58 protein-coding genes (2 of these 58 cut by a window edge) are annotated in these 55376 nt (G+C 59.3%); 30 read left to right on the forward strand and 28 right to left on the reverse strand.

The genetic code is table 11. The features are described 5' to 3' along the window. Positions 1-253, forward strand: the 3' portion of a protein-coding gene (locus tag D1224_RS08515; protein WP_119379458.1) for a MarR family winged helix-turn-helix transcriptional regulator. The gene continues 224 nt to the left of window position 1, outside the view; 253 of the gene's 477 nt are visible here — the last part of the coding sequence; the start codon falls outside the window, past its left edge; it ends in the stop codon at positions 251-253. A gap of 3 nt (positions 254-256) precedes the next feature. Here the strand turns inward: D1224_RS08515 and D1224_RS08520 are convergent, their stop codons facing one another. Together D1224_RS08520 and D1224_RS08525 are read right to left on the reverse strand one after the other, a co-directional pair. Beyond that, positions 257-829 (reverse strand): cob(I)yrinic acid a,c-diamide adenosyltransferase, encoded by a 573-nt coding sequence (locus tag D1224_RS08520; protein ID WP_119379459.1) that lies wholly within the window; start codon positions 827-829, stop codon positions 257-259. Positions 830-858: 29 nt separating this feature from the next. Beyond that, positions 859-1062 (reverse strand): twin transmembrane helix small protein, encoded by a 204-nt coding sequence (locus D1224_RS08525; RefSeq protein WP_119379460.1) that lies wholly within the window; start codon positions 1060-1062, stop codon positions 859-861. A gap of 404 nt (positions 1063-1466) precedes the next feature. Here D1224_RS08525 and rpoH point away from each other — a divergent pair, with 404 nt between their 5' ends. The 3 genes from rpoH (at position 1467) to D1224_RS08540 (ending at position 3637) form a co-directional block, all read left to right on the forward strand. Then, on the forward strand, positions 1467-2354 hold the full coding sequence (gene rpoH / locus D1224_RS08530) for an RNA polymerase sigma factor RpoH (protein WP_119379461.1): 888 nt from the start codon (positions 1467-1469) through the stop codon (positions 2352-2354). A 78-nt stretch (positions 2355-2432) separates the two neighbouring features. Next, complete coding sequence (locus D1224_RS08535) at positions 2433-3242, forward strand: TrmH family RNA methyltransferase (RefSeq protein WP_119379462.1); 810 nt, start codon at positions 2433-2435, stop codon at positions 3240-3242. Positions 3243-3328: 86 nt separating this feature from the next. After that, on the forward strand, positions 3329-3637 hold the full coding sequence (locus tag D1224_RS08540; protein WP_119379463.1) for an RcnB family protein: 309 nt from the start codon (positions 3329-3331) through the stop codon (positions 3635-3637). Here the strand turns inward: D1224_RS08540 and D1224_RS08545 are convergent. The 6 genes from D1224_RS08545 to D1224_RS08570 all read right to left on the reverse strand — a co-directional run bounded on the left by D1224_RS08545 (position 3634) and on the right by D1224_RS08570 (position 10848). Next, entirely contained in the window at positions 3634-4929 is a 1296-nt protein-coding gene (locus D1224_RS08545) for an adenylosuccinate synthase (protein ID WP_119379464.1), read from the reverse strand. The two genes, D1224_RS08540 and D1224_RS08545, sit on opposite strands and share 4 nt — an antisense overlap. Positions 4930-5028: 99 nt before the next feature. After that, positions 5029-6495 carry a flavin-containing monooxygenase gene (locus tag D1224_RS08550; protein ID WP_119379465.1) on the reverse strand — a complete coding sequence of 489 codons (1467 nt, stop codon included), beginning with the start codon at positions 6493-6495 and terminating at the stop codon, positions 5029-5031. A gap of 102 nt (positions 6496-6597) precedes the next feature. Further along, the gene (locus D1224_RS08555) at positions 6598-7176 is read right to left on the reverse strand and encodes an acyloxyacyl hydrolase (RefSeq protein ID WP_119379466.1); all 579 of its coding nucleotides are present in this window, start codon (positions 7174-7176) and stop codon (positions 6598-6600) included. Positions 7177-7271: 95 nt separating this feature from the next. Next, positions 7272-7862, reverse strand: coding sequence for a flavodoxin family protein (locus D1224_RS08560; protein ID WP_119379467.1), 591 nt, complete (start codon positions 7860-7862; stop codon positions 7272-7274). A gap of 93 nt (positions 7863-7955) precedes the next feature. Continuing rightward, positions 7956-9551, reverse strand: coding sequence for a phosphoglycerate dehydrogenase (gene serA, locus D1224_RS08565; protein ID WP_119379468.1), 1596 nt, complete (start codon positions 9549-9551; stop codon positions 7956-7958). A 124-nt stretch (positions 9552-9675) separates the two neighbouring features. After that, positions 9676-10848 (reverse strand): phosphoserine transaminase, encoded by a 1173-nt coding sequence (locus D1224_RS08570; RefSeq protein ID WP_119379469.1) that lies wholly within the window; start codon positions 10846-10848, stop codon positions 9676-9678. 185 nt (positions 10849-11033) lie between these two features. On the opposite strand from D1224_RS08570, the gene D1224_RS08575 reads away from it, so the two are divergent. Beyond that, on the forward strand, positions 11034-11942 hold the full coding sequence (locus tag D1224_RS08575; RefSeq protein ID WP_119379470.1) for a DMT family transporter: 909 nt from the start codon (positions 11034-11036) through the stop codon (positions 11940-11942). Between the two features lie 72 nt (positions 11943-12014). Continuing rightward, positions 12015-12857 (forward strand): TauD/TfdA dioxygenase family protein, encoded by an 843-nt coding sequence (locus D1224_RS08580; RefSeq protein WP_119379471.1) that lies wholly within the window; start codon positions 12015-12017, stop codon positions 12855-12857. Here D1224_RS08580 and D1224_RS08585 read toward each other — a convergent pair. Together D1224_RS08585 and D1224_RS08590 are read right to left on the reverse strand one after the other, a co-directional pair. Next, positions 12854-13444, reverse strand: coding sequence for a DUF998 domain-containing protein (locus D1224_RS08585; protein ID WP_119379472.1), 591 nt, complete (start codon positions 13442-13444; stop codon positions 12854-12856). The genes D1224_RS08580 and D1224_RS08585 overlap by 4 nt on opposite strands. 30 nt (positions 13445-13474) lie before the next feature. After that, positions 13475-14299, reverse strand: coding sequence for a PhzF family phenazine biosynthesis protein (locus D1224_RS08590; RefSeq protein ID WP_119379473.1), 825 nt, complete (start codon positions 14297-14299; stop codon positions 13475-13477). A 164-nt stretch (positions 14300-14463) separates the two neighbouring features. Here D1224_RS08590 and D1224_RS08595 point away from each other — a divergent pair, with 164 nt between their 5' ends. Beyond that, positions 14464-14913 (forward strand): DMT family transporter, encoded by a 450-nt coding sequence (locus D1224_RS08595; RefSeq protein WP_119379474.1) that lies wholly within the window; start codon positions 14464-14466, stop codon positions 14911-14913. Here the strand turns inward: D1224_RS08595 and D1224_RS08600 are convergent. From D1224_RS08600 to ftsH, 4 genes are all read right to left on the reverse strand, one after another. Next, positions 14910-15506 carry a peptidoglycan DD-metalloendopeptidase family protein gene (locus D1224_RS08600; RefSeq protein WP_233350462.1) on the reverse strand — a complete coding sequence of 199 codons (597 nt, stop codon included), beginning with the start codon at positions 15504-15506 and terminating at the stop codon, positions 14910-14912. The genes D1224_RS08595 and D1224_RS08600 overlap by 4 nt on opposite strands. 82 nt (positions 15507-15588) lie before the next feature. Beyond that, positions 15589-16416, reverse strand: a complete 828-nt coding sequence (gene thiD, locus D1224_RS08605; protein WP_119379945.1) for a bifunctional hydroxymethylpyrimidine kinase/phosphomethylpyrimidine kinase — start codon at positions 16414-16416, stop codon at positions 15589-15591. A 58-nt stretch (positions 16417-16474) separates the two neighbouring features. After that, complete coding sequence (locus tag D1224_RS08610; RefSeq protein ID WP_119379476.1) at positions 16475-17056, reverse strand: hypothetical protein; 582 nt, start codon at positions 17054-17056, stop codon at positions 16475-16477. A 56-nt stretch (positions 17057-17112) separates the two neighbouring features. Beyond that, the gene (ftsH, locus tag D1224_RS08615; protein WP_119379477.1) at positions 17113-19014 is read right to left on the reverse strand and encodes an ATP-dependent zinc metalloprotease FtsH; all 1902 of its coding nucleotides are present in this window, start codon (positions 19012-19014) and stop codon (positions 17113-17115) included. Between the two features lie 198 nt (positions 19015-19212). Here ftsH and D1224_RS08620 point away from each other — a divergent pair, with 198 nt between their 5' ends. Continuing rightward, positions 19213-20529: a TAXI family TRAP transporter solute-binding subunit gene (locus tag D1224_RS08620; RefSeq protein WP_119379478.1), complete on the forward strand. Its 1317-nt coding sequence runs from the start codon at positions 19213-19215 to the stop codon at positions 20527-20529. A 31-nt stretch (positions 20530-20560) separates the two neighbouring features. Here D1224_RS08620 and rlmN read toward each other — a convergent pair whose 3' ends face one another. Beyond that, positions 20561-21724: a 23S rRNA (adenine(2503)-C(2))-methyltransferase RlmN gene (gene rlmN, locus D1224_RS08625; RefSeq protein ID WP_119379479.1), complete on the reverse strand. Its 1164-nt coding sequence runs from the start codon at positions 21722-21724 to the stop codon at positions 20561-20563. 105 nt (positions 21725-21829) lie between these two features. On the opposite strand from rlmN, the gene D1224_RS08630 reads away from it, so the two are divergent. Continuing rightward, on the forward strand, positions 21830-23647 hold the full coding sequence (locus D1224_RS08630) for a flavin-containing monooxygenase (RefSeq protein WP_119379480.1): 1818 nt from the start codon (positions 21830-21832) through the stop codon (positions 23645-23647). Between the two features lie 15 nt (positions 23648-23662). Here the strand turns inward: D1224_RS08630 and D1224_RS08635 are convergent, their stop codons facing one another. Then, positions 23663-24160, reverse strand: coding sequence for an invasion associated locus B family protein (locus D1224_RS08635; protein ID WP_119379481.1), 498 nt, complete (start codon positions 24158-24160; stop codon positions 23663-23665). A gap of 240 nt (positions 24161-24400) precedes the next feature. Here D1224_RS08635 and D1224_RS08640 point away from each other — a divergent pair, with 240 nt between their 5' ends. Both D1224_RS08640 and D1224_RS08645 read left to right on the forward strand, forming a co-directional pair. Further along, positions 24401-24919 carry a sigma-70 family RNA polymerase sigma factor gene (locus D1224_RS08640; protein WP_119379482.1) on the forward strand — a complete coding sequence of 173 codons (519 nt, stop codon included), beginning with the start codon at positions 24401-24403 and terminating at the stop codon, positions 24917-24919. Between the two features lie 110 nt (positions 24920-25029). Continuing rightward, entirely contained in the window at positions 25030-25704 is a 675-nt protein-coding gene (locus D1224_RS08645) for a cupin domain-containing protein (RefSeq protein ID WP_119379483.1), read from the forward strand. 11 nt (positions 25705-25715) lie between these two features. Here D1224_RS08645 and D1224_RS08650 read toward each other — a convergent pair whose 3' ends face one another. Continuing rightward, positions 25716-26066, reverse strand: coding sequence for a DUF2794 domain-containing protein (locus tag D1224_RS08650; protein WP_119379484.1), 351 nt, complete (start codon positions 26064-26066; stop codon positions 25716-25718). A 327-nt stretch (positions 26067-26393) separates the two neighbouring features. Here D1224_RS08650 and D1224_RS08655 point away from each other — a divergent pair, with 327 nt between their 5' ends. From D1224_RS08655 to D1224_RS08670, 4 genes are read left to right on the forward strand one after another with little or no spacing between them, the layout of a single operon-like run. Next, on the forward strand, positions 26394-27128 hold the full coding sequence (locus tag D1224_RS08655; RefSeq protein ID WP_119379485.1) for an ABC transporter ATP-binding protein: 735 nt from the start codon (positions 26394-26396) through the stop codon (positions 27126-27128). Beyond that, positions 27118-27882 carry an ABC-2 transporter permease gene (locus D1224_RS08660; RefSeq protein WP_119379486.1) on the forward strand — a complete coding sequence of 255 codons (765 nt, stop codon included), beginning with the start codon at positions 27118-27120 and terminating at the stop codon, positions 27880-27882. The genes D1224_RS08655 and D1224_RS08660 overlap by 11 nt, the downstream gene beginning before the upstream one ends. Then, a complete protein-coding gene (locus D1224_RS08665) occupies positions 27828-29765 on the forward strand; it encodes a Gldg family protein (protein ID WP_147372354.1) in 1938 nt (645 codons plus the stop codon). Before D1224_RS08660 ends, D1224_RS08665 begins: the two co-directional genes overlap by 55 nt. Continuing rightward, positions 29762-30826: a DUF4340 domain-containing protein gene (locus D1224_RS08670; RefSeq protein WP_119379488.1), complete on the forward strand. Its 1065-nt coding sequence runs from the start codon at positions 29762-29764 to the stop codon at positions 30824-30826. The genes D1224_RS08665 and D1224_RS08670 overlap by 4 nt, the downstream gene beginning before the upstream one ends. Here D1224_RS08670 and D1224_RS08675 read toward each other — a convergent pair. From D1224_RS08675 to D1224_RS08700, 6 genes are all read right to left on the reverse strand, one after another. Next, positions 30823-31647 (reverse strand): glycosyltransferase family 2 protein, encoded by an 825-nt coding sequence (locus tag D1224_RS08675; RefSeq protein ID WP_119379489.1) that lies wholly within the window; start codon positions 31645-31647, stop codon positions 30823-30825. The two genes, D1224_RS08670 and D1224_RS08675, sit on opposite strands and share 4 nt — an antisense overlap. Beyond that, positions 31644-32933, reverse strand: coding sequence for an O-antigen ligase family protein (locus tag D1224_RS08680; protein WP_182482218.1), 1290 nt, complete (start codon positions 32931-32933; stop codon positions 31644-31646). Before D1224_RS08680 ends, D1224_RS08675 begins: the two co-directional genes overlap by 4 nt. A gap of 1 nt (position 32934) precedes the next feature. Then, positions 32935-34917, reverse strand: a complete 1983-nt coding sequence (thrS, locus tag D1224_RS08685; RefSeq protein WP_119379491.1) for a threonine--tRNA ligase — start codon at positions 34915-34917, stop codon at positions 32935-32937. A gap of 11 nt (positions 34918-34928) precedes the next feature. After that, positions 34929-35255, reverse strand: a complete 327-nt coding sequence (gene yidD, locus D1224_RS16750; RefSeq protein WP_119379492.1) for a membrane protein insertion efficiency factor YidD — start codon at positions 35253-35255, stop codon at positions 34929-34931. A 124-nt stretch (positions 35256-35379) separates the two neighbouring features. Then, positions 35380-35829 carry an iron-sulfur cluster assembly scaffold protein gene (locus tag D1224_RS08695; protein ID WP_119379493.1) on the reverse strand — a complete coding sequence of 150 codons (450 nt, stop codon included), beginning with the start codon at positions 35827-35829 and terminating at the stop codon, positions 35380-35382. Between the two features lie 56 nt (positions 35830-35885). Continuing rightward, positions 35886-36488 (reverse strand): exopolysaccharide biosynthesis protein, encoded by a 603-nt coding sequence (locus D1224_RS08700; RefSeq protein ID WP_119379494.1) that lies wholly within the window; start codon positions 36486-36488, stop codon positions 35886-35888. Between the two features lie 197 nt (positions 36489-36685). Between D1224_RS08700 and D1224_RS08705 the strand changes: the two genes are divergently transcribed. Beyond that, positions 36686-37168, forward strand: coding sequence for a peptidase S1 (locus tag D1224_RS08705; RefSeq protein WP_119379495.1), 483 nt, complete (start codon positions 36686-36688; stop codon positions 37166-37168). Positions 37169-37270: 102 nt separating this feature from the next. On the opposite strand, the gene D1224_RS08710 is transcribed toward D1224_RS08705, so the two are convergent. From D1224_RS08710 to D1224_RS08725, 4 genes are all read right to left on the reverse strand, one after another. Continuing rightward, positions 37271-37810 carry a SixA phosphatase family protein gene (locus tag D1224_RS08710; protein WP_119379496.1) on the reverse strand — a complete coding sequence of 180 codons (540 nt, stop codon included), beginning with the start codon at positions 37808-37810 and terminating at the stop codon, positions 37271-37273. 14 nt (positions 37811-37824) lie between these two features. Beyond that, on the reverse strand, positions 37825-39210 hold the full coding sequence (cysS, locus tag D1224_RS08715; protein WP_119379497.1) for a cysteine--tRNA ligase: 1386 nt from the start codon (positions 39208-39210) through the stop codon (positions 37825-37827). Between the two features lie 73 nt (positions 39211-39283). Further along, positions 39284-40186 carry a glycosyltransferase family 87 protein gene (locus tag D1224_RS08720; RefSeq protein WP_325051433.1) on the reverse strand — a complete coding sequence of 301 codons (903 nt, stop codon included), beginning with the start codon at positions 40184-40186 and terminating at the stop codon, positions 39284-39286. Between the two features lie 385 nt (positions 40187-40571). Beyond that, positions 40572-41981, reverse strand: coding sequence for a hypothetical protein (locus tag D1224_RS08725; RefSeq protein WP_147372355.1), 1410 nt, complete (start codon positions 41979-41981; stop codon positions 40572-40574). Between the two features lie 231 nt (positions 41982-42212). Between D1224_RS08725 and folE the strand changes: the two genes are divergently transcribed. The 4 genes from folE to D1224_RS08745 all read left to right on the forward strand — a co-directional run bounded on the left by folE (position 42213) and on the right by D1224_RS08745 (position 44936). Beyond that, positions 42213-42827, forward strand: coding sequence for a GTP cyclohydrolase I FolE (folE, locus tag D1224_RS08730; protein WP_119379500.1), 615 nt, complete (start codon positions 42213-42215; stop codon positions 42825-42827). Between the two features lie 63 nt (positions 42828-42890). After that, positions 42891-43244 carry a hypothetical protein gene (locus D1224_RS08735; RefSeq protein ID WP_119379501.1) on the forward strand — a complete coding sequence of 118 codons (354 nt, stop codon included), beginning with the start codon at positions 42891-42893 and terminating at the stop codon, positions 43242-43244. 66 nt (positions 43245-43310) lie between these two features. After that, positions 43311-44402: a transporter family protein gene (locus D1224_RS08740; RefSeq protein WP_119379502.1), complete on the forward strand. Its 1092-nt coding sequence runs from the start codon at positions 43311-43313 to the stop codon at positions 44400-44402. Between the two features lie 108 nt (positions 44403-44510). Next, complete coding sequence (locus tag D1224_RS08745; protein WP_119379503.1) at positions 44511-44936, forward strand: hypothetical protein; 426 nt, start codon at positions 44511-44513, stop codon at positions 44934-44936. A gap of 105 nt (positions 44937-45041) precedes the next feature. On the opposite strand, the gene hrpB is transcribed toward D1224_RS08745, so the two are convergent. Continuing rightward, a complete protein-coding gene (gene hrpB / locus D1224_RS08750) occupies positions 45042-47492 on the reverse strand; it encodes an ATP-dependent helicase HrpB (RefSeq protein WP_119379504.1) in 2451 nt (816 codons plus the stop codon). 131 nt (positions 47493-47623) lie between these two features. Between hrpB and D1224_RS08755 the strand changes: the two genes are divergently transcribed. The 10 genes from D1224_RS08755 to D1224_RS08800 form a co-directional block, all read left to right on the forward strand. Continuing rightward, on the forward strand, positions 47624-48355 hold the full coding sequence (locus tag D1224_RS08755; protein ID WP_119379505.1) for a glycosyltransferase family 2 protein: 732 nt from the start codon (positions 47624-47626) through the stop codon (positions 48353-48355). Between the two features lie 144 nt (positions 48356-48499). Next, positions 48500-48958 (forward strand): hypothetical protein, encoded by a 459-nt coding sequence (locus D1224_RS08760; RefSeq protein WP_119379506.1) that lies wholly within the window; start codon positions 48500-48502, stop codon positions 48956-48958. 132 nt (positions 48959-49090) lie between these two features. Beyond that, positions 49091-50773 (forward strand): alanine/glycine:cation symporter family protein, encoded by a 1683-nt coding sequence (locus tag D1224_RS08765; RefSeq protein WP_119379507.1) that lies wholly within the window; start codon positions 49091-49093, stop codon positions 50771-50773. Between the two features lie 148 nt (positions 50774-50921). Next, positions 50922-51833, forward strand: a complete 912-nt coding sequence (locus D1224_RS08770) for a tyrosine recombinase (RefSeq protein ID WP_119379508.1) — start codon at positions 50922-50924, stop codon at positions 51831-51833. A gap of 87 nt (positions 51834-51920) precedes the next feature. Beyond that, positions 51921-52529 carry a YceI family protein gene (locus tag D1224_RS08775; protein ID WP_119379509.1) on the forward strand — a complete coding sequence of 203 codons (609 nt, stop codon included), beginning with the start codon at positions 51921-51923 and terminating at the stop codon, positions 52527-52529. A 104-nt stretch (positions 52530-52633) separates the two neighbouring features. After that, complete coding sequence (locus D1224_RS08780; RefSeq protein ID WP_119379510.1) at positions 52634-52867, forward strand: hypothetical protein; 234 nt, start codon at positions 52634-52636, stop codon at positions 52865-52867. Between the two features lie 133 nt (positions 52868-53000). After that, positions 53001-53576, forward strand: a complete 576-nt coding sequence (locus tag D1224_RS08785) for a hypothetical protein (protein ID WP_119379511.1) — start codon at positions 53001-53003, stop codon at positions 53574-53576. A gap of 54 nt (positions 53577-53630) precedes the next feature. Then, entirely contained in the window at positions 53631-54152 is a 522-nt protein-coding gene (locus D1224_RS08790) for a hypothetical protein (protein ID WP_119379512.1), read from the forward strand. An 87-nt stretch (positions 54153-54239) separates the two neighbouring features. After that, positions 54240-55298 carry an HpcH/HpaI aldolase/citrate lyase family protein gene (locus tag D1224_RS08795; RefSeq protein ID WP_119379513.1) on the forward strand — a complete coding sequence of 353 codons (1059 nt, stop codon included), beginning with the start codon at positions 54240-54242 and terminating at the stop codon, positions 55296-55298. A gap of 40 nt (positions 55299-55338) precedes the next feature. Further along, positions 55339-55376 carry the 5' end (the start) of an energy transducer TonB gene (locus D1224_RS08800; protein WP_119379514.1) on the forward strand. The gene runs 511 nt beyond the window's last position, so the window shows 38 of its 549 coding nt (coding positions 1-38); it begins with the start codon at positions 55339-55341; its stop codon lies off the right edge, out of view.

Genomic DNA, 55376 nt, shown 5'->3' on the forward strand with positions numbered 1-55376 from the left:
GTCTTCGACCGTTGCAAAGCTGCGGGCGCGCGGACTTGTTGAAGCAAGATCAAAGCCGGGGGACCGCAGATCGAGGTTCGTACTTCTCACGAAGGAGGGAGCGGACATCAAAGCGAGTTGCGATACCGCTGCCGAACCTTTGCTGAACGGCATGGCGGCGCGGATTTCCAGCCAGGACTGGATCTCGCTTCAAAAAATTGTGGCCGGGCTGAACGGACATCTTGCCGAGGCACTGAACGCGTCAGGCAGCTGAAAGCTAACGGTTAGCGCCTGGTTTCCATTTGATATCCGCATTCCCTTTATCGTTGGCGAAGCGGGAGGCCACGAAGAACCAGTCCGAAAGTCGGTTGATGAAGCTCAGCGCATGTTCGCTGACTTTTTCATCTACGACACCAGCTAGCGATGCGACGTCGCGTTCGGCGCGCCTGCAGATCGTTCTGCAAACATGTAGCTGCGCGGCAAGGGCCGTGCCTCCTGGCAGCACGAAGCTATCCAGGGGGGAAAGCTCGGCGTTCATCTCGTCAATTTCGGCTTCGAGGCGTCTGGTTTGTTCCGCCACGATGCGCAGCGGCTCAAAGCCAAGCGGCTTGTCGCGCTCAGGCGTGGCGAGGTCAGCGCCTAGGTCGAACAAATCGTTCTGGATGCGCTGAAGCTGCGTCTTCATCTCTCCTTCGGCGCTCAGAACGGCGACCCCAAGCGCGGCGTTAACCTCGTCCACACTGCCATAGGCGGTAACGCGTGGGTTCCACTTGTCGACAGGCTCCCCGGTCGCCAGGCGTGTCTTTCCCTTGTCGCCGGATCGCGTGTAGATTTTGTCGAGCTTTACCAAGGGGACTGCCTCCGCGGTTTCGGGTTTCGCTAGCTGAAAGCGCCGGCTGCAAAGGCGAGGGCGCAGAGAAGCGCGATTGCAATTGCCTGTACCAGAACGCGTAGCCGCATGAGCTTGTTGGACCGGCTTGCCTGTGCATCATCGGTGCGGGTGAGGTTCACCACACCAACGACAAGAACGATAACCAGCACGGCTATGGCTATGTAAAAGCCGATTGTGAGTAAGTTGACCATTTCAGTGTCCTTCCGGCCGATGATGTAGGGCAACGAGCGGGCAAAGTCATCGTTGGCGTTCTGCGTTCACTCGACGCAGCTGCCCGCGATAATCACTCAGCTTGCCAAAAGTTCATCCACCTTGCTTATATCGACCACGCCAACGCGAGGGCGCTGGTGCGACAAGAGCGCCGGATGGTTAACCCGGGCCTCGTGCCAGGCGCTTTACTTTGCCTTGTTTTTCAATGATTTGCCCCTTCCAAATACGCGGCAGGCTCCCCATTTATGCACCAGCGCGATAAAGCAAATGCGCTTAAGGGGGAGAGACGCTGCCGATGATCGGGGCTACAAGCTTTCTCCAGGGCCGATACGGAACTGATGCCAGCCAAATGGGTCAGTACCTGTAGATACGGAGACAAAAGCCGATGGCTATAAAAACATCGATTGCGCTTAGCCCAGAACAGGGCCTGAGCCGCTACCTCAGTGAAATCCGCAAATTCCCCATGCTGGAAAAGCAGGAAGAATTCATGCTCGCCAAAAGCTGGCAGCAGCATGAGGACACCGAGGCTGCTGAGAAAATGGTGACGTCGCACCTTCGCCTGGTGGCGAAAATCGCCATGGGCTATCGCGGCTACGGCCTGCCGATGGCCGAGGTGATCTCTGAAGGCAATGTTGGTCTAATGCAGGCCGTCAAGAAATTCGATCCTGACAAGGGTTTCCGCCTCGCTACCTATGCGATGTGGTGGATCCGCGCGGCGATTCAGGAATACATCCTGCGTAGCTGGAGCCTGGTGAAGCTCGGCACCACGGCGGCGCAGAAGAAGCTGTTCTTTAATCTCCGCCGAATCAAGGGCGAGATCAATGCGCTGGACGCTGGGGATCTTAACCCCGAGCAAGTGACCGAGATTGCGACCCGTCTGAATGTGTCCGAAAAGGATGTGCTCAGCATGAATGGCCGGATGAGCGGCTCTGACGCCTCGCTGAATGCGCCCATGGGTCAGGAAGGCGACATGGAGTGGCAGGACTGGCTCACTGATGATGAGCCGACGCAGGCTGACACCTATGCCAACCGCCAGGAATTCGACAGCCGTATGACGCTTCTTCAGGAAGCTATGGCGGACCTGTCAGAACGCGAGCAGCATATTCTCCAGGAGCGCCGCCTGACGGATGATCCAAAGACACTGGAGCAGCTTTCCGAAGTGTACAACGTCTCTCGCGAGCGGATCCGGCAGATCGAAGTGCGCGCGTTTGAGAAGATCCAGAAGGCGATGAAGAGGATGGCAAAAGAGCAGGGGCTCCCTGTCGGCGCCTGAGGCGACCTGCCATAATGATCAGGAGAGCCCGACCAGTTCAGACTGGCCGGGCTTTTTTGTTTGTGGGATGAGGCGGGCATGAGAACTGTACCAATCAGTGACGCCGATGACCCGCGTGTCGCCCCCTATGTTTCGATCAGGGAAAGAGACCTTGCCGGGCGAAGCGATGGACGCTTTATCGTAGAGGGCAAAGTGACCCTCAGCATTTTGCTGGAGCGTTCGCGCTTCGAAATTGAGAGTGTGTTCATCGGGCGATCTCGGCTGGAGCCACTGTCCGAAATACTGGCGCAAGTGCCTCCAGAAGTTCCTGTCTACGTCGCGCCACAGGCCGTCATGGATCAGGTTGCGGGGTTTCCAATCCATCGAGGCGTCCTCGCATGCGCCCGGAAAGGTCAGCCGTTTGGCGTTGAGAAGCTCCTCGATGCGGAGACGCTGCTCGTGCTCAACGGTATCTCGAACCACGACAATGTCGGCGCGGCTTTTCGCAATGCGGCCGCGTTTGGCGCCGGCGGTGTTCTGCTGGATGAGCAAAGCTGCGACCCGCTGTATCGTAAGTCTATCCGCGTTTCCGCAGGCGCGGCGCTCTGGCTACCTTTCGTGCAAGCCGGGCAGGGGGAGGATCATATTACGGGGTTGCAGAGTGCAGGCTTCGACATCTGGGCGATGACTCCGCGGACTACGGCAGCAGAACTTCATCAGCTGAAGCCGTCAGCGAAGACCGCTATCTTGCTGGGGCCCGAAGGTCCGGGACTGGAGGACGCGCTCATCGACCGCTGCCGACCGGTCAGGATTGCAATGGCAGGTGGTTTCGACAGCATCAATGTCGCGACGGCCGGCGCAATCGCGCTCGCTTATTGCCATGCAACTTCAATGGCTGGGGACGACTAGGCGCGTTTCGTATCAACAGCCCTTATGGTAACACGCCGGAACTGGCTGACCGGACAGCTCGTTGCTGATATCGAACGGAGCATCCGATGTCGAAACTTGTACTGGTCATTTCGTTTTTCTCGAACCTCGCTGCCATCAGCGAAGCGGGACCACCCGCGTCTTTCGATGAGCCGAAGTCGGTTGAACGGGAAATGGCGGGCGACAAACTGCCATCAGAGTTTGAGCGCGGCGATTATCTACCGATCCAGTATCGCGGCAACTTGCTGAACCACTGGAAAACAGAGGGACTGCGTGAACCGGACGCTGGCTTTGAATGGGTGCGCGCAGACCAGTATGCGTTTTTGATAAACCCGACGAGCGGGTTTATCCGCGATATCGTCGAACTTGAAGACTAGACCCGTTCAAATGGGTCACGCATCAGGATAACATCCTCGCGTTCTGGAGACGTCGAGACCAGCGCACAAGGCTTTCCAACAAGCTCTTCCAGACGGCGAACATATTTCACCGCCTCTGCGGGCAGATCGCTCCAGCTACGTGCACCTTTGGTCGTCTCTTTCCAGCCCGGCATGCTCTCATAGACTGGCTCAACCGCCGCCTGATCTGTCAGCCCCGCCGGGTAGTAATCGATCGTTTCGCCGTTCAGCTTGTAGGCGACGCAGACCTTGATCTCTTCGAACCCGTCCAGAACGTCGAGCTTCGTCAGCGCAAGTCCATTGACCCCGGATGTTGCGCAAGCCTGACGGACCATGACGCTGTCAAACCAGCCACAGCGGCGGGTCCGACCGGTATTCACGCCCACCTCTCGGCCGACCGTACCAAGACGCTCACCGATTTCATTGTCTTGCTCAGTCGGGAACGGTCCCGCACCGACGCGGGTCGTATAGGCTTTTGCCAGTCCGAGCACGTAGGATATTGCGCCCGGGCCAACCCCGGCGCCTGCCGACGCGTTGCCTGCCACCACATTAGACGATGTGACGAACGGATAGGTGCCGTGATCGACGTCCAGCATGACCCCTTGCGCGCCTTCAAACAGAATACGCTTGTCTGCGCGAACCTGCTCATCCAGCGTCTTCCAGACTGGCTGGGCGTAGGCGAGCACTTCAGGTGCAATCTTCAGAAGTTCCTGTTTCAACGCTTCGCCATCGGGTTCCGGCAGGCCGACGCCGGCACGAAGGGGCCGGTGGTGGGCTAGCAGGCGTTCAATCTTGAGATCAAGCGCGGCAGGATCTGCGAGGTCGGCCACACGGATGGCGCGGCGACCGACGCGGTCTTCATAGGCCGGGCCGATGCCCCGCTTGGTGGTGCCGATCTGGGCGGCGCCAAGGGCGCCTTCACGAGCGGCGTCGATATCCTTGTGCCAAGGCAGGATGAGGGACGCGTTATCTGCAAGCACAAGCGTTTCTGGCGTGACTTCGACGCCCTGTTCGCGAATCCCAGAAATTTCAGTCAGCATGTGCCATGGGTCGACGACAACACCGTTGCCGATCACAGACAGCTTGCCGCCGCGAACAAGGCCCGAAGGCAGAAGGGCAAGCTTGAACGTTTTTCCGTCAATGACGAGGGTATGGCCTGCATTGTGCCCGCCCTGGAAGCGAACAACCGTGTCGGCGCGGCTTGAGAGCCAGTCGACGATCTTACCTTTGCCTTCGTCGCCCCACTGGGCGCCGACAACCACCACACCTGCCATGTGAAGCTCCTGATCTGTGCGCTCGCCACTGAAAGGTTTTAGGGGCGGATTTCAAGAGCGCAGGTGCCGAACCTGCGAAAGGTCCGGCACAATAGTGCGTCAGCTAAGCTCGTAATCCTCAACCTTCACCGCTTCGACTTCCTTAGCATACTTGCGGGTGTGCGATGACCAGTTCTGAGTGATGAGGCCGTCATCGGTCTTGTACCAGGAATTACAGGCCGGGTCCGCCCAGACTGTCTTTCGCAGATCCGCCTGAATGCGCGCATTCCAGTCATCCTGCGCAACTTTCTTCGGCATCATGGCCTTGGCCGAATTCGCGTCCATCGTTTCAATGGCCTTCATCATATACTCGACCTGCCGCTCCAGCATGAAGGTAATCGAGTTATGTCCTAGATTGGTGTTCGGTCCATAGAGCACGAAGAGATTTGGAAAGCCGTTTACTGTGATGCCCGCATAGGCGGATGGGTGATCGGCCCAGACGTCATTGAGGTGCTGACCATCGACGCCCCGCACGTCGACAGACCATTTCCATTCGGTCGTCTCGAAGCCGGTGGCGAAGATGAGAATATCAAACTCGCGATAATCGCCGTCGGGTGTAGTGACGCCCCGGGCATCGATTTTCGATGGTGCCAGTGGCACCAGCTCGACATTCTCCCGCTGCAGGGCGGGGAAATAGTCGTCCGATATCAGGATGCGGCGACACCCTACCGGATAGTCAGGCGTCAGCTTCTTGCGAAGCTCCGGGTCCTTGACCTGCTCATGCAGGTGGTTCGTCGCGATCGCTGTGTAGGCCGCGCGACCGGCTTCAGTCCATTCGAAAACCTGCCAGAAGAAGTGATCGGCATTGTCATAGATGAGCTGGCGACCACGCGCGCCGATATCCATGGCCGCTTCGGGCTGAGTGAACATCAGCGCCTGTTCCTGCGGGCTAACCGGCACGTCGCGGCGAGGCGTCACCCAGTTGGGGGTGCGCTGGTAGACGGCAAGATGGCTGGCAGTCTTTGCGATTTCGGGAATGATCTGCACCGCGCTCGCGGCAGACCCGATGACAGCGACGCGTTTGCCTTCCCACGCTACTGAATGGTCCCAGCGGGCTGAATGCATCTTCGCGCCCTTGAATTCATCCAACCCTTCAATCGTTGGCCAGTTCGGGCGGTTGAGCTGTCCGAGGGCGCCGACAAGGATGTCGCCCGTGAAAGTCTTCCCGCTCTTGGTTTTGACGGTCCAGGTCTTGTCGCTCTCATCCCAGTCGGCACTGACTGCTTCATCGCCGAGATGCATATGAGGGGTAAGTTGGTAGCGCTCTGCGATTTCCTCTGCATAGGCCTGGATCTCAGGTCCCTGAGGGAAGGTTCGAGTCCAGTTGATGCTCTGCGCAAAGGAAAGCTGATAAAGGGCGACTGGCACGTCGCAGGCGCAGCCCGGATAGGAATTTTCGTACCAGGTGCCCCCAACCTTGGGATTGCGGTCAATCAGATCGAATGTGTGTCCGGCTTCCTGCAGTTTGATGGCCGCAGTAAGCCCGCCAAGACCGGCCCCGATGACGATAGCATGCTTCTCTGTCATGCAGATTCTCCCTGAAACCAAGTTTCTTGGGAGGAAGAGTTCGCGTTTCGGTGGCGTGATGCAAGGCTGACGAAGGGTAAGCTCCGCCAGCCTTCTTCGGGCTTATTGTCCGAAACGGAAGTAGGCGCGAACGCCGATGTTATCGACGCCCTGATTGCGGCCATCGCCGAGAATCTGGCCATGGGAAAGGTGCTCGTAGAGAACCTGTACGCCAACCGTTTCGGTAAGGTCGCGGTTCAGTGCGAGGCCCGAGCGGAAAAGGTCGTCAGAACCGAAATAGATATTCTCGCGAGCGAAGGCGTCGCTGCGCGGATCACCTTGCGGGAACGGGCTCTCGTTTGCGCCATCGTGGATCACATATCCAAGGCTTGGCTCCAGTGACCAGCCTTCGGCAAAGTCCCAGTTCCACATCAGGCCAAAGCCACCGAAATTTGTGTCTCCCGCCGTGTTGAAAGACCCCATGATGTAAGGGCGTGGGCTGGCGAGAATGCTGAGGAAGTCCGGGCTGGCAAAGACCAGTTCGGCTTCGATGTTCGGGCCGTCTTCTTTGTCGGCATTCTTGCAGTCGAGGATGCAGACATTGTGCTGCATCACGCCTAGACGGGCCTCTTCGACAAACTGCGCGCTGGCAGGAGCAGCAAGAGCGGTCGTGGAAAGTGCGAGTGCAATCAGACGTTTCATGGGAAGCTCCCCTTAAAGAATATGCCCGCCCAGAGAGTACCAGGCAGGCATTAGGTCAAGTTTTTTTAGAAATCTGAGAGACGTTCGCGTGCGAACTATGCCTTTCCGGCAACCCAGCGTTTGGTGATTTCCGCGATCCGCTGACCGAAATCCTCAGACGTGCTGAGGTCGGCCTTGTCCGGCGTCTCGTCCGCGGGCAGGTCGGTCAGAGATTGCGTGCCGAGGCCGATCATATGGCCAGCGCGATTCCACGCAGCCCCGAAATCGCTCTTACTGGTATTGTAGCCGGGGAAAGCGCCATAGTTGGCCCAGATCATACCGTGCTGGCCGGCAAGGATCATCATTTCCTGAAGCGTGTTGAGCTTGTCACCTGCAAGTGAGCCGGAGTTGGTGAAGCCGGCCGCGATCTTGTCTCGCCAGCCACCATTCATCCAGGTCTTGGAAGAGGACTCGGCAAATTTGCGGAAAACTGAGGAGCTTGCGCCCATATATGTCGGCGACCCGAAGATTATGCCGTCAGCCGCTGCGAGCGTGTCCCACGGACCCTCTTCAGCGGTTTGCAGGTCGTCAGCCTTGAGCACATCCAGCGAGACCCCGGTGACGCCGCGCGCGCCCTTGGCAACGTGTTCTGCGACTTTCGCGGTGTGGCCGTAGCCGGAATGGTAGACGATGGAGAGTTTGGTCATGAGGGGCTCCGTAAATGTGGATTACCCGGACCAAGATAGTTTGCCTGCCCAGAGTAGAACCCTCAGGGCAGGCATAAATGTTATGATCGGCCGCTAGAAATTCAGCACTTTCGCGTACCGGACGTGTGGTAAGGCATCGAGTTTTTCGGTGAGCTCATGTGGCGGTTGGCCATCGATGCCGATCAGCGCAATTGCCTCACCGCCCGTGTCCTGACGGCCGAGGTGGAAAGTCGCAATATTGATCCCGGCTTCGCCCAGCATCGCGCCCAGCGCGCCGATAAAGCCCGGTTTGTCGATATTGTTCACGTAGAGCATGACCGGCGAGAAGGCGCCCTCAAGCGGCATACCCTTCACTTCGACAATACGCGGGCGGCCTGCCGAAACCGTGCCGGCAAGTGAGCGCCAGCCTGTCTCATCCGAATTGGCCGTGCGAGGCACTTTGACCTTGATGCGGATAAGGTTGTCATAGACCGGGCTTTCTTCGGTCTTCGTCTCCGACAGCTTCACGCCCGACTCCGCGAGGATTGACGGGGCTGAAACCATGTTCACGTCGCCGCGCGAAGCATGCAGCAGCCCTGAGAGTGCCGCTGCCGTAACCGGTTTGCGGTTCAGTTCGGCAACCTCACCCTCATACTCGATGACGACTTCTTCAAATCCGTGATCAGATACCTGACCGGCGAACGCGCCGAGCTTTTCAGCCAGTTCGATAAATGGCTTTAATCGCGGAGCTTCGTCAGCGGTAACCGACGGCATGTTAAGCGCGTTCGTTACGGCGCCGGAGAGGAGATAGTCGCTCATCTGTTCAGCGACCTGAAGCGCGACGTTCTCTTGGGCCTCGACTGTGGCCGCGCCGAGGTGAGGCGTCGCGATAAAGTTCGGCGCGCCGAACAGGACGTTCTCCTTTGCCGGTTCTTCCGCGAAAACGTCGAATGCTGCTGCTGCAAGGTGACCGCTGTCGAGCATCTCTCGCACCGCCGTCTCATCAACGAGGCCGCCGCGCGCACAGTTGACGAGGATTAGGCCTTTTTTAGCCTTGGCGAGTGCCTCTTTCGAAAGGATGTTGCGGGTCTGCTCAGTCAGCGGCGTATGGAGCGTTATCACGTCGGCGCGCGCGAGAAGCGCGTCGAGATCGACCTTCTCGACGCCAAGTTCAATGGCCCGTTCCTCGGTTAGGAAAGGATCATAAGCGACCACTTTCATTATCAGGCCCTTGGCGCGCTCTGCGACGCGGGCACCAATATTGCCGCAGCCGATCAGGCCGAGCGTCTTATATGAGAGCTCCGTGCCGACGAAGCTTTTCTTCGGCCATTTGCCGGCTTGCGTGCCCTGATCGGCGGCAGGGATCTGACGGGCAGCGGCGAACATCATGGCGATGGCGTGCTCGGCGGTGGTGACGGCGTTACCGAAAGGGGTGTTCATAACCACGACACCCTTCGCCGTCGCGGCTTTGATATCGATATTGTCGACACCGATACCGGCACGGCCGATAACCTTTAGGTTTGTCGCAGCGGCGATGACGTCTGCATCGGGTTTGCAGGCTGAACGCACGGCAAGGCCGTCATACTGATCGGCGATGGCGATCAACTCGTCTTTAGACAGGCCGACCTTGATGTCGGCTTCGATGCCGCGATTGGTGAAGATATCGACGGCTGCCTGGCTGAGATCGTCAGCGATAAGGACTTTAGGCATGGGTTTATTCCTATGAATGATATGCCCGCTCATCCCGGACTTGATCCGGGATCTCGTGCTTTGAAAGCGTTGCCTGCGGCCTGAGATCCCGGCTTTCGCCGGGAAGAGCGGTAGAATTTCGAAATCAGGCGTCCTGAAGTTCAGAAGCCACAGTCGCGAAGGCCCAGTCGAGCCATGGGAGCAGCTTCTCGACGTCAGACGGCTCTACGGTTGACCCAACCCAGATGCGCAGGCCCGGAGGGGCTTTCCCATAGGAATTGAAGTCGAAACCAGCGCCTTCTTTCTCAACAAGGGTCACCATCTTCTTCACGAAGGCTTCCTGGTCAGTGGTTTTTAGACTGGCGACCCGGGGATCGGTGATCTTGAATGTAACGCCGGTGTTCGAGCGCGTTGCCTTGTCGGCGCAAAGGAAGTCAATCCAGTCGGTTTTTGCGACCCAGTCCTCAAGGATGCCAAGGCTCTCATCGGAGCGCGCCTTGAGGCCCTTAAGGCCACCAGTTTCCTCCACCCAGTCAAGCGCGCGCAGATAATCTTCTACGCAGAGCATGGACGGCGTGTTGATCGTTGCACCTTCGAACAGAGCTTCGTTCAACTTGCCGCCGCTCGTCATGCGGAAAATTTTGGGCAGCGGACGGTCAGGGGTGTAGCTTTCGAGACGCTTTACCGCATTCGGGCTGAGAATGAGCATGCCGTGGGCGGCTTCTCCACCAAGCACTTTCTGCCAGCTGTATGTGATGACATCGAGCTTCTCGAACGGGATGTCCTGCGCAAACACGGCTGAGGTCGCGTCGCAGATCACGACGCGGTCGGGGTTTGGCTTGATCCAGCTATGGTCATCGACGCGCACTCCGGATGTCGTGCCATTCCAGGTGAAGACGATATCAGCATCATCGCGCGCCTTCTCGAATGGCGGCAGGACGCCATAATCGCCGACATAGACTTCGCAATTGTCGAGTTTCAGCTGCTTCTGGGCGTCGGTCACCCAATCCTTGCCGAAGCTTTCCCAGGCAAAGATGTCGACCGGTTTCGCGCCGAGCATGGACCACATGCACATCTCCACGGCGCCCGTATCAGACGCGGGCACGATGGCGACGCGATAGTCATCAGGAAGGTTCAGCACCTGCTTGGTGCGATCAATCGCTTCCTTGAGCTTCGCTTTCGCAGCCTTGGCGCGGTGCGAGCGTCCAAAGGCTGTCGTTTCAAGCTGAGCGAGAGAAAATCCGGGGCGCTTGGCCGTGGGACCCGAGGAAAAATGCGGGCACGCCGGACGGACCTCCGGCTTGGGGGGTAGTGTCATCTGTTTTACTCCTATCCTTACAGATAGGCTGGCCTTCGTTGGGGAAGGCTGGCCCGCCGCCCTTATGGCAGACTTGTGCGCCGCCGCATAGGGAAACAATTGTGACAATATCGAGAGCTGGAGACTTGCCGGAGGCGTGCTGGGGTGCGACTCCAAACCGGTAATAGATTTGCGGGCGAGCCTTCATGCAGACAAAGCGTTCCCTTTCCGACTGGGGGCTTTTCCTCCTCCTGTCTGCTTGCTGGGCGAGCGCTTTCGCCATGACGAAGGTTGCGGTTGGCGAACTTCCAGCCAGCGTGATTATCCCGGGGCGACTCATGACGGGGGCGATCATGCTGTGGGCGGTGATGCTCATCCGCGGGGACCGGTTACCGCCATTTTCGGACCGGCCGTCGTGGCTCGCGATCGTGGGTATGGGTGTCGCAGGCACGGCGCTGCCCTTCTATCTTATCACGATCGGGCAGAAGACGATCGACTCTTCGCTGGCCGCGTTGCTCATTTCGGGCGCACCTCTTTTTACGGCGGTGCTTGCGCATTTCTATTTTCATGACGAGCGCTTTACAGGCTTCAAGATCGCAGGTCTTGCGACGGGCTTTGCAGGCGTTGCGCTGCTGCTCGGGCCGGATGCGATGCAGGGGTTTGGCAATGCCGACCTGATCGCGCAGCTGCTCGTCCTCGGCGGGGCATTCTGTTACGCAGTGAACAGCATTATGGCGCGTCAGGCGCCGCGCCTGCCACCCATCGTGCTACCGGTCGGGTTTCTCACCGTTGCGTCGATCACGTCGATCCCCATGCTCGTCTGGACGGACTGGGAAACGGTCGACCCCACGAAGGCGAGCTTGCTGTGCATACTTGGCCTTGGCGCGGTCTCCACCGGTCTCGCTGGTATCCTGCTCATGCAGCTTGTGGCGCGCACAAGCGCGACCTTCGTGGCACTGACCGGCTATGTCATTCCAATAATGTCGGCTGTGCTTGGCTATTTTGCGTTTGGTGAAGTCCAGAGCTGGAACGCTGCGGCCGCCTTCATCCTGATTCTTGCCGGCGTCTGGTTCTCCCAGCGCCAGAGTCGCAAGAGCGCCGCCGCCGTGCCTTGATCTTCCGGGCGTCGTAGCTCTCTGCTATCCTTTCCTGGAGGCGGCGCAAGACTGCCATTGGGAGGATACAAGATGAACCGCGAAATCCATGTCAGACCGATCTCCGGCGCACTCGGCGCAGAGATTGAGGGCGTCGACCTTTCTGAAGACCTATCTAATGAGGCTTTCGACAAGGTTCACCGGGCCTTCCTGGATCACCACGTCATATTCTTCAGGGATCAGAATGCCCTGACGCCTGACCGCCACAAGGAATTCGGCAGGCGCTTCGGCAGCCTCAATGTCCATCCCTATGTGAAGGGGATGGAAGGCCATCCGGAAATTCTCGAGATCATCAAGGAGCCAGAAGAGAAGACCAATTTCGGTGGCGGCTGGCACACCGATATGTCCTTTCTTGAGGAGCCTGCGCTCGGCTCGATCCTGCATGCTATCGAGGTGCCACCCTATGGAGGCGATACGCTCTGGGCAAACCAGCATATGGCCTATGAGGCTCTGTCTGACGGCCTGAAGACCACGCTTGAAGGGTTGACGGCCATTCATTCGGCAGGCCGCGAATATGGGCCGAAGGGTCAGTCGGCTCTAAACCGTCAATCCATGAAAACGAAACAGGCGGATGGTGCGCCTGAGTTCGAGCATCCGGTCGTCCGGACACATCCAGAGACGGGGCGCAAAGGTTTATATGTAAACCCGGCTTTCACGTTGCGCTTCAAGGGCTGGACGAAGCGTGAGAGCCGCCCGCTCCTCAATTATCTGTTCGAGCACTCCAGACAGGAGCAGTTCACCTGTCGGTTCCGGTGGAAGAAAGGCTCGGTCGCGTTCTGGGACAATCGCTCGACCTGGCACTTCGCATTGAACGACTATGCAGGCCATCGCCGCCATATGCGGCGGGTGACTGTAAACGGGGACCGGCCTTTCTAGGATTTGCGCAATAGGCGGCTGCCGTTGAAGCCGATGAGCCATAACACCAGCGCAACCGCCGCAAACCTTTCGATCAGACCAATGATTTCGTTCGATACCCCGAATGTCGCAGCGCCAGCGGATAGAAACACGATTGCCGCCAGTGCGGTGCCCCATCTGAAAAGCGGATGCGAATTGCTTCGACCCCATGCAACCAATGCCAATGCGGTCGAAATGGAAAGGCCGATCGCACTTACAGCCCAATAGTGGATGAGCGGAGCATTGGGATTCTGTTTGGAGTAGGCCTCATAGAGCGAGATCAGCACTATCAGAGGTCCGGCAAGAACAAGCAGAAGGGCAGCGACCTTTAGGGGCGTGTGATCGCCGGCGTCCTTCCAGATAATCCATCCTGTTAGCGCAAGCGCCGCAGCGACCAGCGTGAGGCCGATATCCTGCGCGAGATCGAAGTCGCCTGCGGCAAGATCACTAATCGTGGAGGTGAGAAGGCTCTGGCGCTCCATGAAAATGGCGAGTGTCAGGTCGATGGTCACTGCGATCAGGCAAGCTGCAATCGAGTAGAGATGAATATAGCGCTCGCTTTTTTCCATTCAGAGGTAACGCCTGTAAGCTCAGGTCGTTCAGAGGGTGAACTTGCCTTCGATAACGGTCACCGCCTCGCCGCGCAGCTTCACACGGTCGCCCGCAAGCTCAATGCCGATCTTTGCGCCGCGCCCGGGATAGGCCTGGAAACAGTCAAGCGGGCGTTTGAGCCGAGGTCCCATGATGGCGGCGACCATGCAGTGCCAGCTCCCCGTGGCTGGGTCTTCGTCAATACCGCTGCCGGGGGCAAAGAAACGGCTGGTGAGGTCGGCCCCGTTCGCGCCACCGGGGGCAACACAGCCGAAGTTTCCTCGTTCCCAATTTCCACCAATGCCGCTTACACCAAGGGTTTTCAACAATGAGAGATCGGGTTCGAGCGCTTCGACATCTGCCGGCGTTCCGAACACCGCCGCATAGAAAGGCCCACCCCAGGCCTCCAGCGGCCAAGCGCCAAGCGCAGCGGCGACGTCTTCAGTGACGGCGATCTTCTCGACCTTTGGTGCCGGGAAGTCCATCTCGTAGGTCCCGTCTGCCAGCCGCTGAACCTTCAGGATGCCAGACTGCACCGTCTCAAAGGCGATTTCGTCACCGTCAAATCCAAGGTGCTTGTAGATCATATGGGCTGACGCGAGTGTCGCGTGGCCACAGAGCGGCACCTCCACTGCGGGCGTGAACCAGCGCAGGGCAAACTCCCCGGGCTTTTTCTCGACGATGAATGCCGTCTCGGCGACATTATTTTCTGCGGCAATCGCCTGCAGCGTCTCGTCCAGCAGAAAGTTGTCCAGCGGCATCACGCAGGCCTGATTGCCTTCGAAGGGCCGGCTGGCGAATGCGTCGATCTGGTAGAATGGAATGGCCGTCATCTCAGGCTCCCGCAGCGGAAAACTATGCCTTTGACCTAAGGAAAAGAGACATCCAATACAAACCAGACTTTCTAAGCCGTGGTTGAGAAAGCCTGAGCGCTCTATCTGGCCAGTGGAGGGCAATCGGGCCAGGGTCGCATCACTAATTGCGCCGGGAGAAATAAATGAACTGGGGACAGCTGCTTGTCGGACTGGGGTTTATCTGCGGCACGCTGATCGCGGCGCAAGGGGCTATCAACGGGCGGTTGGCTTCGGGCGTCGGTGGGCCAATACAGGCAGCTTTCATTTCATTCTCTATCGGCTGGCTGGCCTTGCTCGCCGTGAATATTGCGCTCGGCTACAAGGTGCCGAGCATAAGTCAGACGCTGACCGTGCCGGCCTGGGCGTGGATTGGCGGGCTGATCGGTGCGATCATGGTGGCAAGTTCGGCTACGGCTGTGCCGCGCATTGGTGTGGCCGCCTGGGTCAGCGCCGTCATTGCGGGCCAGCTGACCGCGGCGGTTCTCTACGACCAGTTCGGCGCATTCGGACAGGCGGTTCGTCCCGCGACCCCTTTAAGGCTTGTCGGCATCGGGTTTCTGGTGCTGGGCGTTTATCTGGTGCGTCGTTTCTAGACTGCGAGACCGATTAGCGCGCGCGGGTCGGGACAAAGCTGCAGCCACTCGCCAGCTTCGCTCTTGGAGCAAACGCCGGGGAAGTCGCCTCGCTTGCCAAGCATGTCGAGCATGACCTGAAAGTGCAGATGGGGCGCCCAGCCGCCATTCACGCTACTGTCGCCAAGGCGCGCGATCTCCTGACCGCGCTTTACTCGTCCACCGGGTTGCAACGTGTCGAGCAAATCCGGGTCGAGATGGCCATAGAGCGTATAGAAAATCAGGTCTACCTCAGCTTCATGCTGGAGGATTAGCGTCGGTCCATAGTCTTTCGCATTATCGTTGCGCTGCAGGCTGTGAACCTGCCCATCCAGCGGCGCAAAGACGGGCGCGCCGGCAGCAGCGAAGATATCCAGGCCCAGGTGAAGCGTGCGCGGCTCTTCTCCGGGGCAGTTGAAGATGGGGGTGTCATAAATGGCGCGATCTTCGCCATAGCCGCCATGAAGGACGGCCCCATGTTCTGGTATCCAGTCTATTGGCAGGTCAACCCAGCAGCGTGCGGCAAGCCCAGCCTTGTCGAGCGCAAGCGTACCCTCATCGTGAAGACCGTGCATAGGCTGATGCACCTTCGGCGGGGCGGCGAGCCATCTGTCGTAACGCGCCCTCAGGTCCCTGAGGGTGGCCGGGAAATTTATTTTAACGCTCATCTTGCAAGTTCACCGGCCAGCCATGATGCACGGGGCCGTGCCCATTTCCGAAGCCCTTGGCTTCTGAAATTGCGCGGTGCAGATAGTCGCGCGCTGTTTCGACGGCTTCTTGCGTGTCAACTCCTAGTGCGATGCGGGCGGATATCGCGCTCGCCAGGGTACAGCCAGTGCCGTGCGTTGACGTTGTGCTGATCCGGGCGCTTTCGAAGATCCACTCGCCATTCACTGTCTGGAGCACGTCGACGACCGGATTGCCCGGTATATGCCCGCCCTTTACAAGCGCGCCAGTAGCTCCGCGCTTCAAAAGGGCTTCGGCAGCGCGTCGCTGGCCGTTCACGCCGTCGACGGATTTACCGGTCAGAATTTCTGCTTCAGGGGCGTTTGGGGTCACCAGCGCTGCGCCGGGGATAAGCAGCGACGCGATGCTTTCGACGGCCCGGCGGTCTATCAGCCGGTCACCAGATGTTGCCACCATGACCGGATCAATGATGCGAGGCGTGTCCTTTGCCAGTTCGTCGAGCGTCTCCGCCGCGTGCTCCACAAGGTCTGCCCGCCCCAGCATACCCGTCTTTATGGCGTCCGCGCCAATGTCAGCCAGGCAGACCCTCATTTGGGAGATGACCGTCTTGATTGGGATCGGATGCACATCGTGCACACCCATCGTATTCTGCACGGTGATGGCAGTCACGGCGGTCATGGCGTAACCGCCCATGGCCATGATGGCCTTGATATCGGCCTGTATGCCTGCGCCGCCCCCGGAATCGGAGCCAGCAATGACCAGTACGCGGCCAGACTTGTTTTCGGTTTCGGTCTTCATGGCGATCAAATAAGCGCTTGGGCCCTGATCGGAAAGGAGGCTTTCAGCAGAGGGGGGCTCACCACGGGTCGGCGGGTGCCTCGACTGGCTGCGACAGGTCGAATTCCACCCGGAAAAAGCGTTCGGGCCGCTTCAGCTCATATGCGAGCATGTCCTGATCAGGATGGATTTCCATTGCCCAGACGTTCGCTTTTGAAACGGGGATACCTTCGGCATCGAACAACGCCTTCGTGCGATCGTCAGCTGGAAACTCCTGACGGGTCACGGTCGAGGCGTCAGACGATTTGCCACCATACATCGTCACGGCGTCCGGGCTGCCATCCGCATGGGTGTGCCGATGACGCAGTGCCATACGGCCATCGTCACCAAGCGCCAGCAGCCACATCCGGGAATGGTCTTCGCCGACATGCAAGGGAATGCGCGCCGCCGCTTCTGTGCAGTAGTCGAAGTCAGCAATGATGGCTTGCGATGCCCACGCGGCATCCTCGGGGTCATCGCTGACGACGCGTCCAGCATATGCGTTGCCGCAATAGGGTTGGAGGTTCGACAGGAACTCGGAAGAGCCGAGATCGGCCGGAGCTTCCTGCTGACAGGCGGCCAATAGAAGGGCCGCCCCGGATATCGCAAATCTCATAAGCATGAGGCGCAGCCTATATCGGCTGCGCCTCTTTGCAATATTCTATTGGTAGCAATCGCTCAGGCGGGTTCTGGCTCGCCGCCCGGTTCGTCTCCGCCGAGGTTCTTCCGGCGCTTGCCGATGACCGGGACCGCAGAGGCTGGGCCCTGAGGCTCATCCGGCTCGTCGGGGCGCGACGGTGGTTTTCCCTCGAGCAGATCATTGAGCTCCTGACCGGTGAGCGTCTCATATTCGAGAAGCCCTTCAGCGATGGCCGTCCATTGATCCTTGTAGTCGGTCATGATCCGGCGTGCCTCATCCTTACCGTGCTGGATCAGCTTGCGGACTTCTTCCTCGATACGCTTGGAGGTTTCTTCCGACACGTGATTCGGGCGCGAGTACGGGTCACTATTGTCAGAGTAGTCGACAGGACCAATCTCGTCCGACAGGCCATAGCTTGTGACCATGGCACGCGCGATGCGTGTTGCCATCTGGATATCCGATGATGCGCCGGAGGTTACAGCTTCTTCGCCGAAGGCGAGCTCTTCGGCCACACGGCCCCCCATGAGGACAGCCAGCCTGGACGTCATTTCCTGACGGGTCTGCGAGTACTTGTCATCCTCCGGCAGTTGCATGACCATGCCGAGGGCACGGCCGCGCGGAATGATCGTCGCCTTATGGACCGGATCAGTCGATGGCATTTTCAGGCTGACAATCGCATGGCCTGCTTCGTGATAGGCGGTCAGGCGCTTTTCCTTGTCTGACATGACCATCGAGCGCTTTTCAGGGCCCATCAGGACCTTGTCCTTTGCATCCTCGAACTCCTGCATGGCGACGACACGCTTGCCGCGCCGGGCTGCGAGGAGGGCGGCCTCATTGACAAGGTTCGCGAGATCAGCGCCGGAGAAGCCAGGCGTGCCGCGTGCAATGATTTTCGGATCAACATCCTTGGCCAGCGGCACATTGCGCATGTGAACCTTCAGAATGCGCTCACGGCCCATGATGTCCGGATTGTTGACGGTCACCTGACGGTCGAAACGGCCCGGGCGCAGCAGCGCCGGATCCAGCACATCGGGGCGGTTCGTGGCGGCGATGATGATGATGCCCTCATTGGACTCAAAGCCGTCCATTTCCACGAGGAGCTGGTTGAGCGTCTGCTCACGCTCATCATTGCCGCCACCGATGCCTGCACCGCGTGAGCGGCCAACGGCGTCGATTTCGTCGATGAAGATGATGCACGGTGCGTTGCGCTTGGCCTGTTCGAACATGTCGCGGACACGGCTTGCGCCGACGCCGACAAACATCTCGACGAAGTCCGAACCAGAAATCGTAAAGAATGGCACGCCAGCCTCACCTGCGACGGCGCGGGCGATGAGCGTTTTACCCGTACCCGGAGGACCGATCAGCAGAGCCCCCTTGGGGATCTTGCCGCCAAGGCGCTGGAAGCGTGACGGGTCTTTTAGGAACTCGACAACTTCCTGCAGCTCTTCCTTGGCTTCATCGACGCCAGCGACGTCGTCGAAGGTTACGCGGCCATGCTTTTCGGTCAGCATGCGGGCGCGCGACTTGCCGAAGCTCATCGCGCCGCGCCCACCGCCGCCGCCCTGCATCTGACGCATCAGAAACAGGAAGAGGCCGAGGATAAGGATCAGAGGCAGCAGGTTGAGAAGCAGGCCGCCCAGGCTGAAGCCGCTTTCGGCGTCCTCATTCACCGTGACACCCTGGTCGGCAAACCATGTGGACGCTTCAATATTGGTAGGTAGCTTTTCTGCGTAATAGGTGTCGCCGCCACTGGTCTGGGCGGTGACGCGGTCATTGGTGACCGTCACTTCTGCGAGCTGGCCTTCCGTTGCCATCTGGCGAAGGTCGGAAATCGGCACCTTCTCCGCATTCGCGGCGACAGATGAGCCTTGCATGGCGATCATCATGGCCACGACGAGGGCAGCAATCAGTCCCCAGACAGCGAGATTACGCATGTTCATAGTTTGGATCCGTCTTTTGGTCTCAATCTTCTGAACCTTAACATAGGCAGCTGAACACCGGAAAACGACTCAATTAGCAGTAATGCGGGCGCAATTTTGTCGCGGCTGCGCTGGTGTGGGGCAGTTGTGGGTGGAACTATAGCGCTTACTCGACGCCCATGGGGACCCGCACTACTCTTTCGGTTGGCGGGGGCACGAATGGATAAATCAATGAAAGACATCCTGAAGGTCTATGGCCCGCTGGCGCTGCTTGTCGCGATCAGTATCTGGGTCGCGCTCGCGCTCATCGACCCGGCTCCGCCATCGCGCGTCACCTTCGCCGCGGGCAATTCGGGCGGCGCATACTACGCCCTTGCCCAGGAATATGCCGACAGGTTGGCTGAAAGCGATGTCGAGGTGGAAGTGCTCGAAACGCAAGGCTCGCTTCAGAATATTGAACTTCTCAGGTCTGGGCGGGCTGAAATCGCATTCGTGCAAGGAGGGCTTGCCACTGAGGCTGACCGCGAGACACTGAACTCGCTGGCCGGGATGTTCCATGAGCCGCTTTGGGTATTCGTTCGCTCCGAAGCTGACTTGGGCGGCTTTGGCGATCTTAGAGATTTGCGATTTGCGATCGGGCCCGAAGGCTCTGGCACGCGCGCGCTTGCTCTTCAGATGCAGGCGGCCTGGGGCGAAGACTGGCCTTCGTCGTCTCGCAGGATCGAAAGCGGGCAGGCCGCCGCAAGTGCGCTTCTTGCGGGCGATATTGATGCAGCGGCGTTCTCTGCGGCGATGAATGCGCCATATGTCCAACGCCTTATAGGGGCACCGGGCATTGAGCTTCTGCCGTTTGACCGTGCCCCAGCGCTTGCCCGCCGGACGCGCGCCCTCGACCCGGTCACTCTCTATCGCGGCATTGTTGACCTTGAGGCCGACATACCAGCCGCGGATGTGCCGCTGATTGCTTCGGTCGCGCAGCTTGCTATCGACAAGGATCTGCATCCCGCTATTCAGTCGCTGCTGCTTGAGGCGTCAGAGGATGTTCACGCTGGCAATAGCGCTTTCGCAAAAGCCGGTAAGTTTCCGGCTCCCGAGCTTGTAGATATGCCGCTTTCAGCCGAGGCGGAGCGCTTCTGGAAGAACGGGCCATCCTTCCTGCGCAACTACTTCTCTTTTCAGGTCGCAAACTTCCTTGAGCGTGCTTGGGTCTTCCTCATTCCATTGGTAACCTTGCTCATTCCGCTGATCCGCGTCGCGCCGCCTATCTATCGCTGGCGGGTGCGCCGGAAGATTTATGTCTGGTATTCAGACCTTCGCGAGCTTGAAGCGCGTGGTCGCGAAGCCTCCAATGACGAGGCGCGTGACAAGGTGCTGGATGAGCTTTCTGAGCTTCAGAAGGAAGTTGGTGAGCTGGATGTGCCGCTGTCTTATACTGAAGAAGTCTATCACCTCCGCAGTCATATTTCCTTCGTCCGCGAGCTGGTCAAAGGGCTTTATGCCCGCGACGCAGGAGAAGACGCTCGCCACACCGCCTGAGCGCAGTCTTGCGCACACGCCCTAACTGAAATCAGGCTTCGGCCTGCTGCTCCAGCGCTTCACGGCGTTTTTCAGCCGCTGACTTCTTCACGCTTTCAGAGCGCAGCTGGCCGCAAGCGGCGAAGATATCGCGGCCGCGCGGGGTGCGGATCGGGGAGGCGTAACCTGCCCGGTTCACGACTTCGGCGAAGTTCTCGATCGTTTCCCAGTCGGAACACTCATAAGGGCTGCCCGGCCACGGGTTGAACGGAATGAGGTTGATCTTTGCGGGCACACCTTTCAGCAGCTTCACGAGATCACGCGCTTCGGCCAGCGAGTCGTTGACGCCCTTCAGCATGACATATTCGAATGTCACCCGTTTGGAGTTGCCAAGATCAGGATAGGCGCGAATGGCGTCGAACAGCGTCTGCAGGTCATACTTCTTGTTGATGGGCACGATCTCATTGCGCAGATCATCGCGCACCGCGTGCAATGAGATGGCGAGCATGGCACCGGTGCGCTCACCCAGCTCTGGGATCTTCGGCGCAACGCCTGCCGTCGACACGGTGATCCGGCGGCGGCCGAGCGCAATGCCGTCGCCATCTGAAATCGTGTCGATCGCCTCAGCCACATTGTCGAGATTATAGAGCGGCTCGCCCATGCCCATGAAGACGATGTTGGTGAGCTTTCGGTTCTCGTTCGAGGACGGCCATTCAGAGAGCTCATCGCGCGCGATGAGGATCTGGCTGACGATCTCTTGAGCCGTGAGGTTGCGCACCAGCTTCTGGGTGCCGGTATGGCAGAACGTGCAGTTCAGGGTGCAGCCAACCTGGCTCGACACGCAAAGCGCGCCAGAGCGGCCTACATCGGGGATGAAAACGCTTTCGCCCTCGACGCCAGGCTGGAAGCGGGTCAGCCATTTCTGGGTCCCGTCGACGGAGACCTTATGCTCTGCGATTTCCGGGCGCCTGAGAATATATTTCTCCGCCAGTTCTGCGCGCAACTCCTTGGCGATATCGGTCATGCCGGAAAAGTCCTGCACGCCGAAATGGTGGATCCAGCGGCGCAGCTGCTTGGCGCGCATGCCGGCTTTCTTCGGTTCGAGTCCGAGCGCTTCCATCTCTGCTTTCAGGGCAGGGAGTGAGAGGCCGGACAGCGAATTGGCCGAACTAGCGCTTGCATTGACGCCGCGTGAAAGGTCCAGAACATGTTTCATCGACGCCGCACATAGCACGTCCTGCCCAATAATCTAAGCAGATGAGGACAGGTTTGCTGCGGCGCATCACGACAGAGGGCCACAAAGGCTCCGTGGGAGGAAAACATGGCTGACGGAACACCCGGAATCGACTTCGATCCAGACAAGCTGCGCGAACGCTATCGCGCTGAACGCGACAAGCGACTGCGCGATGACGCGAACGAACAATACGTCGAGATCAAAGGTGAATATGCTGGCTATGTCGAAGACCCGTATGTCAATGAGAAAATCGACCGCGCGCCGCTGAGCGACGAGATCGATATTGTTGTTGTTGGCGGCGGATTTGGTGGCTTGCTTGCAGGCGCCAGGCTGCGCGAAGCAGGTCTCAAGAATATCCGCATGATTGAAAAGGGCGGCGATTTCGGGGGCACATGGTACTGGAACCGGTATCCCGGCGCGGCCTGTGATATCGAGAGCTACATCTACCTTCCGCTGCTGGAAGAAACCGGCTTCATGCCGAAGGAAAAATACACCCCCGCCAAGGAGATCCTCGAGCACAGCGCACGGATCGCGCGGCACTATGATCTCTATGACGACGTATTGTTCCAGACCGAAGTCACGGCGATGAACTGGGAGGAGGACGCAAAGCGCTGGATCGTCGAGACCAATCGCGGCGACTCCATGAAGGCGCGCTACGTCATCATGTCCAACGGTCCGCTCCACCGTCCAAAACTGCCAGGGATTCCCGGCATCGAGAGCTTCAAAGGGCACACATTCCACACGAGCCGCTGGGATTATGATTATACCGGAGGCGGTCCCGAAGGCGGTCTCGACAAACTGAAAGACAAGCGCATCGGGATCATCGGCACGGGGGCAACCGCCGTGCAATGCGTTCCTCACCTTGGCGCTGGCGCAAAGGAGCTTTTCGTCTTTCAGCGTACGCCAAGCTCAATCGATGTGCGCGACAACAAACCAACTGATTCCGAATGGGCAAAATCGCTTGAACCCGGCTGGCAGAAGAAACGGATGGATAATTTCAACATCCTCGTTTCCGGCGGTTATCAGCCTGAAGACCTCGTTCAGGATGGCTGGACCGATATCATTCGCAACCTCCTCTTCATCGCGAGCAAGCAGGATGGCAAGCAGCTCACGGCTGCGGAGCTGGAAGAGATCGGCGAGCTGGCAGACTTCAAGAAGATGGAGTCGATCCGTGCTCGGGTCGACGAAGTTATCGCGGACAGCAGAACAGCTGATGCGCTGAAGCCCTGGTACCGCCAGTTCTGCAAGCGCCCATGCTTCCATGATGATTATCTTGCGACCTTCAACCGCGAGAGCGTCCACCTCATCGACACCGACGGCAAGGGTGTCGAGCGTATTACCGAAAAAGGCGTGGTCGTCGCCGGCAAAGAGTATGAGATCGATTGCCTGATCTACGCGACAGGCTTCGAAGTCGGTACCAGCTATACTCGCCGGTCCGGCTATGAGCTCTATGGCCGGGGCGGTAAATCGCTGTCAGAGGCCTGGGAAGGTGGCGTAGAAAGCCTCCACGGCATGTTCGTGCGTGATTTTCCGAACGTGTTCGTGATGGGCGGGGCGCAGGCGGCGTTTACCGCGAACTATCCCCACCAGCTCGATGAGCAGGGGGTGCACCTTGGCTACATCCTGTCCCGCGCCTTCGATGAAGGTATCGTGCAAATTGAGCCAGAAGCCGAGGCGCAGTCGAAATGGGTTCAGACGATCATCTCGAAAGCGCAGATGCGCGAGAAGTTTCTCGCTGAGTGCACGCCCGGCTATTACAACAATGAGGGCCAGATCGCTGCACGAGCTCGCCAGAACTCGTTCTATGGTGGCGGCTCGATGGAGTATTTCTCCATCCTAAAGGACTGGCGTGAAACGGGCGAAATGGCCGGTCTTGAGGTGCAGCGGGAAACCGCGACGGCTTGAACAGACCTCAGCCCGCTATCGGCAGAGTGACGATGCTTTGTCGATAGCGGCCGCTGATCCCGATAGTGAGAAGTGGTAGGAGACCTGCGTGTTGCGAGACGATACTGCTTCGACATGCAGCTCGCTGCCGCGGCGCAGTGCATTCACGATCTGAGAATCGTCACGATCCTGCGCGAAGGCTTCACCGCCAACGCCGTACAAAGTCCAGCCAGAGCGACCGACGCTGGCGCGCGCAGGCAGGTCGGCGCGAAGATCATAGCCGACTTTCAGGCTCGGCTGGCTACGCGCTTTTCCGGACGCCCAGTTCGAAACAAAAAACCAGACATCTCCATGATTGGCAGATTGCGGTGCCTTGTCGGTGGCTTCGGTCGCCGCGTAGCACAGCTTCTCGCCGCCGACGGTTTCTGTGAAAACCGTCCAGTTGTCATAGCGCCCCATCGCGGTGGGGGCGGCCTGCGCAGCCGGGATGACGATAGCGCTAAAAAGAGCGGCAATTGCGACAATACGGATCATGGTGAGCGTCTGGTCTGTTTTTAAGTTGATTGTGAAATTTCGTTCAGAGCACTTCAAATGCCTAAAGGTTAAGGCGGAATTTTGACGAATGGATGATCACAGTATCGTTAGATGCGCGATCAAAGGTTGCGCAAGTTGCAACAAACACAGACAATAGGTGTGTTGTTGCTTACGGATGTGAGTTTGTCTGTCGCCCGTCTTGATCAAGTCGATAATCCGCGATCGCTTCACGCAGACTGCATGAAGCGAATTTCGGGCTATGGCGACAAGCGGGCATTCGGTACGCTTTTCGAGTTTTTCGGACCTCGATTGAAATCCTACCTACTTCGAATGGGCGCCGATGACGCCCAGGCTGAAGAGATCGTTCAGGACGTCATGTTGACAGTCTGGCGTAAAGCTAGCCAGTTTGATCCGGCGCAAGCTTCTGTTTCGACCTGGATTTTCCGGATCGCCCGCAATCGCCAGATCGACCTTTTCCGGCGTGCCTCCAAACCGGACCTGTCACCTGAGGAGCCGATGCTTCAGCCCGCACCTGAACAGGCGCCGTTTGAAAGCCTTTCGCAGGCCCAGTTGCAGGCGGAGGTGCGTGAAAAGCTCGATATCCTTCCGCCCGAGCAGTTGGAGCTTTTGAGGGCGGCTTTCTATGACGGGATGTCCCACGCTGAAATTGCGGAGCGCTTCAGCTTGCCGTTGGGGACGGTAAAATCGCGGATACGTCTTGCTTTTGATAAATTACGGGGTGTCTTGTCGCGCGAGTGAGCGCTTCGAAGGACACGTCCTGACCGCAACTTCTTGACCTTGTTCACCGCAGCTCAATATCCGTCCTTGTACATAGTGCCCAATCAGGGGCGAGCAGAGGTGTTGAAGGTTTGAAGGACGACGTTTCACAACTGTCGGATATCTATGCGGCGTATGCGGCGGGGACGCTTAGTCCCTCTTTCAGGCTGCTCGTCGAAACGCAGGCCGCGATCCGCTCTGACATCCGTGACAGGGTCAGTCACGCTGAGGCTATCTCAGGTATCTTCCTTGAACAGGAACATCCGACGACGCTCGCGCCCAACGCATTCGAGCGCACACTTCAGGCTATTGAGGATCTGGAGGATGAGGCTGACGCAAAGGATGCGGCAAAACTCGCTAGCGAGCGTCTCTCCGAACTTCTCGACCTTCCCGAGCCACTACGTGAAAAGGCACTTGAGTCCTGCATGCGGGGGGGATGGAAAAGGATGACCAGCGGCGTCAAGCGCCTGGAAATCGGAACGCAGTCTGGCGGACATGCACATCTCTATCGGATAGAGCCGGGCGCCACGGTTCCCACCCACTCTCATTTTGAGGATGAACTGACCCTGGTCGTACAGGGCGGGTTCTCGGATGAAGTTGGCAGTTATGGGCCGGGCGATATCTGTCTAAAAACTCCGACCGATACCCATTCGCCAGTAGGTGACGATGACGGGGTCTGTCTGGCGCTCGCCGTGAGCGAGGGCGGAATGGAGTTCAAGGGAATGCTGGGCATCCTGCAGAAGATGTTTACGCGTCGGCCCAATTAGGACGGGGCCTGTCAGGAAGGCTTGCTAAAATTAAGCACTTCAAATTTGCGGGTTTCGAAAACCTTCAGCACCGTCTTGATGTCACGTCCGCGTTTCAGAACCTGCCCCTGACTGCCATACACGATAAAGGCACCTTGCTGGTTGCGTAGGGCGGGCACTTTTTCGATACGCCAGGTCGGCGCTTCAGCATGTCGTCGGAAAATTGCAAACAGGGCATGATCTTCGTGCATGCCGATCGCGTAATCCTTTGCCTGACCGGCCATTACCATCCTGCCGTACACATCGAGAATGGCCGACATTTCGATGCGGTGAAACGCGATTTTCGGGGACTTGTCGAACTGTAAAGGTGTAATGCCAGCCATGGACGCTCTAACGTTACTCTGTATGCGGCATTCATTCTGTCGTATTTGTAATCAGATTGACAGGTTTTAGCCGCAATCCGGCCTTGCCGCAGACACCGATTGAATACACTCTGCAATTGTCGGATGACGGTGTCCAGCAGGTTTCCCGGACCCATCAGCCCCCCCAGCCCCCCGGGGCTCCTGCTTCCGTTGTCCGACAGCTTCCCCTCTTACATTCAAATTCGTTGGCGATGCATGTCTATGGACGTGCAGTTTCCTCATCATGACTCTGGAAAACTCTAGCGCGTCTGATTAGTCAGGCTGCAGCGCGGCGCTACAGGACCAGTGATGCTCGAATTGAAGCAGCTTTCAAAGTCGTTTGCCGGGCGGACAGCTGTGGACTCCATGAGTTTCAGCCTCGTCAAAGGTGAAGTTCTGGGTTTCCTCGGGCAGAATGGCGCGGGCAAATCCACGACGATGCGTATGGCTGCTGGTGTGATCGAGCCCGATAGCGGCGACGTTATTGTCTCTGGCCACTCTATTGTGTCTAATCGGCGTGAAGCGCAGCGGCGCCTTGGTTTTCTGCCCGAAGGCGCGCCACTTTATCCTGACATGACGCCGCTCGATTTCCTGAATTTTCTCTGCGCGGCGCATCGCATTTCTCGGAAAGACTGTCGAAGCGCTGTCGAGCGCGTGATCGCCGACGCACGTATTGGCGATGTGATGTCCAAGCGGGTCTCAACGCTGTCTAAAGGGTATCGCCGCCGCGTCGGGCTGGCAGGCGCATTAATCCATGACCCAGACGTGCTTATCCTTGATGAGCCGACAGACGGGCTCGACCCGATTCAGAAACGGGCCGTCAGGGCGCTCATCTCCCGGATGGCGAAGGACAAGGCGATCGTCATCTCTACGCACACGCTGGAAGAAGTGCCGGCGATGTGTAGCCGCGTGATCATCATTGATCAGGGCAAACTCATCGCCGACAGTTCGCCAGAGGAAATGGCAAAGCGCCGCGAGGGCGGTCTTGAAGAAGCGTTTATCGACCTCGTCTCCAAGAAGGAGGCCGTCAGAAATGAAGGCTGAGCTTCGCGATATCGTGACGAGTTTACGCGCAAGCTACCTGCGAGAGTTGCGTGCCTATTTTGCGACGCCGCTGGCCTATGTGTTCGTCGCTATCTTCCTGATGCTGGTAGGTGTGTTCACCTGGGAGGCCTCACGTTTCTTCGACACTGGGCTCGCTGACCTGCAGCCCTTCTTCTACTGGCATCCCTGGCTCTACATGATCTTCCTGCCCGCGCTCTCCATGCGTCTCTGGGCCGACGAGATCGCCTACAGCACCTCCGAGCTTCTCTTTTCGTTACCTGTCAGCCTGTTTGGCCTTGCGACCGGCAAGCTGCTGGCAGCCTGGAGCGTCGCGGCGCTATCGCTCCTCCTGACTTTCCCGATGTGGATCACGGTGAACTACCTCGGCGCGCCGGATAATGGCGCCATTGCCATCACCTATCTGACCAGCCTGCTTATGGCGGGTGCATATCTTTCTATCGGCGCGGCCATGTCTTCGCTCTTCTCCAGCCAAGTTCTGGCCTATATCGCAGGCATTCTTGTGGCTTTTGTCTTTACAGCCGCAGGCTGGCCCATGCTCGTCGGCGGGATTTCAGGCTTGCTCGGTGCCGCAGCGGGGGATCTCGTCGCGCAGTTCTCTTTCCTCACCTACTTCGAGACAGCCCAGCGCGGCGTTCTGGAGCTTCGAGCGCTTCTGTTCTTCGGTGGCGTCACCATCACTTGGCTGTTGCTGAACACGATCTGGGTCTCGAACAAGCGGGCATTCGCCGGATGACCCCACGCGCCTTTCTTCCCGCTGCAACAGCCCTTATTCTCGCGATCTTCATCGCCGCAACGTTGATTATCTATCCTCTGACCCGGCCGGCGCGGGTCGACTTCACGCAGAACGCGCTGTTTACGCTTTCGCCTGAAACCAGATCCGTCCTCGACACGCTCGAAGAACCCATTGAGCTGACTTTCGTCTATACCCGCCAGGTCGGGCAGGACTACCCGCAGGTCCGCGCCTATGCAACGCGTGTGCGAGAATTGCTCGACAGCTATTCAGCAGTCGCAGGCTCTAACCTCAAGATTACCGAAATTGACCCCAAGCCCTTTTCTGAGGCTGAAGACCAGGCGCTCGCGGCCGGTATCGACGCGGTCGATACTGAAGGCGACGACCCGCTCTATTTCGGAATTATCGGTCAGAATACTGTCGATGAGCAGCGCGTTTTCGCCTTCCTGGCACCAGAGCGCGAGGAGACACTCGAATACGACCTTACGCGCCTCATTGCCCGCCTCGACCGCCCGGAGCCACCCCGGATCGGACTTCTCACGACATTACCAGGCATGGGCGCTGATGGCGGCGAGGGCGGCTACACACTTCTGCAGGAGATGGAGCGGTCCTTCAGCGTCGAAAGCGTCGCAAGCGACTTCTATGCCCTGCCGGAAGATCTCGACGCGCTGATCATGATCCATCCGCCAGAACTGACAGAGTGGCAGAGCTGGATTATTGATCAGTACATCCTGCGCACGGGGCGCGCTGTCATGCTGCTCGATGCGGCTGCAAAGACATCGCCAGAACCGCCGAGCCGCCGTGTTGAGCGCCGTATCCGCTCTGACCTTGGACGCTTTGGGGACGTCTGGGGCGTCACGCTCGCCGAAGACGTGATCGCCGATACTGAAACGGCACTGCCGATCCAGGCTCCGACAGGAAGTGGCCGGACCGGCATTGTCCGCCACCCGCTTTACCTTTCTACACCGCCCGCAATGATGTCGCAGGACAGCATCCTCACGGCGCCGTTGTCTCGATCTGTCAATTTCGCCTCGTCGGGCGCCCTGATTCTTGATGAGGCCTCTCCGATCGACAAGGAAGTGTTGATCGAAACAGGCACAGCTCCGTCCTGGATCGATCCGGAAACGGCGATGACCGACATCGGTGTTGAAGAGGCGCTGGCTCTCTACGAGCCAACGGAGGGGGCGAGGGCGCTCGGCGTCCGCGTTCATGGTACGCTGGTCTCTGCCTTCCCTGACGGGCAGCCTGACCCGGACTTGCCCGATGATCCTGTGATGGCGCAGTTTGCGGCCGAGGCTATCGAGCAGGCGCAGCCGCACATTTCCTCCAGTGAGAGGGAGGCCGAAATCCTGATCCTCGCAGACGCAGATCTGGTCGATGACGGGCTCTATATTGACATGCAGCGCCAGAGTGCGTTCGCAGACAATGGCGCGCTCATCATGAATGCGCTCGACATGATGTCCGGGAATGCCAATCTGCTCAGCCTCCGCGCCCGGGCATCCTCAAGGCGGACCATGACAAGGGTTGAGGCGATGCGCGACAAGGCACAGGCCCGTTTCTTTGAGGAGCAAGCCCAGCTTGAAAGCCAGCTTGCCGAATCTGAAGCCCGGCTGCAGGAACTGCTCCAGATTGATAGCCGCGACAGTGCACTGCTAGACGCGGCAACAGGTGCCAGCCTCTCGGCAGAGCAGCAGGAAGAGCTCGGCCAGCTTCGCAATGAGGTTCTGGAAACCCGAGAGCGCCTGCGTTCGATTGAACGTGACTTCCGGCGGAACATTGATGGGCTCGAGGGCTGGCTGAAATTCATCAATATCTTCGCCGGCGCGATCCTGATCGGCGCTGTCGGGTGCTTTGTCTGGTGGCGTCGGCGGAAGGCCCCGGCATGAGCAGACGTCTAGACCGAAAGCGTTCCGTGCTGGTCCAGCGGCTGTCGATTGCGGCAGCCTCCCTCTGGATCATTCTTATCCTGTTTTCGGTGTTCAATGCGGGTGGCCGATCTACAAGTCCAAGAACCGGCAATCCTGTTCTGTCGAACTTTTCTACGATCAAGGGCGATATCTCGCGCATCAAGGTGACTGAACAGGATCTGGCCTACAATCTGGTCAAGCGCGACGGGGTCTGGCTCATGGAGGAATCTGGGGCCTATCCGGTCCGCGAGGACAGACTCAATACGCTTCTGGAAGGTCTTGAAACCCTGAGCTGGGGCGATCGCCGAACCTCGAACCCGGCGCGCCTCTCGCTGCTCGCGCTTGGTGATCCTCGTGAAGAAGGCAACGGCACGCTGATCGAGTTGTTCTCCGGTGACGGGGCACGCGTGGCCGAGGTCATCACCGGCCGGCGCAACGAACACACCTATGCGCGCAAGCCGGAGGAAACGATTGCATTCCGCGTGCGCGGCGACCTGCCACCCCTCCGCACGCGTGAGGCCTGGCTCGATCTCGATATTATGTCGGTTGAGCCATCAGCGGTGTCGGCTGTGCGCCTAACTGATCGCGCCGGAAATTCAGTCTACCTTTCGCGGCCGCCGGGTAGTGGCGCAAGAAGCTTCCGTCCTGCGCCGCCCTATCAGGAATTCGAGGTGACCAACCCTCTGGCTGTCTCCGCGACAGCGCTTGCGATCACACGCCTCGCGCCCATTGACGTAAAATCTGCTGAGGCGCTCGGCGGTCGTGCCGTGTCTCGTCATATCAGCGAGACATTTGACGGGCTGGAGATTGATCTCAGGGCCTGGCGTGAGCCGGATGGGTACTGGGTGACGTTACGTGCCATCGAAGCCGGTGAAGGGGCGCGCCGCGCTAGGACGATCAATGAACGGGCGGAACCCTATGCATTCAAGCTGACAGAGTATGATTGGCGCGAATTTACGCCCGCGGTGAGAGAGCTTGTCATACGGCCTGCGCCTGAAAATCCAAGCGCGCCGCTGCCCCCCGCAGACTTTCAGCCCTAATCACGAGCCCTAGAGACGATGGCGAACCGCAGGAGTGGTGCGATCAGGCTTATAGCAAGACGCTCGAGAGGGCCGCTTGCGTGCTTTCTGAAATAGTAGATGAGGCTGTCAGCCTTATAGCCGGCAACGCGCTTGGCAGGTGCCTGCGATGTTGCACCGTAGTGGAGGGCGCCGGCGTGCGGCGTATAGATCGTAACGCCACCCGCGTCTGAGGCTCGACGGCAAATATCGACGTCCTCGACATGCATGAAGAAACCCTCGTCGAAACCCCGAAGGGTCGCGAAATCGCGAGCAGAGACAAGCATAAGCGCGCCGGATACGGCCCCAACCTCGACTGGACCTTTCGGGGGCGGGGTACGTTCCAGCGTCCAGGTATTGAAGCCCGAGAAGGTCGTGAGCGCCCGTAGCAGGGTGAGCTTGCGCCGCCTTGGTCCGCGTACTTCTCGCCCATACGTGTCAAAGACGTTGCCGCCAACGACACACGGGTGCGGCTGGCCTTTACCTGCCTCCTGCATCGCCTCGACACTGCCACGCTTCAGGATCGCATCAGGGTTAATGATGAGGAGGTCGCCCTCATCCACGCCCGCTGCGCCGCGATTGACGCCCGCCCCGAAACCAATATTGCCACCCGCGTCAATGAGAGAGATGGCCGGCCGGCTCTCGCAAAATTGCCGAAGCCAGCTTCGCATCGTTTCCGGATTACCATTATCGACAATGCGGACCGCATCCACCGCCGGATCGCTTGCCACCGCGTAGAGGCATTCCTTCAGACTTTGCCCGGTGTGATAGCTGACCACGATGGCGGTGGTCGGGCCTGTCATTTGGCGTCCAGTCTCGCAGGCCCTGCCACACGGTCGAGCAGGATGACGCCAGCCGAAGCGAGCGCAATCGTCGCCCAGAAAGCTTCGTTCCAGACGCTGTAGGACAGGCTGAACAGGGCAAAGGAGCCGCCGATCAAGCTCGCGACCGCAAGCCGGGTCGGGATGTCGACATCACCAGGTCGCGGGAGGCGGTTGCCGATGATAATAAGCGAGGCAATGGCGAGGATGACTCCTATGATGCCGGTCTCCGCCCAGATTTGCAGGCCCATATTGTGCGGGTGCCCGGGCAGGATGCGATAGACCTCCCAGTCGGCATTATCGCTACGACACTTCTGGTCAACCTCGCGCAGAAGATCAGGCCGCTCGCCGAAAGTGTCCCGCCATTCCTTGGAGGCCTCGATGCCATGGCCGGTAAGCGGGCGTTCCATGATCTTTTCGGATGTGAGGTTCCACGCCCATACGCGAGACTGGACCGAACAGGGCATCGGAATGTCGGTCCGGGTCAGGGCGGCCGCGCCAACGCCGAGGATCAGCGGTGAGAGAAGAATAATGGCCGACATTGCGGTCATCAGAATCCGGAAGCCGTGATGGACAAAAATCATGACCACGCCAATCGCCACTGCCATGCAGATCACGCCAAGGAGGGCGACGTCGGTACCGATCATGAGGAAGGCTACGAAGGCGACAGTGAGAAGCGCGACGCATGCGGCGACAGTGGCGCGCCCCGCGAATGCGGCGGCCAGACCAATCAGGATCGGCAGGCCAAGCACAAAGGCGTTTGCGCTTCGCAGGATGTTCTGCGGAGCTTCTTTTACCCGGTCGCTCATCGGCGCATAGAGGTCGAGTGTCAGTTCCGGGAACAGGCCCATGGACAGCGTTAAAAGGCCGTGTAGGCCGAGCATGCATCCGACCACCAGCAGGGACTTGCGCCCGGCGCCCTGCGGAATTCGAAGCGCCGCCGCAATCGTCAACGTACCGGCAAGTACTGTTAGCAGGATGCGCAGACCGGCGGCATCCACATTCATGGTGCCGTCGGACAGCGCGCCATCAATGATGGAGCCTGTTTCAGCGGACCAGAGGCTGCTCGCGGCTGACCAGGCGGCCAGGGCAAACAGCGACAGGACGATGAGGTTGAAGCGACGAAGAGGCGCGAAGAAAGCCGCTGCGATTGCGGTCAGGCCAATCAGCGCCGAATAGCCTTGCGCCCCGAAAACGGCGACTGGCAGCCAGAGCACGAATGCTATGGCGAGTACTGCGGCAAAGCCTGCCCCGCGCCCCTGTGTCATCCTATTCGTCTCCAGCTCTTCTGAGGTCGGGCGGCGTGGCTTCGGCAGCGATCTTCGAGGCCGCCTCGTCAAGACCAAGAATTTCCTGTCCCTGTGAGCCGAAGCGACGCAGCGCCACTTTCCGGTCATCGGCCTCGCGCTGACCAACGACGGCGATCACAGGAACCTTCCGGAGGGAATGTTCGCGGACCTTGTAGTTGATCTTCTCGTTCCGCGTATCGACTTCCACGCGCAGGCCTGCCGCGCGCAGGGCACGGGCTGCTTCCTCGGCATACTCATCCGCGTCCGACGTAATCGTCGCGACGATGACTTGCGCGGGCGCAAGCCAGAGTGGGAAGGCCCCGGCAAATTCCTCGATCAGAATGCCGATGAACCGTTCCATGGAGCCCAGGATGGCGCGGTGAAGCATGACGGGGCGCTGCTTGCTGCCGTCAGGCGCCGTGTACTCAGCACCAAGGCGTTCCGGCAGCACATAATCGAGTTGCAGCGTGCCGCACTGCCAGACCCGGCCGATGGCGTCTGTCAGCTGGAATTCGAGCTTTGGTCCATAGAAGGCACCTTCGCCGGGCAGAATCTCACAAGGAAGCCCTGCCGCATCGACAGCATCTTTCAGGCCTTTCTCGGCGCGATCCCACGTCTCGTCACTCCCCGCGCGGACATCCGGGCGGGTGGAGAGCTTCACGGCGATCTCTTCGAAACCGAAGTCGCGATAGACGCTTTCCAGCAGACGGCAGAACTTGATCGACTCCTCGACGATCTGGTCTTCACGGCAGAAGATGTGCGCGTCATCCTGCGTGAACTGGCGCACGCGCATGATGCCGTGGATGGCGCCGTGTGGCTCATTGCGGTGACAGCAGCCAAACTCCGCAAGGCGGATCGGCAGGTCGCGATAGGACTTCTGCCCCTGCTTGAACACCTCGACATGCGCTGGGCAGTTCATCGGTTTCAGCGCCATCAGCTTGGCGTCTTCGGGCACCGAAATCTCGACGCCTTCTTCACCTTCCGGGATGAAGTCGGGCACGATGAACATGTTCTCGCGATACTTGCCCCAATGGCCGGACTTCTCCCACTGGACGGAGTCCATAAGCTGCGGCGTCTTGATCTCGTCATAGCCTTCGGCATCGAGGCGGCGGCGCATATAGGCCTCGATCTGGCGCCAGATCGTATAGCCATTGGCATGCCAGAAGACCGACCCGGCCGCAGCCGTGCCATCGAGGTGGAAGAGATCAAGCTGCGCACCGATCCGGCGATGGTCACGCTTCTCGGCTTCCTCAATACGCAGAAGATGGGCCTTGAGATCCTTCTCATTAGCCCACGCCGTGCCGTACATGCGCTGCAGCATCTCGTTGCGATGATCACCGCGCCAATACGCGCCCGCAAGCTTCATCAGCTTGAACGCCTTGGGTAACTTGCCCGTTGAAGGCAGGTGCGGGCCGCGGCAGAGGTCGAACCACTCGCCTTGTTTGTAGACGGTGATCGGCTCCCCCGGCGGGATGATGTCGTCGATGATCTGCGCCTTGTAGTCTTCGCCGATCTTCTTGAACGTCTCGATGGCGTCTTCCTTCGACCAGACTTCCCGAACGATCGGGTAGTCCTTGTCGATGATCTCTTCCATCTTCTTCTCGATGCGTTCGAAATCTTCCGTGGAGAAGGGCTTCTCGCGCGCGAAGTCGTAATAGAAGCCGTCATCGATCACAGGGCCGATCGTGACCTGCGTGTCCGGATACATTTCCTGTACCGCCTGCGCCAGGATGTGGGCGGCGTCGTGCCGGATGAGCTCAAGGCCTTCCTTGTCGCGTGCCGTCACGATGGCGACCTCTGCGTCACCGTCCAGTGGGCGGTTCAGGTCGTAGAGTTCCCCGTTCACCTTGGCGGCAAGCGCAGCCTTGGCGAGGGATTTGGAGATGGATTCCGCAATATCGGCCGGGCTTGCCCCGTCCTCATACTGGCGCTGCGATCCATCTGGTAGCGTTACATTGATCATGGATTTGCTTTTCAGTTCGTCTCGGGGCCTGCATCCGGGAAGGGCCGCTGCGTTCTGGCCCAGTCACCGGCACGCCAGGGCGCCCAGACAGGTATCGGGTCTGCTTTCTCAGGAACAGGATCGTAGCCGCTGGAGCCGCCGGGGCGGCATCGCGACAGCCGGGCCAGTGTCATCCACCCGCCGGTCCACAGACCATGACGGGAGACGCAATCCGCACAATATTCACTGCACGACGGTACATGACGACACTGTGCTCCAAACACCTGAAAGGCGGGAGACAGCGTCAGCTTGTACGTTCTAAGGGCCGCATGTGCGACCTTGCTGCGTCGTTCGGACATAAGGCTTCATGGCCCGGTTCGTGTTTCGTCGAAAGCGGTTCTAGACGCGTGGGCGGCGGCCCTCAACCCGATAAGGCTGCAGGATTTTCTTCCCGGGGCTGCCTCTCGGCTACGGCGGTCACGCTCAGGCCGCCGCAGCCCGATTAGTTCGCGCGGTTTCGATGGCCGCGCAGGCCGCATCGTAGGCGAGCATCGTCGAGGTGTGGCGGGGCGGATAATCGGCAACGCCTTCGAGATGACGGAGCTCTGCAAACCGACCCTTCGGTGGCTCGCCACCTTCTTTCAGCATCGCTTTCAATGCGTCGCGGGCGGCAAAAATTTCATCCACGGGTGCGCCAACGGCATGCTCGGCGAGCACAGCTGTGGCTGCTTGTCCAAGGGCGCACGCTTTCGGGTCGACAGCAATGGCTTCGACCGTGTTGCCGTCTTCGCTGAGGCGAATATCAACGCGTACGACAGAGCCGCAGACACGCGAGACTTTCTCCACCGACGCATCGGCATCGGGAAGCGTCCCGACATGCGGGATATTGGCGGCCAGTTCCAGCACGCGATTATGATAAAGCTCTGCGCTCATGCCCCATAGATCGTCCCGATAGCGCTGAAGATCAAGTAATCTCGGTGAAACCGGCCTTAGATGCCAAGAAAAGCCATGACGCGCGGCAGGATGCGGATAAGCAGCATTGCCGCGCCCAGAAGACTGCCAATCGCGATCATCAGGAGCACGCCGTCGCGTGCGGTAAGGGCCAGGCCGAAGAGAAGGACAGTCAGACCAGGCAGGAACGGGCCGAATGGCACGAGCCCCAGCGGGAAGGTGATGAGCGCGGCGGCGACGCAGGCCAAAGCGACAAGGTTGATGAACGGCACCTGCGTCAGGAAAGTCAGGCGCGGCTTCAGGATTTGGTCCACTGCATGGGCGTGCTTTTCGATGATGTGGATGCCACCAATAAGATGCTTGCGAGGAAAGCTGAAATCGAGCGCTCGGCGCGGCAGCCACGGAAATTTCAGGCCAACCACGATCTGCAGCGCGAAGATCAGTGTGACGAGCGCGATCAGCCAGTTAGCACCGGGTACGATGGAGAGGGGACTGATTGAGATGAAGCCGAGCAGTAGAAGCACCGGCCCATAGGCGCGGCGGCCCACCGCATTCAGGAGGTCGGCAATTGTCACCGTTTCGCCTTCTGTTCGCTCCTCCAGAGAGATCAGAAGCGAGCGGAGATTGTTCACGTGGCTCATGGGCCCCCAGCAATGTCGTCGTGTCCGACGTTTTCAGCCGTGTCTTTCATGCGAGTGTTCGTCTCATAAACGTTGCAGACCATGAATATGTTCACACAGCGTTCACGCGCTCAAAATTAACGCATATTTACCAAAAAGCTTGTCTCTAGGACCTTTGATGGTAGGCTGAATACTGAATTTTTTAGGGGGAATTATCCATGAAAACCGTACGCCTTGCAGCACTCGCTGCGTCTGCACTTGGCCTGGCAATGTCCGCGGCTGCGCAGGACTTCATGAAAGAAGCCACTTACGGCACGATCGAGTTGAGCGCGGGTTTCCAGCCTGATCCTCATGAGATCGACTTGCGCGCGGGCGGAAGCCTTGATGCAACCGATAAGCTCGGCTCCAATTGTCCTGGTTTCGTGGCTGATGCGCCAGATTATGACCTTCTCTATGACAACGGGTCTGGTTCGCTGCCGCTGATCATCACAGTGCGCTCTGCCTACGACACGACGCTGATCGTCAACACGCCAAATGGCGACTGGCTTTGTGACGATGATAGTGGCCCAAGCCATAACCCTTCCATCCGCTTCGACCCGGGCGCCGATGGCCTCTACGACATCTGGGTCGGTACGTATGAGCAAGGCTCACTTCAGGATGCCACGCTGGTGATTTCAGAGCTGAGTTCGTCTGAAGACTAAGGCCGCCGAACCGAGAATGGAGAACGCCCCGGTGTTTCCGGGGCGTTTTTCTTTGCCTGTCATCTTATTTGCGAGACTCTGCGTTCACGGCTGCTCGCGGTATCACTGCGGCTCGAAACGCGCGCCGAACCGCTGGATGTCATGCGATGTCGTGGCGTTACCCTCGCGCTGGATCAAATAGAGGCGGTCATACTCATTGGCCTCTACAATCGGCCCGCCGGGGTCTGCGCCCAGAAATTCAGCCAGTGCGGGTGTGGTATTGGAGTGGCCCACCACCAATACCGTCATGCCCTCTGCGGTGATTTCGCCTGCGAGCGATTGCAGATCTGAAGCGTCATAAAGCTGCACATCCATGCCGAGCCGCTCTGCCAGCGGCGCAGCGGTTTCGCGGGTGCGGCGATAGTCACTGGACCAGATTTTCTCGATACCCTTATCCGCCAAAAGGTCAGCAAGCGTATCGGCCCGGGACAAGCCATCGCCGGTAAGCGATGGATCGTCGCCAGACTGCTTTTCTGCATGGCGCACGAGATAGACCGTGTACGTGGTGTCGGAGTACTCACCCGTATCTCCGGGTAATCCCGCGCAAGAAGTGACCGCGAACGCCGCGGCAAGAATTGTCAGGAGCAGAGTGAGGGGCTTCATCGGTTCAATCCAGACTAAATACGGCGCCAGGTTGAGCCACCTGCGCCATCCATGACTTCGATGCCTTCGGCGGCAAGCTGTTCACGAATCCGGTCGGCCTCGGCCCAGTCTTTCGCCTGACGTGCGTCAAGCCGAGCCTGAACCAGCGCGTCGATGCGGACTTTATCATCCTCGCTGCCGCCTTGCTCCCAGGCAGAAGGTGTCAGCGTCAGCAGGCCGAGTTTCTCACCCGCCGCGAGGAGCTCGGCGCGTGCTTTTGCCATCTTCGGTGCGTCATTGGCATCTGCAGCCAGGTTTGCCTCAGAAGCAAGCCGCGACAGTTCTGCCAGCGCAACCGGCGTGTTGAGGTCATCATAGAGCGCCTTGTCGATGCTCTTGTCGCTCGCCTCGCCGCCTTCAGCCTCCCAGACGCGGCGTAGCGCGCCATAGATGCGGCCGAGCGTCGTCTTCGACTGCTCCAGCAGGTCGCGCGTCCAGTCGAGCGGGGCGCGGTAGTGGCCAGACAGAAGTGCAAAGCGCAGCACTTCGCCTGGCCACTCCTCAAGAAGCTCATGGATCAGCTTCACATTGCCGAGCGATTTCGACATCTTCTCGCCGTCCATGTCGAGAAAGCCATTGTGTAGCCAGTAGCGCGCCATCGGCTCACCATGGGCGCACTCGGACTGTGCGATCTCATTCTCATGATGTGGAAACTGGAGGTCGATGCCGCCGGCGTGAATATCGATCGTTTTGCCTAGATGGGCGGCAATCATCGACGAGCACTCAATGTGCCAGCCCGGGCGTCCGGGGCCCCACGGGCTATCCCACGTCGCGTCTTCGGGTTCGCCCTCCTTGGCGAGTTTCCACAGAGCGAAGTCTGCCGGGTTACGTTTTTCGTCCGACACCGCCACGCGGGCGCCGGCTTCATTGTCTTCAAGTTTGCGACCCGACAGCTTGCCGTAGTCTTCCATCTGGCTGACGTCGAAAAAGACGCCAGACGCAGATTTGTAGGCATAGCCTTTCCTGACCAGCTGCTCGGTCAGGCGAACCATCCCGTCGATGTGCTTTGTGGCCCAAGGCTCAATCGTCGGCGGCAGGACATTCAGCGCGGCTATGTCGGCATTGTAGATCGCGCCGTATTTTTGCGTGATCTCTGGTATCGGTGTGCCTTCTTCGAGCGAACGGGCAATGATCTTGTCTTCTACGTCAGTGATGTTGCGCGCATAGACGACAGAAGCTTCGCCATAGGTACGCCGAAGAAGCCGGAACAGAATATCGAAGACGACCGGTGGGCGCGCATTGCCGATATGCGCATAATTATAAACGGTCGGCCCACAGACATAGAGCGTCACGCGGTTCGCATCCTGCGGTTCGAAAACCTGCTTTTTTCGTCCGAGCGTATTGTAGAGCTTCAACGGCATGTGGCGTCAGTTTCCTTGGGGATCTCTGCGGTTTCGATATTTGTGTGTGCATGCGCGCAAATGGGGCTTCGCGTCAATTCGTGCCTGATACGGATGCTGGCGCCGGCTCTTCTGTGCGGCATGCCGAGATACGTTGAGCCAGAACCAGCGCTGAGCCTGCCAGGATGGCCGGGCCTAGCGGCAAAAAGAATGTGATGACTGGAAGCAGGAAGAGCGCGATCAGCATCAGATTAAGCCGCGTCGGCCCACTTCGGCTTGCTCGGATTTCGCTTTCAAGGACGAGGAATAGCGCAGGCACCAGCGCCATCATGTCATAGTTGAAGGCGTAGGGTGAGAAGAGGAAAACGCAGACAAGCAGCAGGGCCTGCTCCATTTCCGGAGCCGCCGATGGTTTCCGGAATGTCCAGACTGTGAGGCCCAGCGCCAATAGCGAAAATGGTGCCTGCAATGCCATCGCATATGAGGCATCCCACCCCTGTAGCCGGCCGAGCGCAAACCCTGTTGGCATCATGCGCAGGAACACCCCCGTTCCTTCCTCGGCGACGATGCGCTGGAAGGGCATTACGTGTTCGAAATAGCCGCGCCACATATCGATCCCGAATATCAGCGCAGAGAGCCCGACCAGCGCGATGCTCGTGCAAATGGCTGAAACAATTACGGTCCAGTGCCCTCGCAGCAACAAGAACAGCGGTATCAGTAGGCCAAGCCGAGGCTTGATAGTGAGGGTGCCAAGGCAGACCCCCGCAAGTATCGGACGCCTGTCAGCAAGGCGCACACCCAGATAGAGAAGCGCGCCGGTCAGAAAGCCGTTCTGTCCAAAGGCGGCGTTCACGGCAAAAGCAGGGGCTGTCAGCACAAAGACGCCATAGGCCCTTGATGTTTCATGCCCGCCGCGATGCGAGGGGCGGTCAGCCAGATAAAAAGCGCGCCGCCGACGAGGAGCCACAGGACATAGGCGGGCAGATAGCCCAGCCATGCAAGCGGAAAGACGAAGAACAGATAGTGCGGCGGATAGGACCAGTTCAGGCCAAGCGCCAAACCATACTGCGCTTCGAGAAACGTGCGGTACTCAGCCACTTTCAGTAACGTCTCAGAGAGGCCGCTCAAGACAAGTTTGCTGGCGCTGTAATAGTTGACGAAGTCGCGGCCGATCAGCTCGTGTCCGGATGCATCGACAAGACCGTCGCTCCTGGTCAGGTAAATCGCATAGCAGACCGCCGCGAGGCAGATGAAACTCACCGCTTAGTATCGAAAAAGCCGTTGCATAGTGCCTTGCAGGTGTGGCCCGGAGGCGGTGTCCAGAAAGACCGGTCTACCTCAACAGTCTTAATGAGCCGCTTCCGCAGGCCGCGGCTTCGGCGCTAAGGCACAACCGTCACGCGCGGAGAATCCGCCAGATCATCGGATTGCGTCGCCAGCGACTGAAGCAGCATCAGCATGCTTAGCAGTTCGATAGACCTGTCGTCTGGATCATCGAGCGTGTCGACGATATGCCAGTCGCGTCCGCGATATGGGACAGAATTGGCGCTACGTCCCTCGTGAACCCTGAACAGGATATGCTGGTCGCAGGCATGCGGCGTCGTCCAGCAGTTTTCCGCTGTGCTTTCGTAGGCCGTGTCGGGCAGGGTCCGGCGGCGTTCTCTTGTGTCGCCGGTCAGGTCTCTTCGAGCAATCTGAGCGGCAAAATCCAGTATTTCATAGGGTGATCGAATGCTGACCGCCAGTTCACCGAAGTGCTCGAGCCTGCCAAGCTCCTGCTCGCCCACGCCGTCTTCCTCGCCGCTTTCTGACTGCGCGCGCAGGCCTCGAATGAGCCTGTCGAGAGGGACCGTGTCATCACTGGTGCGCTCAACGCTGTCGACCGCTTCGAGAATCCTGCGCCTAGCTTCGATTTCGGTGCTGACGTTTTCCAGAAGCCGACGCTTCTGCTCATTGTCGAGACGCTTCAGATCGCGGCCTCCAAGATTGGCGCTACCCAGCTGCGAGACCACCCAGGCCCGGCACGTCAGATCGACAACGCGGGCGCTTTCCTGATCGCTCAGATCTTCGATGTCGAGCACAGGGGGGTGCCTGAAACAAAGCCGGAAACCGCCCGGCTCGCCGATGATGTCGAACGCTTTCGTCTTTCTGTCTGGCACGATGGACAGCCGGTCGGTGGCGATGCCTTGCTCCTCGATAAGGCCCAGAACGTCCTCTTGTGACATGTCTTCGATGATCGTGTTGTCGCCCAGAAGCGGTTCTGTGCTGAGACCGAGAGCGGTCAAAAGGCGTAAACGTCTCCGAAGAAACGAAGGGCCGAAAGATTCAGATTTGTTATGGATCGGTAGGCCGCTCCAGCCAATCTCGTCAACCACCAGGGTTAGTACGAACTCACGATCATAGGATTGCGCGAGAAGTCGCTCTACGATGCCAAGTTCGAGAGGGCGCGTCATGATCCGGATGAAGGCGGCATTGTTGAGCTGCGACACCGTATAGCGCGGCGTTGAATCCTGAAGCGTAAATCCGGGTAGCAGGTCGGCGTTATCGAAAACGAAATTGGCAGGTACGTCGGCCCCCAACAATAGGTCGCCGCGCGACCGGCTGTCGATATTTGACAATGACGCGAAAAATGCCGGCTCACCGGCTGCGCGGCGCAAGATGTTCAGCAAGACGAATTGTTGCTCGGTTTTTGCGATTTCGGCGTTCGTACGAAGCGCACCGTTGCCGATTGGCTCTCTCGACGCGCACGACACCATGAGCGCCAGTCCCAGCGCCACCATCAAAATTCGCATATCTCGCCCCGCCGAACCAATCCAGTGCGGTAACAATTGCGTACAGACAAATTAGTTCCGCAAAGGCAACTCAGGACACCGCTGGAAATAATGGCGTCTGGCCTTTATATCCAACCGAACGCCCTGAGGGAAAAATCTGGGCGGGCGTTAAGTCCGGTATTGGGGTGCATAGGGCGCACTCACAGAACATCTGGCTCGACCCCCGTCCCTCAGAAATAGGATGATTTGGCAATGGACGCCATTACGAGAGATGAAAACCGGGGTGAGATGGATCCGGTGAAACGGCCGACGCAGCAGGAAGCCGAAGACGCCGTTCGCACACTGCTTGCATGGGCGGGCGACGATCCGCGCCGTGAGGGTCTGCTTGATACGCCAAAGCGCGTCGTAAAAGCCTATAAAGAGTGGTTCCAGGGGTATGAAGAAGACCCTGTGAAGTATCTCTCGCGCACTTTCGATGATGTGCAGGGCTATGACGACATGGTCATGCTGCGTGAGATCGACGTGGAGAGTCATTGTGAGCACCACATGGCCCCCTTTCTGGGCACCGCTTACGTGGCATACATGCCGACCCAGGCAGTTGTCGGCATCTCCAAGATCGCTCGCGTGGTCGAGATTTTCGCTAAACGCCTGCAGACACAGGAAACGATGACCGCGCAGATCTGCGACGCCATCACTGACAGCCTCGCACCCGCCGGTACGGCCGTTCTCATCGATGCGGTTCATCAGTGCATGACGACACGCGGCGTGCACCACCCAAATGTCTCGACGATCACGACCCAGTTCACGGGGGTGTTCAAGACGGACAAGGATATGCGCGACCGCTTTCTGCGCCTTGCAGGCCGGTAATCCGCAGGCGGCCAATTGGCCGCATATCCGTTGACCGAAAAATATTCTAGGAGCCGCCTCGACATGAGGCGGCTCTTTCATTTTCTGGCCCTGCTGGGACTGTTTGCCTACCTGGCGAACGGTGCCCAGGCGCATCTGCGCATCGTGCCCGGAGAAACCATCTCCATCCCGATCTGCGGCGACGGTCTTAGCCGCTCGATCAAGATCGAAGTTGGTGGCAGCCATGAGGACACGTCTGACCGCACCTGCTGCGGTGATTGTATCGTACCTCTTGCCTTGCCGGTCACGGCGCCTCTCCTGCCGTTGCGGACTGTGGCCTCGCGTGTCCGGCCAACACAGCCTGTGCGGCGCGCAGGCTATCCCCGCTCGCCGCTCTGGCCCGGGGCGCCGCCCCAGGGGCCCCCTCATTTCGCATGACCTGAAAACCTATTGATCTCGCAGCAGTCTTGCTGCGCGGCACCTTCTTTTCATGCGAGAAACAAGATGAACAACAGAACGCTCTGCGCAGCGGCTGCGCTTACCTTTGCCGTGCTTCCTTCTGCCGACGCCCATGAGGGCGATGGCGGTGTGGTCACCTATGCCAGCGATCATGCCCCGATTGGTGGCATGGCCGACCACCGCCACAAGAAGGGCGAGTGGATGGTCTCCTATCGGTATATGTATATGGACATGTCTGGTAACCGGATCGGCACCGATGAGGTCGACCCGGACACCATTGCCACCACTATTCCCAACCGCTTTGCAGGCGCTCCAATGATGCCGCCGACGCTGCGTGTCGTGCCGCTGGAAATGCCGATGAAGATGCATATGGCGGGGGCGATGTACGGTCTGACGGACCGCATCACCCTGATGGGCATGGTCAATTACCACACCAAGGAAATGGATCACCGCACCTATCAGGGCGGAATGGGCACGACCGTTCTGGGCAACTTCACGACCGAAGTTTCCGGCTGGGGCGATACGAGTGTCGGCGCTATTTTTGGCCTCGACGATGGCTCGCGCCCGCATGCTCAGGTCAATGCCTCGCTCGTGCTATCTATCCCGACTGGGTCGATCACGGAGAGCGGCCGCGTCCTGACACCAATGAATATGCGCCCTGAGATGCGGCTGCCTTATCCGATGCAGCTCGGCTCGGGCACGTACGATCTCAAACCGGCGCTCACGGCCCGCAGCCGTGCTGGGCAGTGGAGCTATGGGGCACAGGCTTCGGCAGTCATCAGGCTGGACGAAAATGATGAAGGTTACGCGCTTGGCGATGTCTTCGAAGCGACCGGCTGGCTGGCCTACGAGCCTCGCCCGTGGGTCTCGCTGTCCGGCCGTCTCAAGGCCACGTCTAAAGGCGCCGTCGACGGTATCGATTCCAGCATCATGGCGCCTGTTCAGACGGCGAACCCTGAAAATCATGGCGGCGAAACGGTCGAGGCCCTCCTCGGCGTCAATCTGGCCGGGTCAGAGGGCGTCGTACGCGGCCACCGCCTCGCGCTCGAATTCGGCGTTCCGCTGTACCGCGACCTGAACGGTCCGCAGCTTGAAACCGATTATACGCTGACCCTGGGTTGGCAAAAAGCCTTCTAGAACCAGACTGGCCGGGACGCCGCTTGGTGTCCCGGCCAGATAGGACTTGACCCTGCGCGTGCCTCGAATTATTGTTTTTCGATAATAACGAGAAGAAGGACGCCTCCCATGCGCGCAGAACTGGTCCGTGTCGGTCTCCACCAGGTGGATATCAAAGTCGTCACCGAACAAGGCGAAATGCACGTCCTGCAGTGGCGCCGTAACCTCCTCTGGGACGAAGTTTTGCTCGATGGAAAACGCCAGGGGCACTCTGGCGGTTTTGGCCGTGAAAAATGCTACGGCCTTGTCTTCGGCAAGCGGGCCGACGGCACGGGCGGCACCAAGGTCATGCTCCTGCTCGACCCGGCCACCAGCTATGGCAACTGGGGCAATCCGCACCAGCAGCTATCGGGCGTGCGCCTTGAGACGGCAGACGGTCCGATCGTCGCCTTTGGCACGCTGGACCCGAAAAACCTTCAGAAGCCTGCGACCTTTGCCGACTGGATGAAGAAGTCGATGGGCATGGAATGGGGTGATGAGCGTCGCCCGCATTAAACAACACAACCTGATGGTGAGCAAAGTAGAACCAAGAGACGTCTAGCGAGAAAAATCGCCCTCGTCCTTCGACTTGGCTCAGGATGAAGACGACACGGTTTCTGTCTAGCCCTGACTCCCCAACCGTTTCTTCGTCATGCCGACATGAGGCTTCGCTGCCGCGGGGTCGTCCGGCCAGTCGTGTTTCGGATATTGCGCGCGCATATCCTTCGCCATGTCGCGATACCCGCCGTTCCAGAAACCGGAAATGTCCTTCGTCACCGCGATAGGCCGCCCGGCTGGCGATATCAGCTGCAACGTCACCGGCACGCGCGCGTCTGCAATGGCGGGCTGACGGGACAGGCCAAACAGCTCCTGAGCCTTGGCTTCGACCAGCGGTGCATTGTCGTCAAGATAATCGACAGGCGCGTTGCGGCCTGATGGCAGTGTGACCGACATTGGCGCCAGCGTGTCGATCTCCTGTGCCTTCGGCCAGCCAAGCGACTGTTTCAGGGCGTTCAGTACCGCCCCGTCGGAAGGCATGTCGAACCTGCCTCCGCCGAGTGCTGGCGCCAGCCACTCTTCGGCCGTCGCGGCGAGGAGCGCCTCATCAAGATCCGGCCAGTCCTCACCATAGGCGCGGTGAAGGAAGCTCAGCCGGGCAAGAAAGACGCGCACCGGCTCGCCAATGCCTGCCGATTCAAAACCATTCTCACGAACGAAATCAACGAAGGCGACCCGGGCGGCTTCGCCAGATGGCTGGGGCAGGGGCGTTTCCGACATTACGATTCGCCCGATCGCTTTCACACGCCGCGCCTTGAAGCCATGGGACGCAGGATCAAAACTTGCCCATTCTTCAATGACCGGAGGATGCAGCGCCACTACATCGGCTTCGTTGATCGGGGCCGCGAGCGTGATGCGGGCGCGCCCCGCTGCGCCGATCATGTCAGCGACGACGATCCACAGGGCGCGGGCCAGCGGCGAGGAAGTCTCGACCTCGCCGGCCCGGCCATTCGCCAGCAGATAGCTCGTTTCCGAGCCATCCCGGCGCCGCGCAATCTGCCCAGGCCAGGCTTTGGCCAGCAGCAAGGCCGCATCGCCTGAAGGCGCCGCACCATTGGCCCAACGCTCCGCCTGTCGTTTCAGCGCCTTGGCGCGCGGGCTGTTTTCTTTCCTGAAGCCGACGAGACGGTCCACCAGATTGGCGGAGTTACCGCCAACACCTGCTTCGCTCGCAAGAGCTGCAATCTCTGCGGCTAGTGCGCGCTCACCCTTCGTGTCCGCGCTCGCGACAAGGCTTGCATACTTCGGGTCCAGCGGCAGGGCGGCCATCGCCTTGCCATGCGCCGTCAGTTTCCCGGCCTCGTCGAGCGCGCCGAACGCTATCAGCGCTTCACGGGCCGCCTCAATTCGCCCACCGGGCGGCGCATCCAGCCAGGTCAGCCTGTAGGGATCGTCTTCTCCCCACTCAGCGATAGAGAGCAGCAGGCTGGAAAGGTCACCATTCAGAATTTCAGGGCGGGGCGCGGCGATAAGACCGCGCGTTTCTTCCTCGTCCCACAGCCGGTAGCAGACCCCCGGGCCGAGCCGTCCAGCCCTGCCTCGGCGCTGATCGACATTTGCTTTCGCCGCCCGGATGGTACGTAGCACCTGTGTCCCGCTGGCCGGTTCAAATTCCGGCACACGCGCAAGCCCCGCATCGACAACGACATGGACGCCCTCAATGGTCAGGGCGCTCTCTGCGATATCGGTTGCGAGTACGACCTTGCGGTGACCGGCTCTAGCCGGACGAACCGCCTCATCCTGCTCGCGCGGCGACAGCGCGCCATAAAGTGGATGCACCGAGACATTTGCGGGCAGGCTGGACAGCCGCTCTGCCGTTCGCCTGATCTCACCTGCGCCCGGCAGGAAAGCGAGGATGGAGCCGTCTTCAGCCTGGACGGCTTTGGTAATGGCTGAGGCCATCTGGTCCTCGATGCGGGCGCGCGTGCGTCCAAGATACTTGGTTTCGACGGGAAACTGGCGCCCCCCGCTCTCGATGACCGGCGCATTCAGCGTTCCGGCGACTTTCTTCGTCTCCAGCGTCGCCGACATGGCGAGCAGCAGGAGGTCATCGCGGAAGACCGATTGGGCCTCCAGCGCAAGTGCGAGACCGAGATCGGCATTGAGGCTTCGCTCATGAATTTCGTCGAAGATAACCGCGGACACACCTTCAAGCCCCGGATCGGCCAGCAGGCGGCGCGTGAACAGGCCATCGGTCATCACTTCGACCTGCGTAGCCTTTGAGACTTTGCGCTCAATACGGGTGGACAGGCCGATCCGCCCGCCGGTCTTTTCACCCAGTGTCGCGGCCATACGGTCAGCCGCCATGCGTGCAGCCAGACGGCGCGGTTCGAGCAGCATTATCTTGCTTGGTAAAGTGTCAAATCCGTCTATCAGGCCGGCAAGCGCTAGTGGAACACGCGTCGTCTTGCCTGCACCGGGCGGAGCGGCCAGAACCAACCGCTTTCGTTCGCGCAAGACCGAGCAGATTTCGCCAAGCAGGCTCTCAATCGGAAGGGCAGCGGGATCACTCATCGCGGGCCTCGTACCGCAATCTGTCGGTCATGGCACGGCTTCTCGCAGTGGCTTCCCGCATCCATGGTTTCGCATTCTGGCCGAACCGCGTAAGGAACTGCGCTTAAGTTTTCAGCAAAAGGCGAGAGGCCATGGCCGATACGCTCGAATTTTCCATTGTCGTCCCCATGCACAATGAGGCTGGCAATGCTGCCGGTCTGGTAGACGAGATCGCTACCGCGCTTGATGGCCGCGCCTATGAGATGATCATGGTCGATGATGCCTCCAGCGATGATACGCGCGCCGTTCTTGCCGGGCTGAAAGCGAGCTATCCAGCTCTTCGTGTCCTCAGCCACCGCGCCAATGCAGGCCAGAGCCGCGCCATTCGCACAGGCGTTCGCGCGGCACGCGGCCGGGTCATCGGCACTCTGGACGGAGATGGGCAGAATGATCCAGCCGACCTGCCAGACCTTTACCGCGCGCTCACACGCGCCGACGCGCCAGCTGATCTCGTCATGGTGATGGGCCGGCGTGCCAGCCGAAAGGATACGGCGTGGAAGCGGTTCGGATCAAAATTCGCCAATGCAATCCGCCGGCGTATGCTGCGTGATGACTGCGATGATAGCGGTTGCGGCATCAAGGTCATCAAGTGCGATGCCTATCTCTCGCTTCCCTATTTCGACCATATGCACCGCTACATGCCTGCGCTGGTGAAAGCAGAAGGATATGCGGCGGAATTCATGGATGTGAACCACCGGCCGCGGGGTGCTGGCACGTCCAATTACACCAATTTCGGCCGTCTCTGGGCCGCGCTGTCCGATCTGAGGGGCGTCACCTGGCTTATCCGGCGGCGCCGCAATCCGGGCGGTGCAGACGAACTTTGAGGGGGGCGGTCTGTAGCGAGTGACAGGCGGTCAGTTCGCCTGATCCGAGATTCCGCTTAACAGCCAGCACCTGCCGGGTTAGTCAGGCAAGGTTAATGGGTCGCGTGGTAACTGGTCGCGCAGCCTGACAATGGGGGTTTCCTGATGCGCGCACTGTTCAGTTTCTTTCCGCTCCTGATCATTCCGGTCGCGATCTATAATCTGATCGCGCTTACCTATTCCGGGACGACGGTAAACTATGATGCGGTGAGCAATGCCTCGCCCCTACTTGAGCTTCTTTCCGGCTCGCTTGTGACCTTCCCGATGATTTCTGGCGTCAACTGGTCCATCACCAATGGCGAGATGCTCGTCTTCGTCGCAATCACGCTGCTTTTCGTGGAGATCGTGAAGTCGACCAGTACCGGCACCTCTTCAATTCTCAACCACGCCGTTTCGATGATCCTCTTCATCGTCTGCCTTGTGGAGTTTCTGCTCATGCCGAATTTCGCGACGTCGACGTTTTTTATCATCATGAGCATGACGCTTCTCGATGTGCTGGCCGGTGTCATCGTCACGATCGTCTCAGCACGCCGAGACTTCGGCGTTGGCGAAGGCTTTGCTTGATCGGCGTGCCAGGCGACAAAATTTATGCAAGTTGAACGGGGCAGATGAAAAATCTGCCCCGTTTGCGCTTCACACGGATGAAAACACGTCTAGTGTCGCACACCGTTGAGATAGAGGGAGCCGGAGGGGCTTATGGACGCGATATTTGGACCGGTCGAAACGGTCAGTAACTTTATCTGGGGCGGCAACTGGGGAGATACACAAATCCTCCCGATGGGGCCGCTAGCGATCATCCTGCTGGGCACTGGCCTTTTCATGATGTTCCGTGTTGGCGCGCGTCCGCTTCGCCGATTCTTTCCGGCGCTTGCAGAGGTCTGGCAGGGCCGCAAGGCGCAGGGCGAAGATGGTGCGATCACCCCATGGCAGGCCCTCTCGACGGCGCTGTCCGGTCAGGTCGGCACGGGTAACCTCGCAGGCGTTGCAACCGCCATCACGCTTGGTGGTCCGGGTGCGATCTTCTGGATGTGGATCACCGCCATCTTCGGCATGGCGCTGGCCTTCTCGGAAAGCTCTCTCGCCGTCAAATATCGCGAAACGGATGAGTATGGCCGCATCAATGGCGGGCCAATGTACTACATCAAGAATGGCCTCGGTAAGAAGTGGGCCTGGCTTGCGGTCATCTTCTGCCTCGGCACGCTGTTCTCGGCGATGGTTACCGGCTCGATGATCCAGGCAAACTCGATCACTGAGGCGGCGCTGGAAACGGGGTCGGCTGTGTTCGGCCTTTCCATCCCGACATGGCTGATCGGCCTGATCCTGGGCGCTCTGGTCTTTGCTGTGATTATTGGCGGCATCAAGTCGATCGGCAGCGTGGCTGGTAAGGTCGTGCCGATCATGGCTGGCGCCTACGTGTTCATCGCGCTCATCGTGCTCATCATCAATGCGCCAAAAGTGCCGGGTGCTTTTGCTGAAATCATCGGCTCGGCCTTCGGTCTGCGTGAAGCGGTTGGCGGGGCAACCGGCTATGCGGTGCTCGCAGCCATCCGGGCGGGTATCGCGCGTGGGCTTTTCTCCAACGAGGCGGGCCAGGGCTCAGCGCCGATTGCACACGCAGCGGCGAAGACGAAAAACCCGGTTCAGCAAGGTGAAATTGCCATGATCGGCGTGTTCATCGACACGATCATCATCTGTACGATGACGGCGCTGGTCATCCTGACCGTGACCGGCGACTTCAAGAAATCCGGCGCGCTTGTCGCAGCGAACCAGTGTATCGAGGCGGGTCAGACCCTGCCGGAAGGTGCATCGCTCGATACACTCTTCCCGAGTGCCTATGCCGATGGCCGTGAGGCGCTGATTGAGCAGAATGGCCCAGCAGCCGTCGCATTCCTGGAGCAGTGCCAGTCTGCGGGCATCGACATCGACGAGGCCGCGCTTGCCGGGGCATCCGACCCGAGCGTCCTCATGGACGTCGACCATGCCTGGGAGACGGATGCGAACTCTGCCGCGATTACGACCCGCGCTTACGGGGCGGCCTTCCCGGGCGGTGAGTTTGTCGTGCCTGTCGCGCTGTTCTTCTTTGCTTTCACGACGATTATCGGCTGGTCCTATTATGGCGAGCAGGCCGTGACATTCCTCCTTGGGGAGTGGGCGACCCATCCGTTCCGGTATGTCTGGATCATTGTTGTGTTTGCGGGGACGGTGCTGCCAGCCGGCGGTCTGTGGCTTCTTGGCGATGTCTCGAATGCGGCGATGGCCTTCCCGAACCTGATCGCGATCATTGCGCTTTCAGGGGTCGTGGTGGCGATGCACAAGATGAATGATGACCCTGATCATGGTCATCCGGTGATCGACAAGACAGAGCCGCCGGCGGAGTAGAAGCACCGGGTTTAGACGGTGCAGTCACGGTGTCGTGGCGGTGCACTGGCGGTGTTTTTTGAAGACCTTTTGGAGCGGGCGCCGGGGAACTGGCGCCCGTTTCGCTATTTAAGCGGCCTGTTAAGCATCAAGGCGTCAAAATCTGCCCATGAGCGACGCTGCCCGCATAGATGCCTTCCTCGAAATGATGAGCGCCGAGCGTGGGGCTTCCCCCAACACGCTGGACGCTTATGGCCGCGATCTTCGAGATGCGTCAGACAGCATGCGAGGAAAGCTGACCCGGGCGGACGCAAAAGATGTTTCCCGCTACGTAGCTTCACTTGCGGCCCAGGGGCTCGCGCCGCGCACGCAGGCGAGAAAGCTCTCCTCCATGCGCCGCTTTTTCCGGTTCCTGTTCGAGGAAGGCGACCGGAAGGATGACCCGACCTCAAAAATGGAAGGACCGAAGGCGGGACGGGACATTCCGGATGTTCTCAGCCGCGAGGAAGTTGAACGGCTTATCGATGCGTGCGGAGAGGATGTTCGCATGCGCTGCCTGCTCGAACTCCTGTATGGCGCTGGTCTCCGTGTCAGTGAGCTGGTCAGCCTGAAGCTGGGCAATCTACCGCGCCGAAAGGGCGGGCAGTGGGAAACGCGCGACATCATCGTGCGGGGCAAGGGCGGCAAGGACCGGCTCTGCCCGCTTGGCGGCCCCGCTCTCGAGGCGATTGCAGACTGGCTCAATGTCCGTGAAGACAGCCTGCCGAAGAAGACGCTGAAGGCAAACGGGGCGTCGGCCTTTCTCTTTCCATCACGCGGTAAGGAAGGTCACCTCACCCGCAGGAGGCTGGGACAGATGCTGGACGCGCTGGCGGTAGAGGCCGGGATAAAGCCCTCGAAAGTGCATCCGCATGCCTTGCGGCATGCCTATGCGACGCACCTGCTTCAGGGCGGCGCGGACCTCAGATCCGTTCAGACATTGCTCGGCCATGCGGACATTTCGACCACGGAAATTTACACCCACGTCCTGACCAATGAGCTTGCGGAGCTTCTGGAAACAGCACATCCGCTATCTCGATAAGAGTTATGCAGGCGCTTGCCGCGCGCAATTGCTGCTCCACCTTTCTGACCAGCATTAAAGCTTCTCTGCAATGAAAGGACCCAACCCATGACCAGATCCGCCACGTTTGCTATGACCGCTATCGGTCTTGCCGTCACCGCGCCTGTCGCGATGGCAGAACCCGTCGCCTATGAGTTCGACAAGGATCACACCACGATCATTGCGAGCTGGGACCATCTAGGCTTTTCACGCCAGGGTATCGAGTTTACCGACTATGACGGCAATCTGATGCTGGACATGGAAGCGCCTGAAAACTCTTCCATCGAAGTGACCTTCAACCTCGCTGACGGCGGATTCTGGGTTGGCACGTCGGGCGATGACAGTTTCGAAAATCACCTCTCTTCCGGCGATTTGCTGGACGTCGAAGCTTTCCCCACGGCCACCTTCACGGCAACGTCATTCGAAACCGAAGATGGCAAGACCGGCACGATGACGGGTGACCTGACGCTGAAAGGCGAGACCCATCCGGTCACGCTGGATGTCACGCTGAACAAGGCTGGCGAGATGCGCGGAACGACCAAGGCCGGCTTTTCTGCAACCGGAACGATGATGCGGTCCGACTGGGGCGTCGACTATGCTGTGCCAGGTGTCTCCGATGAGCTTCAGCTGATGATCGAGACCGAACTCGTCATGGTCGCTGACGAGGCGGGCGAATAGACTGCATTAAATTTGCGAGAGTAGCTTCCGCAGGGCCGGGCGTGCGATTATTTATGATCGCGCGCCCGAGCTGTTTTGGATGCCTGCTTTGTCTGGAGATTTTTATGGCCGCATATTTCCGCGCCGCTGTCGCTGGGATTTTCATGTTCGAGATTTCGGCAGCCTTCCTCATGGGCCTGTCAGCACTCATCCTCTTCGCGCTTCACATCACAGGCGCGATCTTCTGGGGTGTTGAGGCGATGACGGCTATCGGCGCACTCTATCTGAGCAGCCTCTTCTTCCGTAGCGCCTTCAAATATGAGCGCCAGTCCGAGACAATCGAACTACGCAGCGAATAGGCTGCTGCCCATAAGCCAGAGATTGGTTTGCTTCCGGTTTCAGGGGTAGGGGTTGCCCATTTCAGTCAAACGCCATTGACCTTAGCTGCGGCTACAGGTGCATTGGCGCGCGACAGATATGAGGACAGGCTCCATGAGATTTTCTTCAATTCTTTTCGGTCTCGCCCTGGCGGCGGCAGGTTGCGGCAATGAGGCGGGTGAGACCCCGCCGCCTCCCGCACCGCCTGCGCCGGAGGAAAGCCCCGCGCGCGTCGACACGACCGGCGAAACGGCCAGCGTCTCGATCGATGATTTCGAGCCTCTACTGGGCGATGGCTGGACCGGGGAGCTGGTTTATGCCGATCCGAACGCTGACAGCGGAGAGGGCACGGCTGAGGTAGAGTTGGAAGTCAGCCTCGAAGGCCGCACGCTGACACTCGACTTTTCCTTCCCCGGGTCGCCGCAAGGCGATGGCAGCGCGCCGCTGGAAATCTCCGAGGATGGCGACTGGATCAATGATGAAATGGTTCTGAGGCGCGAGCGGAGCGGCGGCTTGCTGACCCTGCTGACCCGGCAGGAATGCATCGAAGGGAGCTATATCGCCACCTGCGAATATCTCTACGACATTTCCGAAACAGAATTTTCCATTGCCAAGGCCTATCGCCTGGCTGGTGAGGAGGAGCAGCGTTTCGGGCACCAGTACAGCTTTCAGCGCGACGCGGCTGGCTAGATTTTGAAAGCAGGCGCATCTCGCCTGCACATTTTACCGGATCTGGGGGAATTAATGCGGACATTTATCGGTCTCGTGGCGACAGGCGCGCTCGCAGCCTGCGTGCAGATGCCATGGAGGGAGAAAGCGCCTGCGCTGCCAGCGGTGCAGCCCGGCGACCTCGCCATGCTTGAAGGAAGCTGGGCGGGCAGCCTGACTTATCGGGACTACAGCCCGCCGCACGAGGATGTGAGCATCCCTGCGACGCTAACCGTCGACAAGCTGGACGAAGGAATGCGGCTGGAGCTGAAATATCCAGACGAGCCATCCGCCTATGACAGGTCCATGCTGATCGCATCTGATGAAGGACGCACGCTGAACAGCGAGATGGTGTTGTCGCGCACGCAGAGCGACGATGAGGTGACGATTGTGACGGCGTCGGAGTGTGAGGATGATGGGCGCCCCGCCCAGTGCGAGGTGACGTACACGCTTTCGCCCAAGGTTTTCGAGATGACCAAGATGGTGGCGCTGGAAAGCGGTGAAGCGCCGTTCAGGCGAAACGCCTACGCGTTCGTGCGAACCGCCAAACCCGACTGAGAAAGGCTGCAGAACCAAAGCAATTTGGCGGGCTGAATTGACGGCCCGCCAGCGAGGGATATGTTGCGCTGCAACAGGAGGATGAGGATGAGCCAGAAAACACCGCGTAATTTCTTCAAGCCGCTCGCCATCGGTGCACCGGACCCGATGCGGGAGTTGCCGATCCGTCTGGAACGGATGATCCACTTTGTGCCGCCGCACCTCGACAAGGTGCGCGCAAAGGTACCGCAAATGGCGACCCAAGCCGATGTGGTGCTGGCCAATCTTGAAGATGCCATTCCTGCTGATGCCAAGGATGCCGCCCGCGACGGTGCCATTGAAATGGGCAAGATGGTCGACTGGCAGGGCAAGGGCACAGGCTTCTGGAGCCGGGTCAATCCGCTTAATTCGCCATGGTTTCAGGAAGACGTCTCGCGTCTTGTGCTGGAGGCCGGTGAGCAGCTTGATGTCATCATGCTGCCCAAGGTCGAAGGGCCGTGGGACATTCATTTCGCCGATCAGTATGTCGCTCAGCTGGAGGCCAAAGCAGGCCTGAAGCGCCCGATCCTGTTCCATGCGATCCTTGAGACGGCGCAGGGTATGGCGCTGGTCGAGGAGATTGCGCTCGCCTCTCCGCGTATGCAGGGCATTTCGCTTGGCCCAGCAGACCTCGCCGCAGACCGCAAGATGAAGACCACCCGCGTCGGTGGCGGCCACCCTTATTACCGGGTCGTAGATGACCCGAATGAGGACGGCTCAAAGCGTGAAAGCGCGCAGCAGGACCCGTGGCACTATACGATTGCGCGCATGGTCGATGCCTGCCGCATGGCCGGTATCAATGCGTTCTATGGCCCGTTCGGCGACATCGCCGATAGCGAGGCGTGTGAGCAGCAGTTCCGCAACGCCTTCCTTCTGGGCTGTTCGGGCACGTGGAGCCTGCACCCAAGCCAGATCGAGATCGCCAAGCGCGTCTTCAGCCCGGCACCGGACGAAGTGAAGTTTGCGCGCCGGATTCTCGAGGCCATGCCGGACGGCACGGGCGTCGCGATGCTGGACGGCAAGATGCAGGATGACGCGACCTGGAAACAGGCCAAGGTCATCTCTGATCTGGCTGATCTGGTGTCGGAAAAGGACCCGGAATTGGCCAAAGCCTACGCAGCGGACTAGGGTGGGGGGTGTATCCAAGAGCAATCAAGGAGACCACCCTTTGGCCCAACTCAGAAAAATCTTCGCATTTACAGCAGC

Source organism: Henriciella barbarensis, assembly GCF_003576345.1.
Classification (GTDB): domain Bacteria; phylum Pseudomonadota; class Alphaproteobacteria; order Caulobacterales; family Hyphomonadaceae; genus Henriciella; species Henriciella barbarensis.

Bases quoted from the DNA above. Each gene is read 5' to 3' on its own strand.
- D1224_RS08650 (WP_119379484.1), bottom strand. From the start codon at position 26,066: ATGGCTGGCATTACACCTTTACAGTTCGACAAGTCCCCGAAAATCGCG.
- D1224_RS08780 (WP_119379510.1), top strand. From the start codon at position 52,634: ATGGCCGCATATTTCCGCGCCGCTGTCGCTGGGATTTTCATGTTCGAG.
- D1224_RS08765 (WP_119379507.1), top strand. From the start codon at position 49,091: ATGGACGCGATATTTGGACCGGTCGAAACGGTCAGTAACTTTATCTGG.
- D1224_RS08675 (WP_119379489.1), bottom strand. From the start codon at position 31,647: ATGACAGGCCCGACCACCGCCATCGTGGTCAGCTATCACACCGGGCAA.
- D1224_RS08795 (WP_119379513.1), top strand. From the start codon at position 54,240: ATGAGCCAGAAAACACCGCGTAATTTCTTCAAGCCGCTCGCCATCGGT.
- D1224_RS08555 (WP_119379466.1), bottom strand. From the start codon at position 7,176: ATGAAACGTCTGATTGCACTCGCACTTTCCACGACCGCTCTTGCTGCT.
- D1224_RS08550 (WP_119379465.1), bottom strand. From the start codon at position 6,495: ATGACAGAGAAGCATGCTATCGTCATCGGGGCCGGTCTTGGCGGGCTT.
- folE (WP_119379500.1), top strand. From the start codon at position 42,213: ATGGACGCCATTACGAGAGATGAAAACCGGGGTGAGATGGATCCGGTG.
- D1224_RS08680 (WP_182482218.1), bottom strand. From the start codon at position 32,933: ATGACACAGGGGCGCGGGGCAGGCTTTGCCGCAGTACTCGCCATAGCA.
- D1224_RS08585 (WP_119379472.1), bottom strand. From the start codon at position 13,444: ATGGAAAAAAGCGAGCGCTATATTCATCTCTACTCGATTGCAGCTTGC.
- D1224_RS08640 (WP_119379482.1), top strand. From the start codon at position 24,401: ATGAAGCGAATTTCGGGCTATGGCGACAAGCGGGCATTCGGTACGCTT.
- hrpB (WP_119379504.1), bottom strand. From the start codon at position 47,492: ATGAGTGATCCCGCTGCCCTTCCGATTGAGAGCCTGCTTGGCGAAATC.
- yidD (WP_119379492.1), bottom strand. From the start codon at position 35,255: ATGTCCGAACGACGCAGCAAGGTCGCACATGCGGCCCTTAGAACGTAC.
- D1224_RS08770 (WP_119379508.1), top strand. From the start codon at position 50,922: ATGAGCGACGCTGCCCGCATAGATGCCTTCCTCGAAATGATGAGCGCC.
- serA (WP_119379468.1), bottom strand. From the start codon at position 9,551: ATGCCTAAAGTCCTTATCGCTGACGATCTCAGCCAGGCAGCCGTCGAT.
- D1224_RS08535 (WP_119379462.1), top strand. From the start codon at position 2,433: ATGAGAACTGTACCAATCAGTGACGCCGATGACCCGCGTGTCGCCCCC.
- D1224_RS08620 (WP_119379478.1), top strand. From the start codon at position 19,213: ATGGATAAATCAATGAAAGACATCCTGAAGGTCTATGGCCCGCTGGCG.
- D1224_RS08720 (WP_325051433.1), bottom strand. From the start codon at position 40,186: ATGGCTGGGCTATCTGCCCGCCTATGTCCTGTGGCTCCTCGTCGGCGG.
- ftsH (WP_119379477.1), bottom strand. From the start codon at position 19,014: ATGAACATGCGTAATCTCGCTGTCTGGGGACTGATTGCTGCCCTCGTC.
- D1224_RS08545 (WP_119379464.1), bottom strand. From the start codon at position 4,929: ATGGCAGGTGTGGTGGTTGTCGGCGCCCAGTGGGGCGACGAAGGCAAA.
- thrS (WP_119379491.1), bottom strand. From the start codon at position 34,917: ATGATCAATGTAACGCTACCAGATGGATCGCAGCGCCAGTATGAGGAC.
- D1224_RS08580 (WP_119379471.1), top strand. From the start codon at position 12,015: ATGAACCGCGAAATCCATGTCAGACCGATCTCCGGCGCACTCGGCGCA.
- D1224_RS08610 (WP_119379476.1), bottom strand. From the start codon at position 17,056: ATGCTTATGAGATTTGCGATATCCGGGGCGGCCCTTCTATTGGCCGCC.
- D1224_RS08600 (WP_233350462.1), bottom strand. From the start codon at position 15,506: ATGCACGGTCTTCACGATGAGGGTACGCTTGCGCTCGACAAGGCTGGG.
- D1224_RS08790 (WP_119379512.1), top strand. From the start codon at position 53,631: ATGCGGACATTTATCGGTCTCGTGGCGACAGGCGCGCTCGCAGCCTGC.
- D1224_RS08755 (WP_119379505.1), top strand. From the start codon at position 47,624: ATGGCCGATACGCTCGAATTTTCCATTGTCGTCCCCATGCACAATGAG.
- D1224_RS08775 (WP_119379509.1), top strand. From the start codon at position 51,921: ATGACCAGATCCGCCACGTTTGCTATGACCGCTATCGGTCTTGCCGTC.
- D1224_RS08540 (WP_119379463.1), top strand. From the start codon at position 3,329: ATGTCGAAACTTGTACTGGTCATTTCGTTTTTCTCGAACCTCGCTGCC.
- D1224_RS08705 (WP_119379495.1), top strand. From the start codon at position 36,686: ATGAAAACCGTACGCCTTGCAGCACTCGCTGCGTCTGCACTTGGCCTG.
- D1224_RS08735 (WP_119379501.1), top strand. From the start codon at position 42,891: ATGAGGCGGCTCTTTCATTTTCTGGCCCTGCTGGGACTGTTTGCCTAC.
- thiD (WP_119379945.1), bottom strand. From the start codon at position 16,416: ATGAAGACCGAAACCGAAAACAAGTCTGGCCGCGTACTGGTCATTGCT.
- D1224_RS08635 (WP_119379481.1), bottom strand. From the start codon at position 24,160: ATGATCCGTATTGTCGCAATTGCCGCTCTTTTTAGCGCTATCGTCATC.
- D1224_RS08785 (WP_119379511.1), top strand. From the start codon at position 53,001: ATGAGATTTTCTTCAATTCTTTTCGGTCTCGCCCTGGCGGCGGCAGGT.
- D1224_RS08745 (WP_119379503.1), top strand. From the start codon at position 44,511: ATGCGCGCAGAACTGGTCCGTGTCGGTCTCCACCAGGTGGATATCAAA.
- D1224_RS08670 (WP_119379488.1), top strand. From the start codon at position 29,762: ATGAGCAGACGTCTAGACCGAAAGCGTTCCGTGCTGGTCCAGCGGCTG.
- D1224_RS08725 (WP_147372355.1), bottom strand. From the start codon at position 41,981: ATGCGAATTTTGATGGTGGCGCTGGGACTGGCGCTCATGGTGTCGTGC.
- D1224_RS08740 (WP_119379502.1), top strand. From the start codon at position 43,311: ATGAACAACAGAACGCTCTGCGCAGCGGCTGCGCTTACCTTTGCCGTG.
- rpoH (WP_119379461.1), top strand. From the start codon at position 1,467: ATGGCTATAAAAACATCGATTGCGCTTAGCCCAGAACAGGGCCTGAGC.
- D1224_RS08570 (WP_119379469.1), bottom strand. From the start codon at position 10,848: ATGACACTACCCCCCAAGCCGGAGGTCCGTCCGGCGTGCCCGCATTTT.
- D1224_RS08695 (WP_119379493.1), bottom strand. From the start codon at position 35,829: ATGAGCGCAGAGCTTTATCATAATCGCGTGCTGGAACTGGCCGCCAAT.
- D1224_RS08525 (WP_119379460.1), bottom strand. From the start codon at position 1,062: ATGGTCAACTTACTCACAATCGGCTTTTACATAGCCATAGCCGTGCTG.
- cysS (WP_119379497.1), bottom strand. From the start codon at position 39,210: ATGCCGTTGAAGCTCTACAATACGCTCGGACGAAAAAAGCAGGTTTTC.
- D1224_RS08700 (WP_119379494.1), bottom strand. From the start codon at position 36,488: ATGAGCCACGTGAACAATCTCCGCTCGCTTCTGATCTCTCTGGAGGAG.
- D1224_RS08590 (WP_119379473.1), bottom strand. From the start codon at position 14,299: ATGACGGCCATTCCATTCTACCAGATCGACGCATTCGCCAGCCGGCCC.
- D1224_RS08595 (WP_119379474.1), top strand. From the start codon at position 14,464: ATGAACTGGGGACAGCTGCTTGTCGGACTGGGGTTTATCTGCGGCACG.
- rlmN (WP_119379479.1), bottom strand. From the start codon at position 21,724: ATGAAACATGTTCTGGACCTTTCACGCGGCGTCAATGCAAGCGCTAGT.
- D1224_RS08560 (WP_119379467.1), bottom strand. From the start codon at position 7,862: ATGACCAAACTCTCCATCGTCTACCATTCCGGCTACGGCCACACCGCG.
- D1224_RS08760 (WP_119379506.1), top strand. From the start codon at position 48,500: ATGCGCGCACTGTTCAGTTTCTTTCCGCTCCTGATCATTCCGGTCGCG.
- D1224_RS08575 (WP_119379470.1), top strand. From the start codon at position 11,034: ATGCAGACAAAGCGTTCCCTTTCCGACTGGGGGCTTTTCCTCCTCCTG.
- D1224_RS08710 (WP_119379496.1), bottom strand. From the start codon at position 37,810: ATGAAGCCCCTCACTCTGCTCCTGACAATTCTTGCCGCGGCGTTCGCG.
- D1224_RS08660 (WP_119379486.1), top strand. From the start codon at position 27,118: ATGAAGGCTGAGCTTCGCGATATCGTGACGAGTTTACGCGCAAGCTAC.
- D1224_RS08630 (WP_119379480.1), top strand. From the start codon at position 21,830: ATGGCTGACGGAACACCCGGAATCGACTTCGATCCAGACAAGCTGCGC.
- D1224_RS08655 (WP_119379485.1), top strand. From the start codon at position 26,394: ATGCTCGAATTGAAGCAGCTTTCAAAGTCGTTTGCCGGGCGGACAGCT.